The 57,671-nt window shown below is 33.3% G+C and carries 52 protein-coding genes, 1 pseudogene and 1 riboswitch (1 of these 54 cut by a window edge); of the genes and pseudogenes, 15 read left to right on the top strand and 38 right to left on the bottom strand.

The annotated features are described in order from the left end of the window. The 3 genes from HS848_RS01100 to HS848_RS01090 form a co-directional block, all read right to left on the bottom strand. Positions 1-393: the beginning of a glycerate kinase gene (locus HS848_RS01100; protein WP_198610963.1), read on the bottom strand. 720 nt of this gene lie to the left of the window's left edge; the window shows 393 of its 1,113 coding nt (coding positions 1-393); its start codon is at positions 391-393; the stop codon falls past the left edge of the window. 197 nt (positions 394-590) lie between these two features. Continuing rightward, positions 591-911 (bottom strand): bacillithiol system redox-active protein YtxJ, encoded by a 321-nt coding sequence (ytxJ, locus tag HS848_RS01095; RefSeq protein ID WP_198610962.1) that lies wholly within the window; start codon positions 909-911, stop codon positions 591-593. Between the two features lie 135 nt (positions 912-1,046). After that, on the bottom strand, positions 1,047-1,919 hold the full coding sequence (locus tag HS848_RS01090; RefSeq protein ID WP_198610961.1) for an EMYY motif lipoprotein: 873 nt from the start codon (positions 1,917-1,919) through the stop codon (positions 1,047-1,049). A gap of 111 nt (positions 1,920-2,030) precedes the next feature. On the opposite strand from HS848_RS01090, the gene HS848_RS01085 reads away from it, so the two are divergent. From HS848_RS01085 to HS848_RS01075, 3 genes are all read left to right on the top strand, one after another. Beyond that, positions 2,031-2,546 carry a GrpB family protein gene (locus HS848_RS01085; protein ID WP_198610960.1) on the top strand — a complete coding sequence of 172 codons (516 nt, stop codon included), beginning with the start codon at positions 2,031-2,033 and terminating at the stop codon, positions 2,544-2,546. A gap of 105 nt (positions 2,547-2,651) precedes the next feature. Then, a complete protein-coding gene (gene murB, locus HS848_RS01080) occupies positions 2,652-3,575 on the top strand; it encodes a UDP-N-acetylmuramate dehydrogenase (RefSeq protein ID WP_107507473.1) in 924 nt (307 codons plus the stop codon). 35 nt (positions 3,576-3,610) lie between these two features. Continuing rightward, the gene (locus HS848_RS01075) at positions 3,611-3,925 is read left to right on the top strand and encodes a CHY zinc finger protein (protein ID WP_198610959.1); all 315 of its coding nucleotides are present in this window, start codon (positions 3,611-3,613) and stop codon (positions 3,923-3,925) included. Positions 3,926-4,129: 204 nt separating this feature from the next. Here HS848_RS01075 and HS848_RS01070 read toward each other — a convergent pair whose 3' ends face one another. The 7 genes from HS848_RS01070 to nrdI all read right to left on the bottom strand — a co-directional run bounded on the left by HS848_RS01070 (position 4,130) and on the right by nrdI (position 12,598). Further along, positions 4,130-5,176, bottom strand: a complete 1,047-nt coding sequence (locus tag HS848_RS01070) for a ferrated catecholamine ABC transporter substrate-binding lipoprotein SstD (RefSeq protein ID WP_198610958.1) — start codon at positions 5,174-5,176, stop codon at positions 4,130-4,132. A gap of 124 nt (positions 5,177-5,300) precedes the next feature. Further along, positions 5,301-6,071: an iron ABC transporter ATP-binding protein gene (locus HS848_RS01065; protein WP_198610957.1), complete on the bottom strand. Its 771-nt coding sequence runs from the start codon at positions 6,069-6,071 to the stop codon at positions 5,301-5,303. Beyond that, positions 6,068-7,027 (bottom strand): iron chelate uptake ABC transporter family permease subunit, encoded by a 960-nt coding sequence (locus HS848_RS01060; protein WP_107507469.1) that lies wholly within the window; start codon positions 7,025-7,027, stop codon positions 6,068-6,070. Before HS848_RS01060 ends, HS848_RS01065 begins: the two co-directional genes overlap by 4 nt. Further along, entirely contained in the window at positions 7,011-7,985 is a 975-nt protein-coding gene (locus tag HS848_RS01055) for an ABC transporter permease (protein WP_198610956.1), read from the bottom strand. Before HS848_RS01055 ends, HS848_RS01060 begins: the two co-directional genes overlap by 17 nt. Positions 7,986-8,959: 974 nt before the next feature. Further along, complete coding sequence (gene nrdF / locus HS848_RS01050) at positions 8,960-9,928, bottom strand: class 1b ribonucleoside-diphosphate reductase subunit beta (protein WP_198610955.1); 969 nt, start codon at positions 9,926-9,928, stop codon at positions 8,960-8,962. Positions 9,929-10,131: 203 nt separating this feature from the next. Continuing rightward, positions 10,132-12,237 (bottom strand): class 1b ribonucleoside-diphosphate reductase subunit alpha, encoded by a 2,106-nt coding sequence (gene nrdE / locus HS848_RS01045; RefSeq protein WP_107507466.1) that lies wholly within the window; start codon positions 12,235-12,237, stop codon positions 10,132-10,134. Further along, complete coding sequence (nrdI, locus tag HS848_RS01040; RefSeq protein WP_107507465.1) at positions 12,200-12,598, bottom strand: class Ib ribonucleoside-diphosphate reductase assembly flavoprotein NrdI; 399 nt, start codon at positions 12,596-12,598, stop codon at positions 12,200-12,202. The genes nrdE and nrdI overlap by 38 nt, the downstream gene beginning before the upstream one ends. A gap of 788 nt (positions 12,599-13,386) precedes the next feature. On the opposite strand from nrdI, the gene HS848_RS01035 reads away from it, so the two are divergent. From HS848_RS01035 to HS848_RS01020, 4 genes are all read left to right on the top strand, one after another. Next, positions 13,387-14,271: a DMT family transporter gene (locus HS848_RS01035; RefSeq protein ID WP_198610954.1), complete on the top strand. Its 885-nt coding sequence runs from the start codon at positions 13,387-13,389 to the stop codon at positions 14,269-14,271. Between the two features lie 5 nt (positions 14,272-14,276). Next, on the top strand, positions 14,277-14,777 hold the full coding sequence (gene queF / locus HS848_RS01030) for a preQ(1) synthase (RefSeq protein ID WP_107507463.1): 501 nt from the start codon (positions 14,277-14,279) through the stop codon (positions 14,775-14,777). Between the two features lie 311 nt (positions 14,778-15,088). Next, positions 15,089-16,594 (top strand): peptide MFS transporter, encoded by a 1,506-nt coding sequence (locus tag HS848_RS01025; protein ID WP_198610953.1) that lies wholly within the window; start codon positions 15,089-15,091, stop codon positions 16,592-16,594. 311 nt (positions 16,595-16,905) lie between these two features. Further along, positions 16,906-17,829: a diacylglycerol/lipid kinase family protein gene (locus HS848_RS01020; RefSeq protein WP_198610952.1), complete on the top strand. Its 924-nt coding sequence runs from the start codon at positions 16,906-16,908 to the stop codon at positions 17,827-17,829. Positions 17,830-17,916: 87 nt separating this feature from the next. Here HS848_RS01020 and HS848_RS01015 read toward each other — a convergent pair whose 3' ends face one another. The 7 genes from HS848_RS01015 to HS848_RS00985 form a co-directional block, all read right to left on the bottom strand. Continuing rightward, positions 17,917-18,453, bottom strand: coding sequence for a 5' nucleotidase, NT5C type (locus tag HS848_RS01015; protein ID WP_107507764.1), 537 nt, complete (start codon positions 18,451-18,453; stop codon positions 17,917-17,919). A gap of 173 nt (positions 18,454-18,626) precedes the next feature. Continuing rightward, a complete protein-coding gene (hisC, locus tag HS848_RS01010; protein ID WP_198610951.1) occupies positions 18,627-19,682 on the bottom strand; it encodes a histidinol-phosphate transaminase in 1,056 nt (351 codons plus the stop codon). Between the two features lie 127 nt (positions 19,683-19,809). Continuing rightward, positions 19,810-21,324: a peptide MFS transporter gene (locus HS848_RS01005; protein ID WP_198610950.1), complete on the bottom strand. Its 1,515-nt coding sequence runs from the start codon at positions 21,322-21,324 to the stop codon at positions 19,810-19,812. A gap of 227 nt (positions 21,325-21,551) precedes the next feature. Beyond that, a complete protein-coding gene (locus tag HS848_RS01000; protein WP_198610949.1) occupies positions 21,552-23,066 on the bottom strand; it encodes an ABC transporter permease/substrate-binding protein in 1,515 nt (504 codons plus the stop codon). Then, entirely contained in the window at positions 23,063-24,025 is a 963-nt protein-coding gene (locus HS848_RS00995) for an ABC transporter ATP-binding protein (RefSeq protein WP_198610948.1), read from the bottom strand. The genes HS848_RS01000 and HS848_RS00995 overlap by 4 nt, the downstream gene beginning before the upstream one ends. 185 nt (positions 24,026-24,210) lie before the next feature. Further along, positions 24,211-25,989: a DNA helicase RecQ gene (recQ, locus tag HS848_RS00990; RefSeq protein ID WP_198610947.1), complete on the bottom strand. Its 1,779-nt coding sequence runs from the start codon at positions 25,987-25,989 to the stop codon at positions 24,211-24,213. Positions 25,990-26,002: 13 nt separating this feature from the next. Continuing rightward, entirely contained in the window at positions 26,003-27,883 is a 1,881-nt protein-coding gene (locus HS848_RS00985) for an ABC-F family ATP-binding cassette domain-containing protein (RefSeq protein WP_198610946.1), read from the bottom strand. A gap of 118 nt (positions 27,884-28,001) precedes the next feature. Here HS848_RS00985 and HS848_RS00980 point away from each other — a divergent pair, with 118 nt between their 5' ends. After that, entirely contained in the window at positions 28,002-28,820 is an 819-nt protein-coding gene (locus HS848_RS00980) for a ZIP family metal transporter (RefSeq protein WP_198610945.1), read from the top strand. Between the two features lie 131 nt (positions 28,821-28,951). Here the strand turns inward: HS848_RS00980 and ltaS are convergent, their stop codons facing one another. From ltaS to HS848_RS00945, 7 genes are all read right to left on the bottom strand, one after another. Continuing rightward, complete coding sequence (gene ltaS / locus HS848_RS00975) at positions 28,952-30,889, bottom strand: polyglycerol-phosphate lipoteichoic acid synthase LtaS (RefSeq protein WP_107507772.1); 1,938 nt, start codon at positions 30,887-30,889, stop codon at positions 28,952-28,954. 534 nt (positions 30,890-31,423) lie between these two features. Next, positions 31,424-32,428 (bottom strand): 5-oxoprolinase subunit C family protein, encoded by a 1,005-nt coding sequence (locus tag HS848_RS00970; RefSeq protein WP_198610944.1) that lies wholly within the window; start codon positions 32,426-32,428, stop codon positions 31,424-31,426. Then, positions 32,425-33,132 carry a 5-oxoprolinase subunit B family protein gene (locus HS848_RS00965; protein ID WP_107507774.1) on the bottom strand — a complete coding sequence of 236 codons (708 nt, stop codon included), beginning with the start codon at positions 33,130-33,132 and terminating at the stop codon, positions 32,425-32,427. The genes HS848_RS00970 and HS848_RS00965 overlap by 4 nt, the downstream gene beginning before the upstream one ends. Before the next feature lie 52 nt (positions 33,133-33,184). Beyond that, entirely contained in the window at positions 33,185-33,391 is a 207-nt protein-coding gene (locus tag HS848_RS00960) for a hypothetical protein (protein ID WP_198610943.1), read from the bottom strand. Between the two features lie 108 nt (positions 33,392-33,499). Next, positions 33,500-34,108: an aminotransferase class IV gene (locus tag HS848_RS00955; RefSeq protein ID WP_198610942.1), complete on the bottom strand. Its 609-nt coding sequence runs from the start codon at positions 34,106-34,108 to the stop codon at positions 33,500-33,502. Further along, on the bottom strand, positions 34,109-35,251 hold the full coding sequence (locus tag HS848_RS00950; RefSeq protein ID WP_198610941.1) for a chorismate-binding protein: 1,143 nt from the start codon (positions 35,249-35,251) through the stop codon (positions 34,109-34,111). After that, complete coding sequence (locus HS848_RS00945; protein ID WP_198610940.1) at positions 35,235-35,828, bottom strand: anthranilate synthase component II; 594 nt, start codon at positions 35,826-35,828, stop codon at positions 35,235-35,237. The genes HS848_RS00950 and HS848_RS00945 overlap by 17 nt, the downstream gene beginning before the upstream one ends. A 156-nt stretch (positions 35,829-35,984) precedes the next feature. After that, a riboswitch (PreQ1 riboswitch) is annotated at positions 35,985-36,031 on the top strand. Between the two features lie 163 nt (positions 36,032-36,194). On the opposite strand from HS848_RS00945, the gene queC reads away from it, so the two are divergent. From queC to HS848_RS00925, 4 genes are all read left to right on the top strand, one after another. Then, entirely contained in the window at positions 36,195-36,866 is a 672-nt protein-coding gene (queC, locus tag HS848_RS00940; RefSeq protein WP_107507779.1) for a 7-cyano-7-deazaguanine synthase QueC, read from the top strand. Position 36,867: 1 nt separating this feature from the next. Beyond that, positions 36,868-37,287, top strand: coding sequence for a 6-carboxytetrahydropterin synthase QueD (gene queD / locus HS848_RS00935; RefSeq protein WP_107507780.1), 420 nt, complete (start codon positions 36,868-36,870; stop codon positions 37,285-37,287). Beyond that, positions 37,287-38,003 (top strand): 7-carboxy-7-deazaguanine synthase QueE, encoded by a 717-nt coding sequence (gene queE / locus HS848_RS00930; RefSeq protein ID WP_198610939.1) that lies wholly within the window; start codon positions 37,287-37,289, stop codon positions 38,001-38,003. The genes queD and queE overlap by 1 nt, the downstream gene beginning before the upstream one ends. Before the next feature lie 103 nt (positions 38,004-38,106). After that, complete coding sequence (locus tag HS848_RS00925) at positions 38,107-38,718, top strand: hypothetical protein (RefSeq protein ID WP_198610938.1); 612 nt, start codon at positions 38,107-38,109, stop codon at positions 38,716-38,718. Between the two features lie 276 nt (positions 38,719-38,994). On the opposite strand, the gene HS848_RS00920 is transcribed toward HS848_RS00925, so the two are convergent. The 9 genes and pseudogenes from HS848_RS00920 to norA form a co-directional block, all read right to left on the bottom strand. Then, the gene (locus tag HS848_RS00920; protein ID WP_198610937.1) at positions 38,995-39,987 is read right to left on the bottom strand and encodes a glycosyltransferase family 2 protein; all 993 of its coding nucleotides are present in this window, start codon (positions 39,985-39,987) and stop codon (positions 38,995-38,997) included. 160 nt (positions 39,988-40,147) lie between these two features. Further along, positions 40,148-40,988, bottom strand: a pseudogene (locus HS848_RS00915) (aldo/keto reductase). A gap of 98 nt (positions 40,989-41,086) precedes the next feature. Then, positions 41,087-42,463 (bottom strand): hemolysin family protein, encoded by a 1,377-nt coding sequence (locus HS848_RS00910; protein ID WP_107507785.1) that lies wholly within the window; start codon positions 42,461-42,463, stop codon positions 41,087-41,089. Between the two features lie 382 nt (positions 42,464-42,845). After that, on the bottom strand, positions 42,846-44,822 hold the full coding sequence (locus tag HS848_RS00905) for a PTS fructose transporter subunit IIABC (RefSeq protein WP_198610936.1): 1,977 nt from the start codon (positions 44,820-44,822) through the stop codon (positions 42,846-42,848). Between the two features lie 5 nt (positions 44,823-44,827). Beyond that, positions 44,828-45,748: a 1-phosphofructokinase gene (gene pfkB, locus HS848_RS00900; protein ID WP_198610935.1), complete on the bottom strand. Its 921-nt coding sequence runs from the start codon at positions 45,746-45,748 to the stop codon at positions 44,828-44,830. Continuing rightward, positions 45,745-46,506, bottom strand: coding sequence for a DeoR/GlpR family DNA-binding transcription regulator (locus HS848_RS00895; RefSeq protein ID WP_198610934.1), 762 nt, complete (start codon positions 46,504-46,506; stop codon positions 45,745-45,747). Before HS848_RS00895 ends, pfkB begins: the two co-directional genes overlap by 4 nt. Before the next feature lie 169 nt (positions 46,507-46,675). After that, positions 46,676-47,155: a Cys-tRNA(Pro) deacylase gene (gene ybaK, locus HS848_RS00890; protein ID WP_198610933.1), complete on the bottom strand. Its 480-nt coding sequence runs from the start codon at positions 47,153-47,155 to the stop codon at positions 46,676-46,678. Between the two features lie 93 nt (positions 47,156-47,248). Next, on the bottom strand, positions 47,249-47,734 hold the full coding sequence (locus HS848_RS00885) for a hypothetical protein (protein WP_198610932.1): 486 nt from the start codon (positions 47,732-47,734) through the stop codon (positions 47,249-47,251). Positions 47,735-47,930: 196 nt separating this feature from the next. Then, entirely contained in the window at positions 47,931-49,100 is a 1,170-nt protein-coding gene (gene norA / locus HS848_RS00880) for a multidrug efflux MFS transporter NorA (protein ID WP_198610931.1), read from the bottom strand. A gap of 427 nt (positions 49,101-49,527) precedes the next feature. On the opposite strand from norA, the gene HS848_RS00875 reads away from it, so the two are divergent. Both HS848_RS00875 and HS848_RS12660 read left to right on the top strand, forming a co-directional pair. After that, the gene (locus tag HS848_RS00875) at positions 49,528-50,145 is read left to right on the top strand and encodes a DUF1361 domain-containing protein (RefSeq protein WP_107507791.1); all 618 of its coding nucleotides are present in this window, start codon (positions 49,528-49,530) and stop codon (positions 50,143-50,145) included. Continuing rightward, positions 50,142-50,420, top strand: coding sequence for a hypothetical protein (locus HS848_RS12660; protein ID WP_232806047.1), 279 nt, complete (start codon positions 50,142-50,144; stop codon positions 50,418-50,420). Before HS848_RS00875 ends, HS848_RS12660 begins: the two co-directional genes overlap by 4 nt. Positions 50,421-50,513: 93 nt before the next feature. Here the strand turns inward: HS848_RS12660 and HS848_RS00870 are convergent, their stop codons facing one another. From HS848_RS00870 to HS848_RS00860, 3 genes are all read right to left on the bottom strand, one after another. Further along, entirely contained in the window at positions 50,514-51,887 is a 1,374-nt protein-coding gene (locus HS848_RS00870; protein WP_198610930.1) for a cryptochrome/photolyase family protein, read from the bottom strand. A gap of 204 nt (positions 51,888-52,091) precedes the next feature. Further along, entirely contained in the window at positions 52,092-52,397 is a 306-nt protein-coding gene (locus HS848_RS00865) for a hypothetical protein (RefSeq protein ID WP_107507794.1), read from the bottom strand. 93 nt (positions 52,398-52,490) lie between these two features. Beyond that, positions 52,491-53,423, bottom strand: coding sequence for a CobW family GTP-binding protein (locus HS848_RS00860; RefSeq protein WP_198610929.1), 933 nt, complete (start codon positions 53,421-53,423; stop codon positions 52,491-52,493). 225 nt (positions 53,424-53,648) lie between these two features. Here HS848_RS00860 and HS848_RS00855 point away from each other — a divergent pair, with 225 nt between their 5' ends. Next, entirely contained in the window at positions 53,649-54,086 is a 438-nt protein-coding gene (locus HS848_RS00855) for a MarR family winged helix-turn-helix transcriptional regulator (protein WP_103165938.1), read from the top strand. 122 nt (positions 54,087-54,208) lie between these two features. Here HS848_RS00855 and HS848_RS00850 read toward each other — a convergent pair whose 3' ends face one another. Both HS848_RS00850 and HS848_RS00845 read right to left on the bottom strand, forming a co-directional pair. Then, entirely contained in the window at positions 54,209-55,894 is a 1,686-nt protein-coding gene (locus HS848_RS00850; protein ID WP_198610928.1) for an amino acid ABC transporter ATP-binding/permease protein, read from the bottom strand. Beyond that, complete coding sequence (locus HS848_RS00845; protein WP_198610927.1) at positions 55,891-57,522, bottom strand: ABC transporter ATP-binding protein/permease; 1,632 nt, start codon at positions 57,520-57,522, stop codon at positions 55,891-55,893. The genes HS848_RS00850 and HS848_RS00845 overlap by 4 nt, the downstream gene beginning before the upstream one ends. Positions 57,523-57,671: the final 149 nt, after the last annotated feature.

The raw sequence follows: 57,671 nt of genomic DNA, 5'->3' as shown, positions 1-57,671 counted from the left end.
ACTATCGATGCCGCCAAGTGAAATGACAATATTATCTGCCCCGTTATTTAAAGCATCTACAACCATTTCACCTAAACCATAACTTGAACGTTGAGCAATCGGTTTTTGACCTTTTAAGAATAAATTACCTTCAATGATTGTTAGACCTTGTTCAGTTTGCCCATAGACCGCTTCAATCTCATTCATGTCTGCATCATGGACATTAATTCTATATTTTGTGCCTGATTGCCATAAAAATACTGAATCCATTAATTCATGTCGTCCATTAAACAAAGGCACTTGTACGACATCTGCATCGTCTATTTGACTTGTTACCGCTTCTTCTACGAAACGGTTAGCTTGATAACTGGAAATAATACCATTAAATTCATCCATGGCTACTAATACTTTCATTCGTTAATCACCTCATGCCATTTTCTGTTATTTTTATAAAGATGCTTTTAGACATTATTACTTCAACTTCACTTTCACATTATACATGGGTTAAGTCGATTTTTCATAATAGGAAGATATCCTAAGGTAGAATTGAAGGCTGAGACTACGCATTCGTGTCCCAGCCTTAGATTACTCTTTTCTTATTTAATTGTATTTTACTCTTCGGCTTGAGCTAGCGAAGACACATTAATATCATTATGAGTTGCATTCCACTTCGCTTCTCCGTCTATAAAGTAGAAAGCTTGAGGAGACTCATGTTTCACATTTGTTTTTTCAGCGATATAATCAGAAAGTTTTCTTTCTTCTTGAACGACTAAATAATAGCCATCCATATCTCTTTCATATAAGAATTTTTTAAATTGATCAAATGCAGCCGCTGAGATTGGACAAGTATCACTATGTTTTAATACAAATACATATTTATTATCTTCTAGTACTTGTTCAAACTGGTCAATCGAACTCAGCTTTATAACCATTCTATTCACCTCTAAATTTATTTATGCCCCTATAGTTATTTATGATTACTATAAACTACTTAATGGGTACAATTATACACACTTCATTCTCCAATGTTAACCAGAAATTTAATTTAAACTTGGTTATATTCGCTTTTACTTTTTTAATTTTTTAAAATTATTGTAAAAGTCATTATCGTGTTCACTTAATTCTTTACCCGTTTTTGGCAACTTATCGACATCAATTTTGGAAAGTTTTTTCTCAATATTAACAGTTGTTTCACGTGTATCATAATAATTCAACAGATTATAATACATTTCAATCGCATTTTTACGTGCCGCATTAACGTTAGAATCTGTAATATTCGTCTGATTTAACTCTGTAATTTGTCGTTCAATTAACGGTTTAATACGTTGATTAATTGCTTTTTTAGAGTTCGCATGTTCATTTTCCAAATATTTTTGCGCTGTTTCTTTCAATTTCTTATTGTTACTTTCAATCTTCGAAGTTAATTGATTAGCGTCATCTTGATTGCTTGCTTTTTGAATTTTAGACTCTACTTGAGAACGATTGCTTTCGAATAATTTAGTATAATCTAAAATGTCTTCATTTGCTTTGATTGATTGATTACATAAGTCTATAAATGATTTAAGCTCATCAATTGATTGTCTTTCTTGCTTAACATTATCTACATACTTTGCTTTCAAATCTTTTGCATCCTGATTATCGGCAGGTAATTTTTTAGCCTCTTTCTCATAAGCCTCAAATGCTGGCATAAGATGATGATTTACATCTTTTTGTAGTACTTTAAACTCTTTTTTATTCTTATCCGTCGTATCTGTCTTACTTAATTGGTCTAATTGTTTTAAATGAATCTTGTCCATTACCGTTTTGACGTCTTTCTTCTTAGCTTCCACTTCATCTAACTGTTTCTCAAATTCTTTCAAATTAGCATGATATTGGTTACTACAAGAAGATAAGGTTAACACACATATGATTATTATCGAAAGAATTGCTAATTTTTTCATCTTTGCACTCCTATCAACACGTATTATACCTAAACCTATTTATATTGAAAATAATTTGTGCTATAGTATTTCAGAATTTGTAAAATATCCTAATATTTGAAGGAGACTTATATGTACACGACTGTTCAACCTTTTGTACAAGCACCGTCTACTACAGACTATAATGTATTATATCAAACTACCAAAACATTATTATTCGACTTGCTAGACTCCCCTGTTCAATTTACACAACATATTGGCGGTACAAAGCATTTCAACTATGCCACAGAGCCAATTTTAGATATTTTAGTAGGTGTAAATAACCTTCATGATATTACTTCTTTAGATGAAAAACGACTAAACTATGTTGGCTTTTATCGTTTGCATCATCCTTATAAAAAGAAAGTCATGATGGCAAAATTTAATAATTTGATTGAGCTAAAACAAACAATTCGTTTACATATCGTTCAAATGGACACACCTTTATTTGAACAATATTTAGCAGTAGATAAGGCACTTGCTTCCAATCCAGATATTGCCCTTCATTTTTCAGAAAAAAAGAATCAAATTATTAATCCTGTAACTACGATAAGAAATTATGAAAATCAAAAACAGCAATACTTCGAAAAATTATACAAACAACTTTAGATACAAGAGGGATTAATAATAATTCGCGCTTACCTTCTTTCGCAAATCAGTTATAAAGTTGCTATAATAAAGAATAGATTATAGAAGAGAAGAAAGGATGTACTTATGTTAAAACAAGAAGACATCTTACAAGATTTAAAATCCTTAATACCTGAAGACATTATTAAAGTGAATGAACCATTAAAACGATATACATATACTGAAACAGGTGGAAATGCAGATTTCTATTTATCCCCTACTCAGAATGAGCAAGTTCAAACAATTGTACGCTATGCTCAAGATAAAGATATACCTGTAACGTATTTAGGTAATGGTTCTAACATTATCATCCGTGAAGGTGGTATTCGTGGTATCGTCATTAGTTTATTATCACTAAAACATATCAATGTATCAGACGATGCCATTATTGCAGGAAGTGGCGCTGCAATCATTGATGTATCTCGTGCTGCAAGAGACCATGTATTAACAGGCTTAGAATTCGCTTGCGGTATTCCAGGCTCGGTCGGAGGCGCAGTTTATATGAATGCTGGCGCTTATGGTGGGGAGATTAAAGACTGTATTGATTATGCATTATGCGTTAATGAACAAGGTGATTTAATCCAATTAACTAGTAATGAATTAGAACTAGATTATAGAAATAGTATTGTACAACAACAACATTTAGTCGTTTTAGAAGCGGCCTTTACTTTAACACCTGGCCATCTTGATGAAATCCAAGCTAAAATGGACGATTTGACTGAACGTCGTGAAACGAAACAACCACTTGAATATCCATCTTGTGGTAGTGTCTTCCAACGTCCTCCAGGCCATTTCGCTGGAAAATTAATCCAAGATTCAAATTTACAAGGTTACCGTATAGGTGGCGTTGAAGTTTCTAAGAAACATGCTGGTTTCATGGTGAACGTAGATAATGGTACAGCCACAGATTATGAAGATTTAATTCATCATGTACAAAAAGTTGTAAAAGAAAAATTTGATGTAGAACTTCATCGTGAGGTTCGTATTATTGGCGAACATCCTGAACAATAAGGTTCGAGTTAGTGAATAAGGAGACGATATAACAGATGCCAAAAGTTTATGGTTCCATTGTGGATGACGAAACACGTTGCGTACACTACCATACTTTTTTAGATGTCGTTGCCATTAAATTTAAATGTTGCAATAAATACTACCCTTGTTATCAGTGCCATGATGAACATGAATCACATCAAATTGTTAGATGGCCTGAAAAAGAGTTCAACCAAAAGGCTATTATGTGTGGTGTGTGTAAGCATGAAATGTCTATCCACGACTACATGATGACTGAACGATGTCCAAATTGTCACGCTCATTTTAATAATCGCTGTAAATTCCATTATCATTTATATTTTGAAGTATGATTAAAATTAAAGGGAGTGATTGGCATTGTCTACCGCAATCATAGGTGGCTTTGTTATCGTAATACTCATAGCAATTTTTGATCATTTTTCTAAAAAGAAAAAATAACATATCAATATTTAAAAAGGCTTGCAAGTGATTTCGACTTTGAAATCACTCGCAAGCCATTATTTTGGAATTAAATTCCAGCTTCTTTATTTAATATATTATTTGTCTAATACTTCTTCTAATTCGTCAATTTGTTTCATTGTAGTAGTTGTTGAACCTGAAGAGAAGTACCATAATTTTGGATCTAATTCATAAACTTTATCATTTTTAACTGCTTTAACATTTTTAAGTACATCGTTACCTAATGTGTCTTTAGCTGTTGATTGTCCGCCTACTACTGCACCACGGTCCATTGCAAGAATAACATCTGGATCTTGCTCAGTGATATATTCATTAGTTACATTTTGACCATGTTGACTGTCATTGACGTTTTTATCAACTGGTTCGAAACCTAAAGTTTTATATACTAAACCGCCGAAACGTCCATTAGGACCAAATGTAGATAATTCACCTTCGTTAACTAATAAGTACATTACTTTTTTATCGAATTTCTTAGTTTTGTCTTTCATGTCAGCGATGTCTTCATCTAAATCTTTATTAAGTTCTTTCGCTTTATCTTCTTTGTCGTAGATTTTACCTAAGTTTTCAGTGTTTTTCTTCATGTCTTTAACTAGATTTTCTTCATCTGCACCCACATATACAACTTTAGCGTCTGGTGCTGCTTTTTTGAATTCATCTAAATTCTTCTGATTAGCTGTTCTTCCTGAAACAAAGATAACTTCAGGTTTAGCTTCTGCTACTTTATCAAAGTTAACTTCTTTTAAGTTACCTGTATTAAGATATTTGTCATCTTTGAAGTCACTTAAGAAGTCTGGTAAGTTAGAGTTGTTTTCACCTTTTGGTAATGCTTTAACTTTGTCTGATACACCTAGTTCTTTAAGAACGTCTAATGCACCGTAGTCTAATACGACTGCATTTTTAGGATTTTTCGGAATTTCTACAGTATTGCTAATTTTTTTGGCATCGCTGCCATCTCGTTCTTGACCGCTTGCTTCAAAATCATTTTTGATTTTTACAGTTTTAGTTTCTTTAGCGTTGTCACTTTCACTTTTAGATCCTGAATCATTACTACTATTCGATCCGTTACTACATGCTGATAAAACTAAAACTAAAGTTAATAATAAAAATAAGACAGTTTTCTTCATTCCTATCACTCCTTAAAAATTTAACCTTGCTGCTGAGTTTCATCTGGACTTTCTCTACTCTATTCCTTCGAATAGCATCACCCCTTTAAAGTAATGCGATTAAATGATTTAGATTTTAATTTAATCAAAAAGTAGTTTCATCATAATAAAGACAAATACGTTGTCCTCTAATTTCTTCGACATGGACATCCATTTCGTATAATTCTTTTAAAATTTCTGATTGAATGACATGATCTCTTGTATCCGCTTTGATGATTGCTCCATCTTTTAATGCTATAATGTGGTCTGAATAGCAAGACGCAAAATTAATATCATGTAAGACAATTACAATCGTCTTGTTCAGTTCTTTACACAATCTACGTAACGTTTGCATAATTTGCACAGAGTGCTTCATGTCTAAATTATTTAACGGCTCATCTAATAGAATATAATCTGTATCTTGAGCTATAGTCATAGCTATATAAGCACGTTGTCTTTGACCACCCGAAAGTGTTTTAATATTTCTACTTCTAATGTCTTGAAGTTGAAGTAAATCTAACGCATATTCTACTTGTTTATAGTCTTCATCTTTCATTCGACCTTTTGAATATGGAAAACGACCAAAGCTAACTAATTGTTCTACAGTAATATTCATTTCAGTATGATTTGTTTGTTTTAAAATACTTAATTTTTTAGCTAATTCATCGCTTTTATAATCAAGTACAGGCTTATCTTCAATTTTGATAATTCCATTTTCATATTCAAACAGACGACTTACTGCCGAAAGTAAGGTACTTTTACCAGCCCCATTAGGTCCTATAAGAGAAGTCAAAGTCCCTTTTTGAATATCAACGTTAATATCCTTTAAAATAGGTTTATCTTGTATCGACTTATCTAAATTTTTTATTTCAATCAATTTGCACTTCTCCTTTTAACAAGTAAGTAGATGAAATAGCTTCCACCAATTAAATCAATGATTAAACTAAATTCTGTTGTGGCTTCAAATAAGTTTTCAACTACCCACTGTGCTGTAAATAAACTAATCCAACTGATTAAAATCGTTGCTGGTAAAATAAACTTATGTTCATAGGTCTTCATTAATTCATGTGCTAAGTTGACAGTTAAAAGTCCTAAAAACGTGACAGGACCAACTAATGCCGTAGAAATGGACACAAGCAAAGCGACGATAATAAGTAGTAATCGTGTCATTTTTTCATAAGATACGCCGAGATTAATTGCTTGCGCTTTTCCAAGTAATAAAACATCTAAATACGGACGAAGTATAATGGTAATAATTATTAATAAAATTAAAAGAATACTAGATACAAATACCAATCGTGAATTAGATGCTTCAAAACTTGCGAACATAGCACTCTGAACTGCTAGGAAAGACTCCGGATCCATGATGAGTTGAATAAAGCTTGTGATACTACGAAAGAATGTTCCAAGTACCACGCCGACAAGTAATATAAAATAAACTGAAAAATTACCTAATTTAAACATGCCTTCGAAAAGTATAAGTGCGAATAACACCATTGTGACTAACGTAATTAAAAAATTTAAATATACATTTGTGACAATAGCAGCTTGCGTTCCGACTAAAAAGACGGGCAATACTTTAACGAACAAGTAGACTGAATCAAGTCCCATAATCGATGGCGTCAATAGTCTATTGGTAGTTATGGCTTGGAAGACAACTACTGAAGTACCAATGGCTCCACCTACAATTAAGATTAAAAATAGCTTTCTCAATCTACTTTGAAATTGATATTCAAATATTTCGAAATCTAAGCCTACTAATAAATAAAAAATCGCCATACAAACTGTCGCAAAAATTAATATACCTATTTTCATATTAGAACTTATTTGCATATTCTTTTCTGCCTTTCATTAGTAAGATTAGGAAAATAACTGTTCCAAATACACCAATTGTTAAACCAATGTTTATTTCATACGGATAAACAATTAATCTACCTATAATATCTGCTATTAATACAAAGATAGATCCAAGCATAAGTGTATGAGGTAAGGCGTGTTTCAAGTGGTCTCCTCTAAAGATAGAAATAATATTAGGAACAATTAGACCTAAGAATGGTAATGTTCCGACAGTAACCACTACTAACGCAGTAAGTGCAGCAGTAATGAATAATGCTATGTTAATGATTTTTTCATAACTTACACCTAAATTATGACTAAAGTCTTTTCCCATTCCTGCAATTGTAAAATGATTGGCGAATACAAATGCCACTATTAAAATTGGGATAACGAGATAAAGCACTTCATAACGTCCACTAGTGATAATCGCAAAATTCCCATTTAACCAGTTTCCAATACTTTGTAAAGCATTAGTTCTTAGTGCGATAAAAGTTGTGAAACTCGATACTATCCCACCAATCATGATGCCTAGTAAAGGAACAAAAATAACTTCTTTAACACGGATAAAATTAATTAATCTAACAAATAAAAATGTCCCGGCCAAGCTTAATGTTACTGCGAAAAGCAGTTTAATTAGTATATGTCCGTGAGGAAAGAAGACTAGTGATAATAAAATACCTAACTTTGCCCACTCTACCGTTCCTGCAGTGGTAGGGCTTACAAATTTATTTTGCATCATTTGTTGCATAATCAGTCCAGCTAATGCAAGTGAACTTCCTGAAAGAAGGATACTAACTGTTCTAGGAATACGACTCGAGAACAAAATGTTTCTTTGTTCTTCATTTAAGTGGAATATATCTGCGAGGGAAAGTTGGCTTACCCCTACAAATAAGGAGATAATTGATAAAATCACTAACAAAATGAGTAGAACATAGCCTTTAAATAAAAACTTCATTAGTAATTCCCCTCAATTTAAAATATGTATTTAAAAAGTAATATCCTTTCAACGATAATGATTATCATTGTCGTCACTACTAATATTAAAGATTACTATTACGAATTTCAATAGGTTTCCAGATATTTTTAAAATTATATTAAATTAAATGCTATGTTTTTTGCTGAAACAACTTTAATAATCACAAGGACGAATATTCGAGAAAAGGATAATGAGTGAAGTGAGAAATTTAGGTGGTAGACGTTTATTCTATAAAAGTGGAGTGAAACTGACATCTAGCGAGAGACGCTATAATTAGCTGAAAATGAAGAAATATAGTTTCAACGTATCTTCCTTTCAATTAATTTGTCGCGTTAAAATTTCTATTTCATTACTTAGATATGTACCTATTAACTCAATTTTCTCTTAAGTTAAATCAGTATCTTGATCTTGTTGAATTTCGGATTTGATTCTATCTTTTACTAGTTCTTTATAAAGCATTTTTGAGACTTTATTCTTCTTTGCTTTATGGTTTTAAATACTTCGTTTTTATATCAATGTATTTCTATTGGCATTGGCTTCTAGCTTAGTGCCGTCGATAAAATATTAATTAGTCACCTATAAGAAGTTGTTCAAGATTGACTATAAAGTGGGATAAGTAATGATTCTAATAAGACAGTTGAGTCATGTTGCAGTTTTCATACATAAGACGTCTCGTTAGTTTAGTTTATTGGCATTTATTAAATTATACGAAAGTATCTTATTCTTTAAAGTAATTCAATATAAAATTACATGTTACTAACGTAGTATTGTTGGCGAGACTCCTGAGGGAATAGGATGAGCGTCGAGACCGCGGCTCGACCCATCCTCCTAGGAAATGCGAGCCAAACAATACGAAGTATTGATAAAAAGAAAAGCGTAGGTATGATTCAATCATGAATCATATCTACGCTGTTTTTGAAATTTATGTCCCAGTCCCTACTTTAAGGAATATTTTATTTATCAAAAATGAAATCTTCATCTTGTAATGCTTCTACATTAAGCGCTAATGTGTAACCATCACCTTTAACTGAGAAGAAGTCATGGTTCTTAGTTGTAGTATCTAATGCATTTTCAATAATTGGATTGAATTCTTTTTCTTCAAAATATGGTTCAAATCCAAGGTTAGATAGTGCCTTGTTTCCATTATATTGAACATAATTAAGCACATCTTCAGTTAAACCAATATCATCATATAGCATATGAGTATAAGATACTTCATTGCTATATAACTCTTCTAATAATTTATACATTTCTTTATCCGCTTTTTGTTTTTCATTTTCAGAAAGTTCATTACGTAAACTTTGAGCATCTAAACCAGTAAATACGCCATGGATAGATTCATCAAGTAAAATCTTTCTGATGATTTCACCAGATGTAGTCATTTTACCTTGTCCGGCAAGGTATAAAGGATAATAGAAGCCTGAGTAGAATAAAAATGTTTCTAAGAATACACTAGATACTCTGGCAATATATTGATCAAAGATTGAGGCTTCTTTACCCCATAATTTATGATAGTTTTCAATAATTTTATCAGATTTATATTTTAAATGAGGCTCTTCAATTACCCACGTATCTAATAAATAGTCTGTTTCACTAGTCGGCAATAACGTTGTGAAAATATGTGAGTAACTTTTGGCGTGAATTTGTTCCATCATAGCCATGAAAGAGTAAACTGCTTTTTTACGTAAATCTGTAGTATGTAACATGATTAATGGCATACCATCATCTGCTTGATGCGTATCTAAACCTGTTAAGCCTGCTAACGCACGTTTAAATGTATTTTTTTCATCTTCAGTTAATGTCTTCCAACTCGCAATATCCTTTGATACTTTAAATTCTGTTTCTACCCACATTTGGGAGATGTTTTGACGCCAGAACATATTTGTCATATCTTCTTGAGTGTTCCAATTGACGGCCTTCATTAAAATTCCTCCTTTATTATTAAAAACCTAAAATTACATTAATTAAGAGGACAAGGTATGAGCGTAAAACTCGACCAGTAACACTTTGCATTCTAGAAAGTCGTTAAAGACGACTCCCTAAAAGCAACCTAGTGACTTAGTCTTAAGCGCTATACCTTCTATCCTCTTCTATTTATTTCTATCTTTAAATGACATTATTTACATTAAATTGAACAGCTTGTACATTCTTCTACACTTAATAATTTATTACGAGTGTAATATAAGGATTTAAGTCCTCTATGATGAGCATATACGTACAATCTAGATAATTCACGTGTTGAAATTTCAGAGTTAACGTATAGAATAGTTGAAATTCCTTGGTCCACATGAGTTTGAATTGTAGCAATCAAATCAATAAGTTTCATTTGATCTGTATTAAACGCTGATTTGTAATACCACATTGTTTCAGGTGATAAGAATGGCATTGGATAAAATGTTTCAGCGTTACCATAAGTACGACGTTCAATTTGATCTACAATTGGCATCACTGAACTTGTCGCATTTTGCACATAAGAAATACTTTGGGTTGGTGCAATTGCAAGTCTATAAGCATGATATAAACCATGTTCTTCCACTGCTTGTTGTAATGCTTTCCAATCTTCAGCAGTAGGAATCTCAATGTTTTCAAACAAGCGTTTAACTTTTTCATATTGTGGTGTAAATTCTTGTGATGTATAAAATTCGAAATATTTACCATTAGCATAATCCGATTTATCAAAATCTTGATATACTTCTCCACGCTCTTTTGCAATTTCCATTGAACGTTCAATAGAATAATAGTTCATCATCATGAAGAAGATATTAGCAAAATCTTTTGCCTCTTCTGACTCATAGCCAATTTTATTTTTAGCTAGATAGCCGTGTAAATTCATTACTCCTAAGCCAACTGAATGTAATTCACTGTTCGCTTTTCTTACACCGGGTGCGTTTTGAATATTAGCTTCATCACTTACTACTGTTAGTGCATCCATACCAGTATGTACTGAATCTTTAAACTTACCAGTTTCCATTACATTAACAATATTTAGTGAACCTAAGTTACAAGAAATATCGCGTTTAATTTCATCTTCAATACCATAGTCATTAATTACTGAAGTTTCTTGTAATTGGAAAATTTCAGTACATAAATTACTCATTTTAATTTGACCAATATTTGAATTAGCATGAACTTTATTCGCATTGTCTTTAAACATTAGATATGGATAACCAGATTGCAATTGAGTTTGAGCAATCATATTTAACATTTCTCTAGCATCTTTTTTCTTTTTACCAATGTTAGGGTTAGCAACCATATCATCATAGTATTTCTCTAAATCGATATCATCTAGAGTCACGCCATACTCTTGTTTTACAGTATGAGGTGCAAACATATAGAAGTCTTTACCTTCTTTAGCTAACTCAAAGAATTTTGAAGGTACAATTAAACCAGTTGAAATAGTAGATAAACGTAAATCTTCATCAGCATTTACTTTTTTAGTATCTAAGAATTCTTCAACATCATAATGGAAGATATTTAAATACACTGCTCCTGCGCCAGGACGTTGTCCTAGTTGATCCGCATAACTGAAACCACCTTCAAGCGCCTTAGCAACTGGTAATACACCTTTAGCAACGCCTTTGATACCTTTAATTGCTTCTCCACGTGCGCGCAATTTAGAAAGATTGATTGCCACACCGCCACCAATTTTACTTAATTGTTTAGCCGTTGAATCGATAAAGTTAATTGAATTCAAGCTATCATCAACTTCTAATAAGAAACATGACACTAATTCACCACGACGTGCACGTCCAGCATTTAAAAATGTAGGCGTAGCTGGTTGATAGCGTTGTTCAACCATTGCTAAAATAAATTGTTTAGCCTGTTGCTTATTACCGCCAGCCAAATATAATGCTACAATCGCTACATGTTGATTGTAGTCTTCTAAAAATTGAGATTTATCATTAGTTTTCAATGCGTAATCTTTATAAAATTTACTTGCTGACATGTAGCTAGCAAACTCGAAATTAATAGATTTAGCGAATTCTGTAATTTCGATCAAGTCCTCTTCACTGTACTTTTCGAAGACATTAAAATAAAAATTATTGTCTACTAAATAGTGTAAACGTTCAATCTCATTGTCGAAATAAATTGTTTTATCATGGATTTCTTCTAAATAGACTTTTAATGCTTCTTGATCTTTTTCTAAATTAAAGAAACCATTATCTTTACGCTTTGTAACTTCATTATTCAACTCAATATGATTGTATTTTTTCTCGTCCATAATCTTCATTAAAATGCCCCACCTTATTTTTAAATTCAATAACATCTTTGTTGGTACCTTGTACTTCAAACTTCATTAATAAAGGCACGTTATACGATTCGGAAATCGTTCGTCCTGCTTTAGCAAAGTTCTGACCCCAATTACGATTACCACTCGCTGCTACGGCACGTAAGTTGAGATGATTAACTTCTAAAAATGATTGCACTTCTTGAGGCACCTCACCAAACCCGATTGTTCCAGTCACTAAAATATAAGGCTCATTAATAACGTCCTTACAATTGTCTTTAGTAATTTCCATTACATCTGTCAGTTCACTTCGTTTTATAAATCTACGTACATTTCCAGAAAAAGAAAAATAAACTACCTTCATTGGAACGCCTTCCTTCGTCAATCTGTATAATTAATTAAAAAGAAGTTCTCTTAGATACATAAGAAAACTGCCCAAAATGAATACGATATATTTTTCGACATTTAAATTTTAGTCGACAAGCTAATAGTTTATTTAGTTAAAATAATTACTTGGATTATTTAACCACTACATATAGTGTTTAAACTAAAATATCTTATCATTTATTTAACGTAGCTCGTTCGTATTAATAGCGTTGATTTAAGGAAAAACTTAGCAAAAAGAGTGTGAAATTTCTTTTAAATTGAATTATTTATACCGCCCTTAAAATGTCTAAAAACACAACATATTGTGTTTAATTTCTAAAACCAACACTATATTCTGTGTTTTATTATACAGAATTGCTCCTGCAATTAAAAGCCACTATTTAGTGACAAAAGTTCGTAAAAATCGTAGAACGTGCGTCACCACGAACTTAAATTCATCTAAAAATTTTATTTTATGAATCCGAGTATTTTTACTTGCATTTTAAAAAATAATGTTAACTATTGAGTTATCAACGTTCTTAAAGGTTATCATTTTATTCTGACAATATATTTTGCACCATTCTCCAAAAAGTTTTTAATTTTTAAATAAAAAACACGAATATAATTCGTTGCTTTGATATGAAAAGATAAGTTTATATTTATACAGAACGTTTGTTCGTATTAAAATCATAATATAACTTTCCTCGTATTGCAAGTACTTATGCAAGAGTAATTGAAGTGTGCTACTATATATACGGTAATTTTTTAAAAATGAGGCGATAAACCTTGAATCCAAAAGTTAAGGGAATCATTGCCATACTCATTTCAGCTATAGGTTTTAGTTTTATGTCAGTCTTCTTCAGGTTAGCTGGAGATCTGCCTGTATTCCAAAAATCTTTAGCTCGAAATTTCGTCGCAATGTTTATTCCATTATTTTTTATATTTAAATATAAACAGCCGATGTTCGGTAAATTAAGCAGTCAACCACTCTTAATTACACGGTCAACATTAGGGCTTATAGGTGTGTTATTAAATATTTACGCTATTGATCATATGGTGCTAAGTGATGCCGATACCTTAATGAAACTTAATCCCTTTTGGACTATTCTACTCAGTTTAATTTTTCTCAATGAAAAGGTTCGTAAATATCAAATCATCGCAATGATAGTAGCTATATTTGGTATGCTTTTCATCGTTAAACCAGAATTTTCATCAACTATGATTACCTCTCTATCAGGATTATTTTCAGGTATCTTCGCCGCTTCAGCCTATACTTGTGTTCGTGCATTAAGTACTAGAGAAGCACCTTATACCATCGTATTTTATTTTTCATTATTTTCAGTAGTTGTTTTAATTCCTTTCTCAATCGTGACATTCGAACCAATGTCTTCAATTCAAATGATTTATCTACTAGGTGCCGGCCTTTCAGCCGCAGTTGGTCAAATTGGTATAACTTTAGCTTATAGTTTCGCCCCTGCAAAAGATATTTCTATCTTTACGTATGCGTCTATTATCTTTACAGCTGTATTTGGCTTTATACTATTCGGAGAAACGCCTGATTTCTACGCATTAATGGGTTATATCATTATTATTGGCGCTAGTTACTACATGTTTGAAAAGGCACGACGCCAACGTGTATTACCAGAACAACATAATAATACTAAGGAGTGAGTATATTGACTCAAGGACGACAAAAAGAAGATTTACAAGATATTACATTATTAGGCAATCAAAATAATAAATATGAATTTGACTACACACCCGAAGTACTGGAAACTTTTGAGAATAAACATCAAGGACGCGATTACTTTGTGAAATTTAATTGTCCAGAATTCACTTCTCTCTGTCCTATTACGGGTCAACCAGATTTTGCAACAATTTATATTTCATATATACCAAATGTAAAAATGGTTGAGTCTAAATCATTAAAACTTTATTTATTTAGTTTTAGAAATCATGGTGATTTTCACGAAGATTGCATGAATATAATAATGAATGATTTAATTCAATTGATGGATCCACATTATATTGAAGTTTGGGGTAAATTCACTCCACGTGGTGGTATTTCTATCGACCCATATACAAATTATGGTCGTCCAGATTCTAAATATGAGAAAATGGCTGAACATCGTTTAATGAACCATGATATGTATCCAGAAAAGATCGATAATCGTTAAGTGAAAAGTTGTAATTCCACTAAGTTGTTTGACAATTTAGTGGAATTTTTTAATTTCTTAGTTAATTTTCTTAAATTTACTATTGCCTATTAAAGAATTAAAGCGTATTTTATTAATATCCCTAATTTTCTATAAGAATATAGTAAATATAAATAACAAACTTTATTCTTGATAGATAGATTAATATTTAAAAATAGACTGAAAATTCTAAAAAATTCTATTTTTACGAAATCATTTCATTGTTTATGATTCTTAAAAGCTGTATTTTAGTAAGATTTAGTCATTAAGTGAAAGAAAGGGTTGGGAAACTTATGACAACAAACAATACTCATGAACAAGCAGTTCAATCAATTCCTCAGAAAGGATTTTTCGGGCATCCTAGAGGATTAGGCGTTCTTTTCTTTGTAGAGTTCTGGGAAAGATTTAGTTACTATGGCATGCGTGCTATGCTTATCTTCTACATGTACTTTGCAATTAAAGATGGTGGTTTAGGCATCGATCAAACGACTGCAATGTCTATCATGTCAGTTTATGGTGCACTTATCTACATGTCATCAATCCCTGGCGCATGGGTTGCAGATAGACTTGTAGGAACACGTGGCGCTACACTCATAGGTGCAGTACTGATTATCATAGGTCACATTTGTTTAAGCTTACCTTTTGCAATGTTCGGCTTATTCTCTTCAATGTTCTTTATCATTATTGGTTCTGGTCTAATGAAACCTAATATTTCAAATGTCGTTGGTCGTTTATATCCTGAAAATGATACACGTATGGATGCTGGATTTGTTATTTTCTACATGTCAGTTAACTTAGGTGCTTTAATCTCACCTATCATCCTGCAACATTTCATTAACATTAAAAACTTCCACGCTGGTTTCTTAATTGCCGCTATTGGTATGGCACTAGGACTTGTTTGGTACATGCTTTTCAATAAGAAAAATTTAGGCAGCGTAGGTATGAAACCTACAAACCCACTTACTTCTGAAGAAAAAAGAAGATACGGATTAATTGTCGGCATCGTAGTCGCTATTATCATCGTCGTATTATTAGTTACATATTATACTAAAACTTTATCATTCGATTTAATCAGCAACACTGTATTAGTACTTGGTATTGCTTTACCTATCATCTACTTTACAACTATGATTCGTAGTAAAGAAGTGACTGATGTAGAACGTTCTCGAGTTAAAGCATTCATCCCATTATTTATTCTTGGTATGTTATTCTGGGCTATTCAAGAACAAGGTTCTAACGTCTTAAATATTTACGGATTAGAACGTTCTGACATGCAAATGAACTTATTTGGTTGGAAAACAGGTTTTGGGGAAGCATGGTTCCAATCAATTAACCCATTATTCATTCTATTGTTTGCCCCAGTCGTATCAATGATTTGGTTAAAAATGGGTAAAAGACAACCAAGTTTACCAGTTAAATTTGGTATTGGTACTTTATTAGCCGGTGCTTCTTACATTTTAATCGGACTTATCGGTATGAGTTACGGTAATACACACTTCTCAGTCAACTGGGTCATCTTATCTTATGTGGTATGTGTAGTCGGTGAATTATGTTTATCACCTACTGGTAACAGTGCAGCCGTTAAATTAGCACCTAAAGCATTTAACGCTCAAATGATGAGTATTTGGTTACTAACAAATGCATCAGCCCAAGCACTTAACGGTACGTTAGTTAAATTAATTAAACCATTAGGTCAGACTAATTACTTTATTTTCTTAGGTTCTGTTGCTATTGTCATTACAATCATTATTTTAGCCTTCACTCCTAAGATTTCTAAAGCAATGAAAGGTATTCATTAATATATTTCATAATTGAAAGAAGCTGAGTCGTTACTATAAAAAATGGCTCAGCTTCTATTTTTGGCAGTAGTTGACTGAGATGAAGATGCGTCCAACCTGGACTTTCTTCATCTCTAGTCAACCTTGCCGGGGCGGGACTACGAAATCTTTGAAATTGCATTAGATTTCTGTCGCCGCTCCCTTTTCTTTGTAACATAAACTAAATAGTGGCATGATAGATACTTAAGGAACTATTAATTTTTAAATTTATCATTAGAAAAAACATATCTAGGGTAAAAATTAGAAGTTAAAAAATGAAAGTAGGCATGAAGATGGATCAAAAATTCAATCATGGCGTTCTCTTTTACCATGAACATAGTGGTATTAAAAATATATATGAAGGTTTAGGAGAAGTTACTAAATCGCTTACTACAATATGTAAACACTTATCTATTCAATTAAGTGAAAATGAAGGCGACATTATTAAATACTGCGAAAAAATTAAAAACCAAGATTATAGTAGCGATGTCGACGTCGTATTTATACTTGGTGGAGACGGTACTGTAAACGAACTCGTAAACGGGGTAATGAAACACGATTTAAACGTCCCTATTGGCGTCATTCCTGGCGGTACATTCAATGACTTTTCTAAAACATTAAATCTAGACCCTGATTTTAAAAAAGCGAGTGAACAACTGAAATCCTCTCGTATAGAGTCTTATGACGTAATGAAAGTCAATGATAGCTATGTATTAAACTTTGTTGGTGTTGGTTTAATTGTTCAAAATGCTGAAAATGTTCAAGAAGGTCGTAAAGATATTTTCGGTAAATTAAGCTACATTGGTTCTACCGTTAAAACATTAATGAACCCTGAGTATTTTGATTACACATTAAATGTGGATGGCGAAGAATATAATGGCAACATTTCTATGTTAGTTATTGCGAACGGCCCTAACATTGGTGGCGGACGTATTCCTTTAATGGATTTATCTCCACAAGATGGTAAAGTTAATAGCTTTATCTTTGATAGACAGAGCTTTACTATCTTAAATGATGTCTTTAAAAAACGAGACAGTATGGACTGGAATGAAATAACGAATGGCATTGACCACATTGCAGGCTCACACATCACACTTTCTACAGAACCTTCTATGAAAGTAGATATCGATGGTGAAATCAGTTTGGATACACCAATAACTATTGAAGTACTGCCTAAAGCACTTCAAATTCTTACTTTTCCTGTAGACGAAGCATAAACTAACATAACAAGAAGACGCAAAAAGCGATTAAGGTTGATAACACGTAAACGCGTGTAATATCGTAACCTTAATCGCTTTCTTTAGTTATTCTTCGCCTAAAAATAAAGCCTCTACATCTTTCCAACCATTCACGCGTTGGAAACGTTCTTCGTTAATATTGTGAGAAGCAGTGAAAATAATTGGTTCACCTTCAAATATTTGTAATTGTCGTGGATTATCATCAATTAAATAATCAGTCTTCACCACATTTTTACGTCCACAAAATACAAAATGTTGTGGATCTAAAAATGGGAAAAATTCTAATAACCATTCATATTTATCATGAAATGATGTAGGTACATCCATTGCTGCGGTTGCAATATATACATCATAATGTTGTGTCAACTTCTCAACCACTTCTTGCGCATGTGGCATTACTGTTAGATTTCTAAAAAAGCCAGGTGCTCTTAAAATATCACGTACAAGTCCATCGTGTTCTGGTATAACATGTTTTAATTTTTGGCCGTTAAGCGATTCTACTGTAATACCTAATTCTGTTTTTATATTTACCGCTTCAATAATTGCACCTAATGTATCTGCTAATACTTCATCCATATCTATTGCAATAGATTTTCTAGACATATTATCTCTCCCTTAATCATCACCTATATACTGTTAAAGTATAGCAAAAAAATGAAGAGTGGAACATAGAAGCAAAGTGACCATTCGATTTTACTTAAAACAATCAATGCGTCCCTTGCCCTAAACTCTTCCACTCTTCACTTATATACTAAACAATTTATTTAGTGCATCGTTTAATAGTTAAAATTCTTTAATACTTCAATCATTTTATCGTTTTGTTCTGGGAAACCGACCGTAATACGTAAACCATTTGGGAACGGACGTGTAATACATCCCACATTTAATAATTCTTCATATAATTCTTGCGGTTTGTCCGTTACGACGAACACAAAGTTCGTTTGACTTGGTAAAAAGTGTTCGCTTTGCGCAATATCATAAAATTTTTGACGTTCTTGCGCATTTTTTACCGTAATCTCGTTTAAATACGCTTGGTCTTCTAAAGCCGCAAGTGCTGCATATTCTGAAAGACGCGTAATATTAAATGGTGGACGGATGATGTTCCACTTTTCAATAGCAGCATTTGTCGCTACTACATAACCAATACGTAAGCCTGCTAAACCGTATGCTTTTGAAAGTGTTCTTAACAAGAATGCATTATCAAAACGTTCTTGTAATTTTAGCGTATCTGGGTAGTCATCCGCCGTTACAAATTCAAAATACGCCTCATCAATCAATACGGGTACATGACTAGGCACACGTTCTAAAAAGTGTTCTAACTCTGCATGGCTGAAATAAGTTCCAGTTGGATTATTTGGATTACATAACCATACTAACGCTGTATCGTTATCCACTTGTTTTAGGATTTCTTCTAAATCAAAGCCATAGTCCTTTAATGGAACTTGAACGACCTCTGCAGACTCAACAATTGCGTTATGATAATATTGACTAAATGTACCTTCACTAGTCACAATTTTGTCTCCAGGCGTTAAGACTGCTCTTGAAATCATTAAAATAACTTCATCCAAGCCAGCACCGAATAAAATTCTAGAAGCATCTACATTCAAATGCTCACTAATCGCTTTGCGCAATGAAGGCGATCCTGTTTCTGGATAGTAAAATAATTCATCTAAATGATCTTTAATCGCTGTTTTAACTTTTGGCGAAGGGCCGTATAGATTTTCATTGGAAGCAAGTTTATATAACTCGCCTTCAATACCATGTTTTTCTTTAAGTGCTCGTGGTGACAAGCCCGGTTGATACGCTGATAATTGATTTAACTGTTGTTTCATTTACAACCTCTCCTTCTCTTAAATGTTAAACATTTAATTAAATGATATAACACTTGCTCTCCTATGTGAAAATGCCTACCTTTTAGCTCGCCGTGATAATAACCAGTCCTCTTAATTCTATCTTACTCTAGTGAACGCCGTTCATTGCTTTTTTAACCATTGGTGAAATAGCAACGAGTAGAATACCAATCACTAACGTAAACAATCCTGAATATAAGAAGAATTGCTTCTCGCTAATCATTTTAAATACTACTACAATTTGACTGTTCAAACTTTGAGCCGTGGCATTACTTAACATCCATAATGCCATCATTTGTGCAGAAAATTTTGCAGGTGCTAATTTCGAAGTCACTGATAAGCCCACTGGTGAAATACATAATTCGCCAATTGTAATAAGCAAGAAACTTAACATCAACCATAATGGATGAATTAAATGTGCATGGCCACTCAATGGAATAATCATTACTAAATATGAGAAACCAGCAAAGATAGCACCTAGCGCAAATTTATATACTGTACTAGGATTATGTTTGCCTAATTTAGTCCACAAATTAGCAAATAACGGTGCTAACAGAATAATAAACACGGGATTAATAGACTGGAACCAGGCAGCCGGAATATGGAAGTTAATCAATCCATGTGTGAGTTTACCTAAGCTTAACTGTGTTTTTTGATCGGCAAAGTTAGCTAAAATCGTTGACCCCTGTTCTTGAATCATCCAAAAAGCTACTGACGTAATAAATAATGGTATGTAACTATAGATTCTTGAACGTTCCTCTTTACGTGTCTTTTGGCTTGATAGCATATAGACAAAAATACAAATCGGTAACAAAATACCTACAAATGTGACAATCAAACTAAAGCTTCCTAAGTTAAGGTTGCCAAAAAGATGTAAAATTAATAGCACTATTGCAAATACTGCCACCACTATACCTGTAATCATAGATAATGATTTGATTTCGTCTTTTCTTAATGGATTAGGCACGCTTAAACCAGCAAGTCCTAAACTTTTCTTATTTGTAATTAGATATGTAACTAAGCCGATAAACATACCGATGGCTGCTATCGCAAAACCAAAATGAAATCCGAGTCGTGTTTGTAAGTAGCCAGTTATAAATGGAGATAAAAAGCTTCCTAAGTTAATCCCCATATAAAAGATAGTAAATGCTGCATCTAACCTTCTATCATTATTGTCATATAACTCGCCCACCGTTGTAGAGATGTTTGGTTTTAGTAAACCAGTACCAGCTATTAATAATAATAAGGCAATCATAACTACTGTCAGATTTCCAGGTATGGTCAACATAATATGTCCAAACATAATTAATATGCCACCATAAAAGAGCGCATGGCGTGTGCCTATAATTCTATCTGCTATCCATCCTCCGATAGTACCAGACATATAAATAAGTGCTCCATATAGTGAGACGATTTGTAATGCTGTAGCTTGCGGTAAACCGAAACCACCCTTACTCACTGAGTAATATAAGTAGAAAGCTAAAATGGCTTTCATACCGTAATAACTGAATCGCTCCCAAAATTCAGTAAAAAATAGTGTACTTAGGCCTTTTGGGTGTCCAAAAAAGCCTTTCTGCGGTACGCTTTTAACAATTTCTTGTCTCGAATAATTCTTTGTATTCATTTCTCCACCCCTTAAAAATACATATATTTCTTATGTATTTAAATTCTAGTTTAAATAAAATCGTTTCAGATTACAATTCTATCTATATCTTTTTCAAACAATAGTTGCTTAAAAATAGGAAGTGGAACCAGAAATCTAAAGAGCGCAACAGATAACGATGGCCAAACTAAAAGCTAGGACATTAATACGAAAAATGTCCTAGCTTCTAATTCAAGTTATTTAGTTTTTTACTTTACTAAGTTTTCTTTTTCTAAATATTGCTTAGCCACTTTATATGGGTCTTCGTTCTTCACAGTAACTTTATAATTCATTTCTTGCATTTCTTCATCTGAAATTTTATTTTCCAATTTGTTTAATGGTTTTTTAATTTCTGGATGATCTTTCAAGAATTTTTCTTTAAACATTGGAGCACCTTGGTATGGTGGGAAGACATGTTTATCATCGTCAAGCACGACCATATCATATTGTTTTAATTCAGCATCTGTTGAGTAGGCATCTATCAAGTTAATATCACCTTTTTCAACAGCTGTGTAACGTAACTTAGGCTCCATTTGTTTAATATTAGATAAATCTAAATCATAAGCTTTGGCAACCGCTTTATATCCATCAGGACGGTCTTTGAATTCCATCGTAAAGCCTGGCTTAATTTTATCTTCAACCTTTTGTAAATCGCCAATCGTTTTAATATTATACTTTTTAGCGAAATCTTTTTTCACTGCTAAAGCATACGTGTTATTATATTTCATTGGTTTCAACATCGTCATGTCATTTTTCTTTTCAAGACTTTGTTTAGCCTGATTATAAACCGCTGCTTCTTTCTTAGACTTAAGATCCTCTTTCGTTAACTCGCCTAATACCGTGCCTGTAAATTCTAAGTAACCATCAATATCATCCGATTTCAACGCGTTAAAGAGGAATGATGTTTTACCCATGCCATCTTTTACTTCTACCGTATTATCAGTTTCCTCTTCAATCAGTATTTTATACATATTTGTAATAATTGATGGTTCAGAACCTAATTTACCAGCCATCGTAATCGTGTCACCCTTTTTCCCGAAAAGTGGTACTACAATAGCTAATAAAATAATTAATACAATCACGCCAGTAGTAATTAGTATCTTCTTATAAGATAATTTCTCAACATAGCGTAGAATCAAATCAAAGATGATTGCTAATAGAGCAGCAGGAATGGCTCCAATGAGAATAAGGGATGTGTTATTTCGATCAATGCCGAGTAAAATTAAGTCCCCTAAACCACCAGCGCCAATTAATGCGGCTAATGTCGCTGTTCCAATAATTAATACCATGGCTGTACGAATCCCAGCCATAATGACTGGCATCGCTATAGGTAATTCAACTTTAGTTAAACGACGTATCGGTTTCATACCTATACCTTTTGCCGCTTCAATGAGCGACGGATCTACTTCTTGAATACCTGTGTATGTATTTCTCAGGATTGGTAATAACGCATAGACAACTAATGCAATAATTGCTGGAACTCTTCCAATACCAAAAATAGGAATCATTAACCCTAATAATGCTAATGATGGGATAGTTTGTAGTATTGCTGCGATATTCATGACAATTTCGGATAATTTCTTAGTCTTAGTTAAGGCAATACCTAGAGGTACTGCTATTAAAATAGCTATGAATAGCGCTATAAATGAAATTTGAATATGTTCAAATATCGTTCGAAGTACTTCGCCTTTACGATCATTAAGTGTGGTTAATAGTTCATTCATGCTTTAACCTCCTTATCAGTCTCAGATAAATATTTAAAGATATCTTCACGCTTTAATAATGACTGAGTTGAGGTTTTAGTATCTTCAACAATCACGGCTTCATGTTGTGCCATTAATGAATAGACATTAGAAAGCTTGGTATTATTTTTTACTACTGGATAATTATGTTGGGTACTATTTTCTGTCACAGGTGTAATGATATCTAAATCTTTTAATTGTAAATGATCTTTATCTTGAACTAAATGACTTCCCATAAATGTCTCGACAAAGTCATTTTTAGGATGGTCACGGAAACCTTGAGGCGTATCGATTTGTTCTACATGACCTTTATTAAGTAAGCAAATGCGATCTCCTAATTTCATTGCTTCCTGAATATCATGTGTTACAAATATAATTGTCTTTTTAATCTTAGTTTGTAACTCTAACAAATCGTCTTGTAGTTTTTCACGACTGATAGGATCAAGCGCACTGAATGGCTCATCCATTAATATAACCGGTGGATCTGCAGCCAAAGCTCGGATAACCCCTACTCTTTGTCGTTGTCCTCCTGATAATTCATCCGGTTTACGATCACGATATTTTTCTGGTTCTAAGCCGACCATATCGAGTAATTCATCTACACGTTGATCTATATCACTATCCTTCCACTTTTTCATTTGTGGAACTTGTGCAATATTCTCTTTGATTGACATATGAGGAAATAATGCAATCTGTTGTAAGACATATCCTATATCCCAACGCATTTCATAGACAGGGTAATCACTAATTGGCTTATCTTTAAAGTAGATATACCCCTCGCTTAATGGTATGAGACGATTAATCATTTTTAACGTTGTCGTTTTGCCACAACCTGACGGGCCTATAAATACGAAGAATTCCCCTTCATTTATTTTAAAACTCATATTATCGACCGCTATATTTTCACCGTAATACTTTGATACATTTTTAAATTCAATCATCTAGTCACCTTCATTTATCCTGCCTAGGCAGACTTTTCCATTTATATTCCCTATTAAAACATGTTTAATGCTAAATTCATATTTAATTGATTTTATTACTCAAATTAATTTTGATATTTAAAATTTATAATTAAAAAAAGGTAAGACTCAATACAACAGTGTGTACTAATTCTTACCCTTATCGACTAAATACTTGTCTTATATGATTGAATTTTCTCTAGGAATTTCGGACAATAGTGTTTTAACTTATAGCTACCTACGCCATCAATAGAAATCATTTCTTGTTTTGATTCAGGCTTACGCTTAGCAAACTCTTCTAATGTATAATCCGAGAAGATACTGACCGGTGCAATATCTAATTTCTCACTTAATTTACGACGTACCTCGACGAGCTCGCTATACAATGCACGATCCACGCCTTCAAGTGTATTAATATAAACTTTTTCCTTCGTTTTTTGCTTGAACGGTGTCGTATATACCTTTTTATCGTTATTGAGTAATTGTTTAACACTCTCATCACACGTTAAGATTTCTTCATATTCATTTAAAAAGCCTTTAAAACGTAACTCATCAATTAAATGGCTTAATTCAGATGTCGTATAGTCTTTCATCAAACCGTGTGTCGTCAATTTATCATAGTCGTTATATTTTATGTAGTCGCTCATTTCACCACGTAGCACTTGAATAATAACACTATAATTTTCTTGTTGACGCATACGCGCGATACAACTAATAATCATTTTCGCTTCTTTAGTCATATCATATGTTTTGTTTTGTTGAATACAACTACTACATTGACCACATTCTTCTAATTTTTCATTTGGTTCAAAATAGTGCACAATCGTCGCTTCTAAACATTTTTTAGTCTTAGTATATTGAAGCATTTTAGTGAGCTTTTCGCCCATTTTATCTTTATAGTCATCGTCTGCTTGTGAGACCGTAATAAAGTATTCATGTAAGCCTTTATCTCGTTCACTAAATAATAAAATACATTCACTATCTAATCCATCACGACCTGCACGCCCCGCTTCTTGATAATAAGATTCAAGGTCCCCTGGCATATTATAATGAATGACATATCTTACGTTTGATTTATCAATCCCCATACCAAATGCATTTGTCGCTATAACAACTTTGATACGATCATAAACAAAATCATTTTGTGCTGCCTCACGTTCTTTATTTGAAAGACCAGCATGATAAATTGCTGCTTTAACATTAATGGAATCTAAGGCCTCTTGTAATTCTTCAACTTGTTTACGTGTAGAACAATAAATAATCCCTGCTTGTTCTTTATGTTTTTGGACATAATCAATGACAAATTTTTGACGTTGATAAGTTGGATTTACTTTGAAAATAAGATTTCGTCGTTTTGTACTCGTCTTCACTTCATCATATTTATCAATATTTAACTTGTCCATAATATCCTGCTGAACTTCAGCAGTGGCTGTGGCTGTTAAAGCGACAATCGTAAAATCTTGTGGTAAAGCAAATACTTTATGAATAACACTTTGATAGCTTGGTCTAAAATCGTGTCCCCATTTAGAAATACAGTGCGCTTCATCAAACGCAATCAGATGAATATTAATTCTACTTAATAAATTTAAAAAATATTTATTATCGAAACGTTCAGGTGCAACATATAAAAACTGAATGTCCCCTGAGAGTAAGTCGCTTTCAATATCTTTTTGTTGTTTTTTACTTAAGCTACTATTTAAATAAGTCGCTTTAATCCCCATCGCCTTCAATTGATCTACTTGGTCTTTCATTAAAGAAATCAAAGGACTTATTACAATGGTTGTCCCACCTAGCATTAAACCAGGCACTTGATAACATATCGATTTACCTCCGCCTGTAGGTAAGACCCCTAAGACATTACGATGTTCCATTATTTTAGTTATAATTTCTTTTTGTCCAGGTCTAAACGTGTCATAACCAAAATAATGTGATAATGTTGCTTCCATACACACATTCCCCTTATTGCTCTTTTAGTTCTTCCAGTTCACTCCATCTCGTGATGTCTATATCATATGTTTGTTCCAGTTGTTCTTTTTCTTCATTTAATTCTTTAATTTTTGCATAATCAGCGCTCGCTTCTACCATTTCTTCCTCTATTTGTTCTAACCGTTGTTCAGTCGTTTCAATTCGAGTCATTAATGTTTCATACTCACGCTTTTCTTTATAAGATAAACCAGATTTTTTACGTGTTGGTGTTTTAGATTTAGGTTGTTGTGCTTGTTTTTCAAGCATTTGTTGTTTATCTTGTTCTTTTTTATAAGCTTCATAATCCTCAAATGCGCCTACGATTCGTTCCATTTTACCGTCATGAATATACCAATATTCTTGAGCAACTTTATTTAAGAAATAGCGATCATGGCTCACCGTAATAACCGCGCCACCGAATGTGCTAATATAATCTTCTAGAATAGTTAATGTTTCAGTATCTAAATCATTCGTAGGCTCGTCAAGTAATAATACATTAGGTTGGTGAACTAACAATCTTAGTAAATAAAGACGTTTTTGTTCGCCACCAGATAATTTATAAATTTTCTTTCCATGTGTTGAACTAGGAAATAGAAAACGTTCTAATAATTGCGTAACTGAAATTGACGTTCCATCTTTCTCTTTCGCAACTTCACTTTCTTCTCTTAAGTAGTCAATCATCCGAATATCTCTATCGAGTGTATCTTCAGTTTGTTTAAAATAGGCTACTTTAACCGTTTGCCCTGTTTTTAGTACACCTGAATAGTCAGTATCTTCTCCACTCAAAATGTTGAGTAATGTGGTCTTACCAGCGCCGTTGGGTCCTACAATCCCAATACGTTGACCACTTTGTATAATTTCAGTCACATCTTCAAATAACGTTTTATGGTTAATTGCTTTAGTTAAATGTTCAAATTCAAAGACTTGTTTGCCTAATCTTGAATGCGCAAGATTCAATTGTCCCTTATCTTGAGTTTGTTGAGATTGAACTTCAGACTCTAAATTATTAAAACGATTAATTCGAGCTTGTTGTTTAGTTGTTCTAGCTTTTGCGCCCGCTCGCATCCATGCTAGTTCTTGTTTATATAGTGCTTTTTGCTTTTCTTGTTGTTTTTGTTCAATTATTTCATTCTCTGCTCTCATCGCAATATAATCTTCGTAATTCCCGGGATATGAGGTTAACTTCCCTCTATCTAATTCAATTATTCGACTTGCTACTTCATTTAAAAAGTAACGGTCATGGGTCACGAATAATACAGTGTGAGGATATTGTTTAACATAATTGATTAACCAATTAATTGATTCAAAATCAAGATGGTTTGTAGGCTCATCCAATAAGAGTAAATCGGGTTGCTCAATAAGTGTTTTAGCTAACACTACACGCTTTTGCTGTCCGCCAGAGAGTTCGCTTATCTTCTTGGTCGTATCATTGATACCTAATTTAGATAGAATTGTTTTAATTTCAGCATTATAATCCCATGCGTTATGATGATCCATAGCTTCTTGTGCTTCCATCATTTTTTGAAAATGATGGTCATCTTGCTGTAGCGCATATGTATTTACCGCTTCTTCATACACTTTAATAATACGTAAAGTTGTCGTCTCTGAACTTAATACGGCTTGGAATACTGTCATTCCTCCATCTAAATCTTGCTTTTGAGAAGAATAACGAATGCGGTACTGATTAGGGTGGGTAATATCAGCAGTGTAGTCATCGTCGATGTTACCAATCACTTTTAGCAAAGTACTCTTCCCTGTACCATTAATGCCGACTAGTCCTATTTTCTCGTGTTCAGAAATAGAGAGACTTAAATCATCAAAAATGATTTTATCTGCATACGATTTATTCAAATGCTCAATTTTATACGCTTCCATTCTTCTACTTCCTTTTTGTATCGAAATATCGAAATTTCAAAATATTTCTGATAAGCTTAAATCAGTTCTATATATTATACACCTTTTTAAGGCTAAATGATACAAGGAGAATAGAGATATGATAGACTTTTTTGAACATTTACCCCCTTATTTACAGGCACTAATTGCCGGCATAATTACCTGGCTTTTAACTGCTTTAGGTGCGGCAGGCGTGTTTGTATTTAAATCTGTAAATGAAAAGATTTTAACTTCTATGCAAGGCTTTGCTGCAGGTATTATGATTGCTGCCAGTTTCTGGTCTTTATTACAACCCTCTCTTGAATATAGTAAAGATGGCTCACTTCCTGCTTGGTTACCCACTGCTATTGGCTTTTTATTCGGCGGTATCTTTATTCGTGTACTTGATTCAGTCATTCCACATATTCACCAAAAAATTGGTGATAAGAGTCAGTATCGAGAAGGCGTTAAAACGTCCTTGAATAAAAATACTCTACTCGTTTTAGCTATCACGTTACACAATATTCCAGAAGGTTTATCTATTGGTGTAGCATTCGGTGGTATCGCAACTGGAAATGATCAGGCGACATTTCTAGGTGCCTTAGGTTTAGCTATAGGTATTGGTATACAAAATATTCCTGAAGGCGCAGCATTATCTATGCCAATTCGAGCTGCCGGCGCTTCTCGTTGGAAAGCCTTTAACTATGGCCAAGCTTCAGCCATTGTCGAGCCTATCTTTGCGACAATCGGTGCGGCATTAATTATATTTATCACACCCGTCTTGCCTTATGCTTTAGCATTTGCAGCTGGCGCTATGATATTCGTTGTCGTCGAAGAGCTTATACCCGATTCACAATCAGGGGACAATACAGATTTAGCCACTTTAAGTTTAATGCTCGGTTTTACTATTATGATGATTTTAGATGTAGCACTAGGCTAAACTAGAAAATTGAGTTAATCATATTTCAATTTCAATAAATCAATTTTTAAAATTCTAAAATAAAAATCTCCCTTCAAAGTTTTCATCTTTCAATGTCTACTTTGAAGGGAGTTTCTTTTTATTTCGTTATTCTATTTTTGGTTACCGTTAGGGCCAGTTTTATATTCATATTTAGATGGATTTACTTTTTTGAAATCAGGATTATTGTAGAATCTGAATAAGTCACCGTTTAGAACGTTGTCACTCATTTCTAAATCTTTTTCCACCTGTTTTTTATTCTTTTCAAGATCTTTTGGTGGTGTTTCTAATAATTCATTTGTTTTATTAGAATATGCCTTACCATTAACGTATTTGTATCCTTTCGTAATGAAATCACCATTACGGAATGGGACAACATCGTTATGATCTTTAGATAACATGTCTGTACCAAACATTAAGTAATTTTTAGAGTCAATACCTGCTAAATGTAAAATTGTTGGCATGACGTCCATTTGGCCAGCATACGTTTTATCTACAGTACCTTCTTTACCAGGAATTTTTAGCCAGAAACCAGTACGGTTTAAGTCCATAAATTTAGCTGGAGTAATCTTTTCACCTAATAATTTTTCCATTGCATTATTATGGTTTTCAGAAATACCATAATGGTCACCGTAAATCATAATAACTGAGTCATCATATAGACCTTTTTTCTTAAGATCAGTCACATATTCTTCCAATGCTTGGTCTAGATAATGTGCAGTTTGAATATATCCGTCCACTGTTGAATCACCAGTATTTGGTTTATCAATATCCGCATCTTTCGCGTCTAATGTGAATGGATAATGGTTAGTTAATGTAATCATGTGTGAATAGAATGGTTCTTTCATCTTAGATTGATAATCAGCAGATGCTTTAAAGAATGGTTTATCTTTTAAACCTAAGTTAACGATATTGTCGTCTGACATGTCGTAGTAAGTCGCATCATAGAATTTATCAATACCAAATTGTTTGTAAATTTGGTCACGATTCCAGAATGTTTTATAGTCACCATGCATCACATTAGATGTGTAACCCTGTTTTTGATCTAAGATGGCAGGTAGTGATTGATACGTATTGTCACCTTTTAATGAGTAAGCAGAGCCTTGTGGTAAACCATAAAGACTGTTATCCATTGTAAATTCGGCATCAGATGTTTTACCTTGTCCAGTTTGGTGGAAGAAGTTTGGATAGTATCTAAACTCTTCATTACCAGTTGATAACTTATTTAAGAAAGGTGTAACTTCTTTACCATTTACTTTTTTATTAATTAAGAAAGTTTGGAAACTTTCTAAATGTATTTTGATGATATTTTTCTTCTTACCTGCACCATAATATTCTGGGTTAGGTGTCGTGTTTTTCTGTTTTGTATAATTTAATACTTTAGTTAAATCATCTTCTGAAGCTAATGCTTTCTGTTGATTATTTTGAATGGTTTTAACGCCATCATAAACTGTGAAATTGTATGGTCCTAAGTATTTAACTAAGTATTTATGGTCAAATGTACGTGTTAATAATTCAGGACGATCTGTTTCAGCAAATGCTAAATTCAAGAAGAATAAAGCTACAGATGCCGCCATTACGACTGGCACAAACTTTTTACTAAATACACGTTTGTCTAACCAGCTACTTTTGAAAATTAAAATAAATAGATAAACGATAGTATCTAAGAAATAAACAAAGTCATACCATTTGAAAGATGCCCCTAAAGCGCCTCCCATTGATTCAACGTTGCTCGCTTGATTAAGCGTACTAAATGTTAAAAAGTCTGAGAAAAATCTAAAATAAACTACATTCGCATATAGTAAAAAGGTAAGTAAAAATCCCCCAATAAAGATAAACCAATATGCTTTTTTACCTTTGAAAAATAGGAATACACTTAAAATAAGTGCAATTAAACTATATGGATTCATCAGTAGGATTAAGTTTTGAACTAGTCCTTTAACACCCAAAGAAAAATCAACATAGTATGAAAAATACGTCTTAAGTGTAACTGTGATAACAGTTAATAAGAAGAACGCAAAAAGACTTATTTTCTTTTTGTGTAAACTCATGTATGTTTCCTCCGTTTATAGTTATTCAACTTTGAAGAAATGTTAAAGACTTTATAGACTTGAACACTTACTCAAATATGACCGTTATGCAAGTACTAACTAATAATTTTTTTATTTTTATATTAAAATTTGCTCGAGAAGTAATTACATACATAAACATAGGATGAACTATCATTCTTGAACAATTGCTTGATTTAATCAATAAACTAGTGCTAGTGCTATCTTATGTATGATAGATTGAATACTATTCTTTTCAATTACTAATTAATTATTAAGAAATAATTAAATTTGTAATGTTACTGTAATAATTTCTCATAGTTCAATATATAAATATATAGTATTTTTACTCATTTATCAAGAAAAAGCACTGCCTATAACTCGATAATTACTTTTTTAACTTCATGATAAGTCCTTTAAACTTTATAGTTTGATTAATATATTATATCTTGTTACAACTACAATTTAATCAGACTATAGTCCCACGCTAGACATTTATAATTATTCAACTTATTCAATGTTCTTCGTGATATTCAACTATTTCATCATTTCTAATTGCATTCTGAATTCAATTCCATGAAATAATTGATTCGTCCAGTTACTAAATTTAACTAAATTCTTTTCAGCAGTTTCAATATCAATGAATTGAAACTTTAAGCGAGAACCTTGAGGCTTTTGCGCCAACTTAGTTAAATGGTAACTTGCTATAGTGCCAATCTGCGGGTAGCTTCCAATAGTATAATGATCATTTAATAGCACAATAGGTGTGCCATCACGCTTAACTTGAATTGTTCCTTTTTTTACGGGCTGATGGGCTGGCATATCTTCGTAATAAGCTTTAATTTTTTCACCATCTAATAACATGCCCACGCGATTAGATTTATTAGTTACCTTATAATCGCCTCTTATAAAATGAGCTTTCGTTTCCTCATCAAAATCTTCAGTACCTTTGTTCTCTATAACATGAAAGACATCTGAAATATAATTGAATGATAGCGCGTAGCCATCAATTCCCCAATCAGTGGTATGTTTATCTGCCAAGTTCTTAAACAATTTATGATGACGTTCTGTATAATCCCGTTTCATTTCAACTACATCACCATTATTTAATTTACGTCCATGAAAACCACCAATTCCAACTTTTAAATCGGTTGAAGTGGAATCGAGCCAAGTGTCTAATTTGAAACCCCCGCCTACAGCAAGATAAACACGAGACGTTTTATTTGTTTCTTTGAAAGATAAAACATCTCCTTCTCCTACTAAGTATAATTTATATGGCTTGATTTTCATATTTTGAGTAGAAGCTTTAAAATTACTTCCCGTTAGTGCGATTAACGTTGGTTCAGTAAATCGAATTTTAGCCATAATATGGGTCATTTCGAGTGTGGCTTCATTTTTATCATTCGCTACCAGTCGATTAGCGATTTCGTGACCTAACGTATCTAACGCGCCGCAAGGAATCACTCCAGTGTAGGCATACCCATGACGTCCGAAATCTTGAAAGCTACTAAATAATCCTGCTCTTTCTATTATGATAGTCATGATTTATAATCTCCTAGTTCAATATCTTTTCGCTCTTGAGGTTTAAAATTAACACTATCCCCTAATTTTAATAAGTTGAATTTTTCTTTTTCAGGTGAAAATAGTTTTAAAGGCGTATAACCTATAACTAACCAATCATTATATGTATCAGTTGTTACGATACCACACTTTTTCCCTTCGATAATTACCGACCCAGCAGGAACTAACTTCTTCTCGTCGCACGTATGATTAACGTAAAGCTTGTCATTCATACCAGTTAAATATGGAAAGCCTGGTAAATAGCCCATCATAGAGACAAAATAAGACGTTTCCGAATGTAATTGAATAAATGCTTCTTTCGTTAGTTGATAGTAGTCTAGAAGTTGCTCTAAATCAGGTCCAAATTCATCACCATAGACGATTGGAATATCATAAGTCGTACTATCTTCTTCAACTACATCTTGGTTACGTAATTCTTGATACATTGAATGGATTAAATCCTTCATATATTGAAAAGGTGACGTAATATGATGATGTTTAATCATGTCTCTCGCATTATAGGTAATCATCATATCTGATTCAGTTGGCACAATTTCAGTAATAAATGGTAAATCTTTGTTTAATAAGTGAGAACGTAAAGCAATTAAATCTCTTGTGACATTTTTCGAAACATCTTTTTCCATCGAAATAATGATTGCTTTGTCTCCTTGGCTATAAATCTTCATAACGCCACCTCATAAATTCCTTTATTTTAATGCATCTACAAACTTTAACTGTTTAGTGATGATAAAATATATTTAAAAAATCAACAACATACAGCATTGTTGAGCTTATTAAGACATATACTAATACACATTGAATAAGTACAATCATCGTCGTAATAATACGTGCTTTTACAAGCTTATCTTTCTTCAAGCATCCTTTTGCTAGGCGCTTACCTAAATAATTCACTATAATGATAATAATTAGCCATAGTATCGCCATAACCCGCTCCGTTAGTTGTTTGTTTTATATGAGGCTGAGACACCAAAATATTGTGTTTTGGGGAAATCGATAAATAGTGCCCCAACCTCCTATTCTTCCAACTATATTTTAAAGATAAATAGCTACATCGGCAACCTCTCGTAAACTATTTAAAAGATAAACTTGTATCTCGCCCTTCTTCAGCTTCTCAATTAATTCATCTTTACTATAGTCTTTGATTTCTAATTTACCTTGTTCTATAAGGCTTTCACGCATACATCCAAGTAAGAAATCGTGTTGATAACTTGGCGTATAATAATGACCTTGTTCCTCAATCATAATATTTCCAATATCAAATTCGAGGATTTTCCCTTCATTATTGTACAACAACACTAAATCTGTAACGTGATTATGTTCTAAGTGCTGACGTTCACTCGTTTTATTTATAATAAATGATTGTGGGCACGTTGTATCCATAAGCTTTAATTTAGCCGTAAAGTTTGTTTTTTCAGGTAATGGCTTTATAACATGCGTGAAATTTCCATTGTCATCTAATATGACTTTTAATCGATATATTTCATCGCTGTAATGATGCTTGAGTTGTTCCACGTATTGAACCCATTGTTCTTTTGAAAATGAATACCCTAAACGTTGAGATGAACGTTGTAGGCGTTTCGTATGATATTCAAATCTTGGTATCACTCCATGATCAAGACGCATTGTTTCAAATAATTCCATTTATAGCATCTCCAATATCTTTGTTTTATCGCGAAATTCTTGGACTTCATTTTCAGGAATTGAATCAATAGTGATACCAGCGCCTACGCCATAAAACACTTTATTATCGCGATACTCCAATGTGCGAATCGGAATGTTAAAAATCATCTTCTGGTCAGGCAGTAAAAGTCCAATAGTGCCACAATATATATGCCGAGGTCCGATTTCAAGTTGTTTTATATAAGACATAGTATTTAGCTTAGGCGCCCCGGTAATAGAACCACACGGAAATAGCGCTTGTAAGATGTTATTCAATGACGTTGCTGCCGGTAATTGACCGGTAACCATGCTCGTCATTTGATAAACCGTTTTATATGTTTCGATAAAGAACGGTTTATAGACTTTTACCGTACCACTATGAGAAATTCTTGAAATATCGTTACGCAACAAATCTACTATCATAACATTTTCAGCAAGATCTTTTAAAGAGTGCTGTAATGCTTTATAATTCTCGACATCTTCTTGAACATCATTACTTCGTGGCATCGTTCCTTTCATTGGTTTGCTTACAATAACGTTCGCTTTGTTATCAAAGTCCCCTTTTTGGAAGAAGAGTTCAGGTGACACGGAAGCAACATTCACTTCCTCGGTGTCTAATAACGCGGTATATCCGCCATTATTCGTTTGAGTTAAATAATCGTAGAGTACTGATATTGGATAATGGATATCACTTTCTAAACGCGTCGTATAATTGACCTGATATGTTTCCCCTTCTACAATTGCCGCTTGTACTTTTTTTATTTTCTCAATCATTTGTGCATCACTTTCTTGAAACTTAAAATGATGTTGTGGTACATAATCCGTTACATGTTTTTTATTAGGAGTGGAAGCCATATGTTTCTCAAAGCTATAGGCTACTGCAATTAAACTGTTATGATCATTATGTATTTGCATATCTTCATTAAAATATTGTGCCGCTTCATAAGTCAGATACAACGCTACGTAACGCCCCTTTTCTTGTTCTTTTTGCGCAAAAAGAACGACATCTCCCACTTGTTCAAGGGAATATGCTACAGATTTTGCATAATAGTTATTAAATGTGAAGTGATACGTTTGATAGTCTTCAGGCGTCGTATAATATCGATAATTAAACGTGATATTCATTTACTTGCCCCACTTTCGTTAAAAAATGTCTTAATTGTTCGTGTCCATATTCACTCAATATCGATTCGGGATGATACTGCACACCGTAAATAGGAAGGCTTTCATGTTCAACTGCCATAATAATATCTTCAGTGTTACGTGCCGTTACAAGTAACGAGGTTGGCAAGCTCTTACTGTCTGCCATTAGAGAATGGTAACGCATAACTTCAAAGCTTTGCGGTAAATTTTTAAAGATTCCCATTTCATTATGTATTAAAGGAGTCGTATGACCGTGAACTGGCTTCTTACCATGAATAATCTTACCGCCATAATATTCATATATAAGTTGGAAGCCTAGACATACCCCTAAAATAGGAACTTTCGTAGCATACTCACTCATAATCTCACTTAATATCGGATAATCACTCGGCTTACCAGGCCCCGGTGAAATAACAATGGCATCAATATCTAGCCCATTCAACTCTTTAATAGTAATACCATCTACATCAAAGACTTGAACTGGCTGTGTCGTCTCGGTTTTTATGTAATCTATTAAATTATATGTAAACGAATCTTTATTATCTATAACTATAATCATTCTAGGACGCTCCAAATCTCATTTAATTACATCTTCTCTAACAATATTATAATAATTATTAATTTGAAAATGTAAGGGTTTACCTTTTCAAACCCTTGATATAATACTTGATTTTATAGGGTTATTGTATTACTCTAACAGACGTACAAAAATTAATCGAAAGAGGTTCCTAGCTGAAACCCTCTATAAAAAACTAGACAACTATTGAAATTTGTAAAACATTGACGTCGTACATCTATAGTACAACTTATTACAATATTTCCAAGTCTATCTTTTTTATAGAGATAGGCTTTTTTATTTTGATAACAGCTAGGTTAAATATCGGCATAGTTCTATAAATCAACCTTTTTCAAAAGGAGAATAACAATGACAAATAGTGCCTTAAATAAGGATAAAGCACTCGTAGTATTTAGTGGTGGACAAGATAGCACAACATGTTTATTTTACGCTAAAAAACATTTTAAAGAAGTAGAACTTGTAACGTTTAATTATGGACAACGTCATGATACAGAAATTGAAGTTGCGACTAAAATCGCTAAAGAGCAGAATTTAAAACATCATGTTTTAGATATGTCATTATTATCACAATTAACACCAAATGCTTTAACACAACATGATATGGATATTGAAACGGGCGACGACGGTATTCCAAACACTTTCGTACCTGCACGCAACTTACTTTTCTTATCATTTGCCGGAGCTTTAGCATATCAACTTAATGCAAAACATATTATTACCGGCGTGTGTGAAACAGATTTTTCAGGTTATCCAGATTGTCGTGATAGTTTCATTAAATCTATGAATGTCACACTCAGTCTATCTATGGATAAAGACTTTGTGATTCATACCCCACTGATGTGGCTAGACAAAGCGCAAACTTGGGAACTAAGTGATGAATTAGGCGTATTAGATTATATTCGTCATAATACATTAACATGTTACAACGGCGTTATTGGTGATGGTTGTGGAGAATGCCCTGCTTGTAAGTTACGCCAACGTGGCCTTGAGAATTATTTAGAATCTAAAGGAGCGAATTAAAATGATGCAACAAATTTATCCATCCGTAAGCCATCCTTATATTTTCGAATTAAATAAAGACTTTAATTTTTCAGCTGCTCACTATATTCCAAGTGAAGATGCAGGCAAATGTATGCGTACGCATGGTCACACTTACTTTGTAAATTTAACGATTGCAGGAGATACACTTGATCACAACGGTTTCTTGATTAATTTTAGTGAATTAAAAAAATTAATTCATGATCAATTCGACCACTATCTATTAAATGACCTTCCTCATTTCAAAGGTAAAAGTCCTTCAACTGAAATCGTTGCGCAAACCATCTATGAACTTGTCCAATCTCATCTAGAAACTTACGATAACCAACCTCAATGTGTTCAAGTTTATTTACGAGAAACGCCTACTAGTTACGTCGTGTATCGTCCTAAGGAGTTTAAATAATGGCGCCTAAAATTCCAGTACTCGAAATATTTGGTCCTACCATTCAAGGTGAAGGGCGTGTCATTGGACGTAAAACTATGTTTGTTAGAACGGCAGGCTGTGACTATAGATGTAGCTGGTGTGACTCTGCTTTCACATGGGATGGCAGCGCGAAAGACGAGATTCAACTCATGACTGCTGAAGACATTTATCATCAATTACGTGAAGTGGGTGGCGACCAATTCGATCACGTTACGATTTCAGGAGGTAATCCCGCATTAATCAAAGGGATTCAAGATTTAGTAGACTTATTTGAGGAAAAGAATATCTATACTGCGCTAGAAACGCAAGGAAGTAAATTCCAACCTTGGATGACTCAAATCAATGACTTAACAATAAGTCCTAAACCACCAAGTTCTAATATGAAACCTAACTTAGAAATATTAGATTCCGTTATAGAACAATGTGTTCAAGATTCGCTTAATTTAAAAGTTGTAATTTTTAATGACGAAGATTATGAATTTGCTAAAATGATCCATCATCGTTACCCTCACCTACCTTTTTACTTACAGGTTGGGAATCCTTACTTAGATGATAGCGTGGCTAATCATACTGAAAAATTATTGGCTCGATATGAATCATTGGTAGATACAGTGATGCAAAGTAGCGATATGAATCATGTATATGTGCTACCTCAATTACACACTTTATTATGGAGTAATAAAAAAGGAGTTTAACTGTATAGTATAGTAGAAAAATATTTGTTAAGTGTTTTGAAATGATTAAGTTTGTTTTAATTGCTATAATATTCTAATGAACTAAGTGTGATAGGAGTACAGCATGATTATATATGTATTAATAAATATTGCCGTTGTACTAGGCATTCTCGGGTTTGACCTATATCGACAGCGTTTCAAGCAACTTAAGTTTAGCTCCGTACTAATCGCTATTACAATTAATGCTATTATTAACATTATAGTAATAGAGAAATTTGATTTTATAACTATGTCTTCAATCGCGTTTTTCATATGTTGGTTAGGACTTCAATACTATTTAAATATTAAAAACTATTCATTTATCATTTCAGAATATAAATCAATCGCCATTATTTTCGCGATTATTATTAGTTGTTCCTTGTTTATTACTTTTGGTTTTAGTGATCAATCCGTCTATATGTCTATCCCTTATCTTACTCCTTCTATCTTTATTTTAGGGGCTAGCATTATATTTTTAGGTACCTTCACTAATAATGAACTTGAGAATTTTAAATTAATGAGAAAAATCAAGCATCCTATTATTATAGGACATCTAATTATTATTATTTCTATTGTTCTTTTAACTATTTTAACGCCATTTTGGTATGTTTTTTTAACAATTTATTTCTTGTTTAGCATATACATCGTATGGCAATTAAAACCAAAGAACATCCATCGCAAATACCATATTAAATAAGAGTATGACGTCAGAATCCTAACGATGTCATACTCTTATTTTAGTAATATTGACTATAGATAATTGATACTATGAGTTGAATCATATTAAACTTTGTATACGAACCCTTATTAATTAGTTCAGTATGCCTAAAATAAGGTAGCAAAGCTTGCATTACAGTAAGAACGCGCAGCCAAACAATACATAGTGTTGATAAAAACAGGAGTAAAGATGATTCCTAATCGAATCACCTTTACTCCTGTTTTTTAGGATTTATGTCCCTAAACTTCTCAACAATTAATTAATAAATTTTTCATTTTCTTGTTCTACTATTTTAAGATCGTGTTTAGGTTCTTCTAAGTTCGAAGCTTGTACGATATACTTAGGACGTTCTTTCACTTCATAATAAATACGACCAATGTATTCTCCTACGACGCCGATAGACATTAATTGAATGCCACCTAATAATAACACTGCTGCTATAGTAGTGAAATAACCTGGGTTATTAATACCATTTACCATGATACCTATCAATAAATAAAGAATATATATAATACTTAAACTAAAGATAAACATCCCAAGATAAATCATGGCACGCAGTGGTTTATTATTAAATGAAATTAATCCATCAATCCCGTAGTTTAATAATTTAGTAAACGTCCATTTAGATTGCCCTGCTTCACGTTCCACATTTTTATAAGTAAATATTTTCGTATTATAACCAATCCACTCAAATAGCCCTTTAGAAAAACGATTATACTCTTTTAATGATGCCATCGCCTTAACGGCACGTTGACTCAATAGTCTAAAATCGCCTACACCATCGACAAATTTAATATCTTCTACAAAGCTGTTAATTAATTTGTAATATAATTTAGTCATCGTTTTTCGCGCAAAATTCTCGCCCGTACGATCACGTTTTGCGATGACTTGATCATAGCCTTGTTGATATTCGTCAATCATTTGAGGAATAAACTCGGGTGGATGTTGTAAATCTCCGTCTATCATCACCACAGCATCGCAAGCGACACTATGTTGAAAACCAGCAATCATTGCTGATTCTTTTCCGAAATTTCGACTGAAAGAAATATATTTTACATGTTGGTCGACAGTAGCTAAACTTTGGATATGTTCAATTGTATTATCTTTACTACCATCATCCACAAATAAGAGGTCATAGTCGTAACCCTTAACTTTGCTATCTTTCATTAAAATTTCAGTCAATTTGTCGTAAGTCTTCCTTACAACTTCACCTTCGTTAAAACAAGGCACAATGACTCTGATTTTCATTCAATTACATCCTTTTCTACATTCTTACTATTATTTTATCAATAAATTTAATAACTATTCTACTTAAAACTATAGAATTAACAAATAATTAATATTTACTAAATAAATATACCACAATATTTTTTAATTATTCACTCTACCTTACACTCACTGACAGCAATTATTTCAAATCCCCAATATTCACTTTATCTGGGTCCTTACCTTGACGAGCATTACGATTTAAACTATCAATTTCGGCTATTTCTGTTAACTCTAAATTAAAATCTAAGATATCGAAATTTTCACGAATGCGAGACGGCGTTTTAGATTTAGGAATCACAATGCGATTGTGTGCAAGGTGCCAACGTAACACGATTTGAGCTGGTGTTTTTTCATAGCGTTCGGTTAACTTTGTAATCACTGGATTATCTAACAAGCCTCGATTACGCATCAAGGGCATCCAAGCGGTAACTACAATGTCATGTTTATCGCAATAGTCTTGCATCTCTTGTTGATTGAAGTAGGGATGGACTTCAATTTGATTAACTTGAGGAACGATGTCTGTAGCATCCATTAATTTTTCTAAATGATGCTCTTTAAAATTACATACACCAATTGCTTTAACTTTGCCTTCATGGTAAAGCTGTTCTAATGCTTTATATGACTCAATATATAAATCATCTTTCTCACCAAGGCCAGTGGATTAAATACAAATCGATATAGTCGAGGCCTAAACGTTCAAGTGAAGCATTAAAATAAGCTAGAGTATTGTTATACCCTTGAAAGTCATTCCATAACTTAGATGTGATAAATAAATCTTCACGAGGTGTGTCACTATTTCTCAAAGCTTTGCCTAACGCTTGCTCATTACCATAAAAGTAAGCCGTGTCAAAAGCACGATAACCCGCTTCTAGAGCAGTTTGGACGGTGGTTTCCATTTCTTCATCTGTGATTTTATATACACCTAGCCCAATATTAGGCATAGGGTAGCCATTATTTAAAATTTGAGTATCGTTTACCATGTTTCTCTCTCCTTATTACAAGTTAGTTCTACTGCAAACTTTATTTATATGTACAAAAACAAAGGCACTGAGGTTAAAGTACCCAAGTGCCCTTAATGTTATTCATTCGAGTCATTTTTATGTTTATTATCATTATCGTCTTCTTCATCTTCATCAATAAATGTCGGTCTTGTTTCGATAAATTGATGTTTAAGAACAACCCAAACTAATTGATGATTATCCATTTCAGATACAATCCAACGATCATATTGAGTATCAATATGGTCTTCTACTTGTAAGTTTGTATTGTGTGCTTGTAACCAACCACCAATTGTATCAATGTCTTCAGAATCTTCAAATTCGATTCCAAATTGTTCATTTAAGTCATCTAATAAAACACGTCCGTTAATTTGGTACGTATCTTCGTCTAGTTTAACGATGTCATTGACTTCGTCATCGTCAAATTCGTCACGAATTTCACCAACGATTTCTTCTAAAATATCTTCCATTGTTAGTATGCCGGCAGTACCACCATACTCGTCAATAATTAAACTGATGTGAACGTGTTCGCGTTGCATTCTGACTAATGCATCACTAATACGTGTTGTTTCAGAAATCATTGGTAATTCATGTATATAGTTACCAACTTTTATCGGTATACCTGAAGCATATTCAGTTAAAAATTCTTTAACATTAATAAACCCTTTAATATGGTCTTTATCGCCATCTTCAGTAATTGGATAACGTGTAAATTGGTGTTCTTTAATTGTGTCGAGTAATTCGTCAACGTTAAATGGTTCGTTTAGCGTTACCATTTGCGTACGTGGAACCATGATGTCTTTAGCATGTCTTTCATCAAATGAGAAGATATTTTGCATATAGTTAAGTTCTGTTTGGTTAATTTCCCCACCGTTATAACTATTATTAATGATAATTTTAATTTCTTCTTCTGACATGGCATCAGTTTGAGCATCAGGATCAACGCCTAGTACTCTAATAATTACACGTGCTGAACCATTCATTAACCAAATTAATGGTTTCATAATATTACCGAAATAATATAATGGTCGTGCATAAGCGAGCGCTAGCTTTTCAGTATGTTGAATAGCAAGTGATTTAGGCGCTAATTCACCTAATACTACGTGTAAATATGTCACTACGATGAAAGAAATCACAAATGAGATAGTTGTCGTTAAAGCTGCAGGTAAATGTAACAAGTCAAAGATAGGATGTAATAACTTTTCAAAGGTAGGTTCACCTAACCAACCTAATCCTAAAGATGTTACTGTGATACCTAACTGACAAGCTGATAAGTAATAGTCTAGATTGGCAATCATTCTCTTAACGATTTTAGCTCCGCCGTTACCTTCTTCAGCTAATTGTTCAATTCGAGTTGAACGAACTTTTACTAATGCGAATTCCGAACCTACGAATACTGTAGTTAAAGCAATTAATAGAAAGAATATTACTAAGTTTATTATGGTCGCTGTTTCCAATTAATTCCCTATTTCTAGGGATTCACCTCCAAATATATTGTGCCCCATATGGGTAACACGAATTTAATTCGTAATGCTTACTAACGATATAAATGCATGTTATGGCCTTCCCATTGCGACACCCCCGGAAAAATGTATTACTTTTATTTTATCATACATTAATTATAAATAGTTGAATGTAACTCTTTTAATTTAGAAGTTACAAATTATCATTTAAAACTAAGAAAGCGTATTAGTCAAGTAAGGCGCAAATACATTTCGAATGATAATACGTTCATTATACTACCCATTTTTATAGTTTAATAACTCCTTTTCATTAAATCAAAAGAGAGAGATAAGACATCTTAATATCGATATCTTACCTCTCTAATATAAGTGCTAATTATTCGTCCATAGCTTCTGAAGCTTGTATTTCTTCTTTAGTAACTTTAGGTTTTAAGAAACCGTATATAAGTGCTGATACGATTGTACCCACAACTAAAGCGAGTAACGTTTGTAAAATGTGGCTAAAGTCAGTAGCGAGTATTACAATAATACCTCCGTGAGGTGCATTAATACTTGATCCAAGTCCTAATGCGATGGCGCCACCAATACCTGAACCTATCATCATTGAAGGAATCACACGAAGTGGATCGGCTGCTGCGAATGGAATCGCACCTTCTGTAATAAATGATAGTCCCATGACATAGTTAGGAACGATTGAACCACGTTGTTCTTTCGTAAATTTACGTTTAAAGATTAACATAGCTGTCGCAATGGCTAACGGTGGAATCATACCACCTATCATAGCTGCAGTAATTGGTGCTGCATTACCTTCAGTTAAAGCTGCAGTGGCAAATACATAAGCTGCTTTATTGAAAGGACCACCCATATCAATGGCCATCATAGCTCCGATAACTAAACCTAATAACATAATGTTAGAGCCTGATAGACTGTTTAATCCATTTAATAATAGATTATTCAACCATGCTGCTGGTGGATTAAATGCGTAAATCATTAATAATCCTGTAATTGTTACACTTAATAATGGATAAATTAGTGTTGGTTTTAATCCTTCAAGCGCTTGTGGTAAACCACGTGTAATATATTTAATACCTTGTGTTAAGTAACCTGCTAAGAAACCTGCAATAATACCGCCAATAAATCCTGAACCACCTGAGATAGCTAACATACCACCTACTAGACCAGCTGCGAAACCTGGTTTATCGGCAATACTACGTGCAATGAAACCAGATAGAATAGGGATAATTAATGCAAAGGCACTTTTATTACCAATATTCCATAATTGTTCTGCAAAAGCGTTATGTTCAGAACTTTTAGGGTCAAATGAGTTAGCACCGAATAAGAAGACGATAGCCATTAAGATACCACCAGCAATAACGAGTGGTAACATATTTGAAACACCGTTCATCAAGTGTTTATAGAATGCTTTGCCGAAACTTTGTTTCTCATTACTTTGGCTATCTGTTGATTTTGTATGGCCTCCACGTGCTACAAATGGTTTACGACTCGTATCAAGTGCAGTATTAATTAATTCTTCAGGTCGTTTAATCCCATCTGCCACTGGAACTTCTACTACGTTTTTACCATCGAAGCGATCAGTTTCAACGTGGACGTCTGCTGCAACAATAACGCCTGTGGCACGGTCAATATCTTGTTGTGTTATGTGGTTTTTAATACCACCTGAGCCGTTGGTTTCAACTTTCATTTTAACGCCCATTTTATCTGCTTGTTTTTTCAAAGCGTCACGTGCCATATACGTATGCGCAATACCTGTTGGACAAGCAGTTACCGCAAGTACATATGGCCCATTTGAATTTGTAGCGTCTGTAGAATCGTTAGCTACGGCGCCTGAAGCACTAGCTTCTTGTTCTTGAGATTCTTTTTCTTCTTCCTTAGTAGCTTCATCATCGGCATTATCGATAATTTGAAGTACTTCTTCAGGAGAAGTAGCATGTAATAAACTTTCTCTCACTTTATCATCCATTAAGATACCAGATAATTTAGCTAAGGCATCTAAATGAGTTTGAGCGCCACCTTCTGGAGCCGCAATCATAAAGAATAAATGTGCGGGTTGGCCATCTAAACTTTGATAGTCAACGCCTTCTTTAGATTTACCAAATGCAATAGCTGGTGACTTCACTGCAGCGACTTTCGCGTGTGGAATTGCAATACCTTCACCAATACCTGTTGTACTTTGTGATTCACGATTATGAATCGCTTCTTTAAATTGTGCAATATCGCTTAATTTACCTGCTTTATCTAATTGGTTAACTAATTCATCAATAACACCATTTTTATCAGAAGCTGATAAATCCATCGCGATAGTATCTTTAGTCAATAATTCTGTTATTCTCATTCATTTCACTCCCCATCAAGTACTGTAATCGTAACTTGTGATTTGATTTCTTCTATATCTTCACGCGTCGCTAAATCCTCAGTGAAAGCCGTTGCCGTACCTGATGCTACGGCTTGGCAAAATGCATCTTCAAGCGATAATCCTGCCTCAATTCCAGCTACCATACCAGCAACTGTGCTATCCCCTGAACCAACTGTATTAATCACTTTGCCTTGTGGATTTTGAGCTTTAATACTACGATTTGCATCGATATAAATGGCACCTTCTCCACCTAATGAAATAATGACAGATTGTGCACCTTCCGTTAAAATTTGACGACCGTATGTGACCACATCTTGATCCGTTTGAACTTTAATATCGAACATTTCTTCTAATTCATCTTTATTAGGTTTAATAAATAATGGTTGATATTTTAATACCGTATTAACTAAGTCTTTTTCCGCATCAACAACTAATTTAGCACCTGTTTGATGCGTAATTTCCGCAATTTGTGCATAAGCATCACTTGGAATACTTTTCGGAACGCTACCGGCTACAATGACAGTATCTTTATCAGTCGTTTGTTTAATCTGATCAAGTAACGATTCAAATTGAAACGCTGTCACGCTTGGTCCAGGCGCATTGATTTCAGTTTCTTCTCCAGACTTAAGCTTAACGTTAATCCTTGTATCTTCATCGACTTTAATGAAGTCTGTTTGAATATCGCTTTGTTCTAATGCATTGGCGATAAAGTCGCCAGGAAAGCCACCAACGAAGCCTAGCGCAGTAGATTGTACGCCTAATTCGTTTAATACTCGTGAAACGTTGATACCTTTCCCACCTGCGAATTTATATGTAGCGGTTGCTCTATTTAACCCTTTAAGTTCAAACCCATCAGTAAACATGATGTAATCGATGGATGGATTGAATGTCACTGTATATATCATGTCTCTCCTCCTAAAAATTGATATTTTTCTTGATATTTATTGAAAAGTTTATGTGTCGTTGCTTGTTTAGAGGTGATTATTTCCACATGATGGTCACCAATTGGTACATGTGCAAAATAGACTTCGTCTAATTTTGTATGATCTAGTAACACATACGAACGATTAGCTTGAACGATAGCTTTCTCTTTAATCAAAGCTTCTTTTTCATCAGGGGTCGTTAGTCCATAATTTAAATCCAATCCATTCATTCCTAGAAATGATTTATCAAAACAATAACGATTCATTGTAGTCAGTGCACTTGCTCCCACCGTCGCAAAGGTCGTTTCTTTAACTTGACCACCTATCATGAGCGTTTTTATACCTTGGGCAAGCAATTTTTCAACATGTGTTAAACCGTTTGTAACCACTACAATATCTTGTGCTTCAATAAATGGAATCATTTCAATGGTTGAGGAACCTGCATCCATAAAAATACAATCATGGTCTTGGATTAATTGTGCTGCTTTTTTACCAATCGCTTTCTTTTCTTTTAAGTTCTTTGTTAGTTTATCTGACAGAATTGGTTCGCTATGGCGATTGCTATTTAGTGTCGCCCCTCCGTGCACCCGTTGAAGACGTCCTAATTGTTGAAGTTTTGATAAGTCTCTCCTGATAGTTGAGGCACTACACCCTGTTCGTTCTATTAATTCTTGGAGCGTTAAAAACTCCTTCCGTTTTAATTCTTGAAGAATTAAATCATAACGTTTTTCTGAAATCATATAACCACCCCACTTCACTCCATATTATAATGTGTACGCTTACATTTTTCAATCATAAATCACCAAAAACATTCAAAAACAATCAATATTCTGAAAAAGAGAGCGAGACAGCAACCTTTATAAAACTTCAAAGGTTTCGTAGTCCCACCCCTGTAAAATTGACTGTTATTTATTTTTGAATGATATCCGCCGTTTGTGCTTGAGTAATGTCGATTAAATCATTAACATCCAATACAATTTGCATGCCACGTTGGCCACCACTTACTATAATTTGATTAAGCGCTAATGCCGAATCATTGATGGTAGTTTTAAATAAATGTTTCATTCCTACTGGTGAACATCCACCTCTAATATAACCTGTCACTTGTTTCAAATTATCTAGAGGCATTAATTGTAGTTTCTTTTCATTTACTACATGGGCTGCCGCTTTCATATCAAGTGTTTCATCGACAGGAATAACAAACACATAATGATCATGGTTCGCATTTTCGAGCACCAATGTTTTATAAACTTCTTTTACATCGGCACCCACCATTTTTGCTACTGTGGTGCCATCCATATGACCATTGCCCACTTCATACGTATTCACTTCATATTTAATCTTTGCTCTATCAAGCATACGCATCGCATTCGTTTTTTTATGTTTCATACACTGTCACCTCATTAATTGATATAAATTAGTTTACTACTAAACTATTACAAATGAAAAAAGCGCTCTTTTCTCATTTAAGAAAAGGCGCTATCAGTTTCCCCTATTTGATGTTGCGTCAATTTTACCAATTTTATCAACTGCTATTTCAGTTTGTTGATTACCTTGATTGGAATGAATAGAAAATGTTACATCTTGACTTGTTTCATCTGTTTGATCTAATGTAACTATTTTCCCATAACGTTGTTCAGCATAGTTTTGAGCGAGTGCTTTACATTCTACCGTTGAATACGTATGTTGATGATTCTCATTAGTTGCTTGTTTCGTAGTTTGTAACTGATTGTATTGCACTTCCGCTTTACGTTCATTGCTGTCTTTTTCAGAAGCTTTAGCCGTGTGAGTAGTGTTGATATTTAATGTATTTTCAATTGCTGATACGTTACCCATCTTTGAAAATGTAGAAATCGTTTGATGTACTTTGGCTAAGGCGTTTTGATTTGTGGCAATAAATAATAAGAAAGCTAAACAAATTGATAAAATTACAGCTATCATACCTAAAAGTATGTTTTTTAAATTCATCTCCTTACCCACATTTCCTCTTAATTTTTACTTATCTTAACATACAACTAGAGTAAAAATAATTAGGTAGACCGCAATTTAAAATAACTGTAATCTTTGTAACAATTATATTACCGAACGACTTTATATTGTTACAAATTATCAATTTAAATGTAAAAAAAGTATTTAGTGTGTTAACTTCTTCAGTGTTTATTTATTAAGATGAACGTTTATGACGTCGACTGGCTTGCATTGCCTTTTCAACAAAAATAATTACAATACCAAAGACCATTACGATAATCGCCATATATAATGGAAATTCTAAATTAATGTCGAAGAGCATACCAGCGACTAGGGGGCCTACGAAGTTACCCATACTAGTGAATGTGGAGTTTAATCCTCCGGCGAAACCTTGACGGTTGCCTGCAATATTTGAAAAATAATTAGTTAATGCTGGGCGAATCAAGTCAAATCCGATAAAGACGATAAAACTGATTAACATGATAGACCAGTAGCTATTAGACACGATGAGCAGACCTAGAACTATCGCGGAATAGAGTAGTGACCAGATAATGAATGTTAATTCAGTCATATATTTCATGAATTTATCAAAGAAGAAGACTTGGAAGACGGCACCTGCTACGCCGCCACCGACAATAGCGATTGAAATGTCACGTGGTGTGTAATGCGCTTTCTCTGAAGTATATAATGAGAATAACGTTTCAAATGATGATAATCCGAAAGCTAAAACAAGTGTCAAAATGATAGGCGTAATAAATACTTTCCAATTGATCTTAGAAAATTCTTCCGTTTCGAACATTTGGAAACCTTCTGTTGTTACTTTACGTGGGTTATGAATTAATATTAAAGACATAATAAATGCTAGTACCCCTAGGACACCTGCAAAATAGAAAGGTGCTCGATGAGAAAATTCTGCTAAAAATCCTCCGATACCTGGTCCAAGTATAAAACCTGAATTAATAATTGCTGACATATAACCGAAGTTTTTCGCTTTATCTTTAGCGGGTGAAATATCGGCAATCATACCTGTTACACCTGGCATAACCATACCTGCACTGAAACCGCCCAAGATTCTTGAAATAATAAGAATAGAAAAACTATGTCCAACTGCGAATAAGAATTCTGAAATTGCGAATAAACTTAGACCAATACAGATGATTAATTTTTTACCTAATTTGTCTGCAAGCGTACCACCAAATGGAGAAATGAGCATTTGTGATAGCGCAAAGACTGCTACTAAAACACCTAAATCACTACCTTTTAATCCTAAATCTTTTAAATATACTGGCAATACTGGAATAACGAGTCCAATACCCACAAAGATTAAGAAAATATTAAAGTAGAGTGTAAATAATTGTTTTTTCATGGTCACACCTCTTTTCATTAATTGCGAGATTGATAACAAAGGTCTAAGGGGTCACGACAGAAATCTCATGTACTTTTGAAGATTTCAAAGTTCCTTAGTAATGTTAATTAGAGTTGAAGATAGTAAGGGTTTAATACATCTTCATCATACAATATCGTGACATTGTATACTATTTCTTCTCTATATTACAATAGTAAATTTTAAATACTAAGCAATTAAACTTAATGCTTTGGCGGTAATTGTTTGTAATATACCCAAGTTAAAATGATATTTTCTTCTTTTAAAATTCATTTTGTGAATCTTATTCATTTTAGTTTTAAAATATATAGTTAAATTATTTGATTACCATCTTGTGAACGTTTATTATTAAAAATTGACTAACTAAAATGAGCCTTATAATTAATAACCTAAGAAAGTAGTGTATAACATGACCGCGCGTTATATTGCGAGAATATATTTTATTATCCTTTTTATAATTTCATTATTTGAAACACGGGTCTTTAATTTTATGAGTTTAAATCTTTTCCTAGCTTACGTGCCTTTTGAATTGTGTTTACTTTTACGATTATTTAGACCTAGAAAAACGTTTGAGTGGCCGTTATTTATTGTGTTTAGTTTGATTTTCATCTTATTAGTACCCAATACATTCTATATGTTGACGGATTTAATTCATTTAAATCAATTTACATTTGATTTTTATATGCGACTCAATATAATGGAATGGATTTATTTCACATATTTATTACTTGGCGTCTTTTTAGCTATTTATTGTATGATCCTTATTTACATCGAATTATTACATTTCACTTCGAAAATGTGGTTTAATCGTTCATTAATTATTATTCTTATGTTTTTAAATGGTTTAGGCATTTATATGGGACGCTTTTTAAGATTCCATACCATCCACTTAATTACTGAACCATTCAAGATTGTTCACCAAGTGATTTCATCGTTGAATACACACACGATTACGTTTATTTTACTGATGGTTCTATTACAAGCTGTCATCATTGTCTTTGTGAAAGGAGTTCGCGTTGCAAAATGATGTTAAATATTCTAATGCTTTTGATTATAATCCTAGCTTTGCAACTGATTATCGGTCATTTCTTTCATGTGATTGGCTTTAAACTATCACACAGTATTATTCTGACATTATTGCCACTTGGTATTGGACTATTCCTTATACAAGTCTTTTACTACGAACGTCGTTACCCTAATTGGAACGTTCCATTAAATGTTAAACTCAGATTAAAATATATGTATATCATTACTTTCTTCGAGTATATAGCCGTATATATTTGTCTATTTGTTTTTAAATAGCCTAAAGGATAAGATCCGTATAAAGAAATAAAGCTCGAGCAGTTTGGAATACTTCATAATGAAGGTCCTAAGCTACTCGAGCTTTTAATATAATTAAATACTTTTAAACGTTTCCATCACATATTCTCTAGCATTTTTATGATCCACGATAGGTTGAGGATAATCTGTTCCTAGCTTTACCCCTTCTTCTTCAAGTTGAGCTTTATTTTTAAGCGGATCATGTATCAATTTAGCCGAAATATCATCAAAGAGAGGGATAAACTTCTTAATATATAAAGCATCTTTATCAAAACGCTCACTTTGACGAATTGGATTAAACATTCTAAAGTACGGTACTGCATCTGTACCCGTTGAAGCCGACCATTGCCAGCCGTGGACATTCGATGCAGAATCATAATCGATTAATTTTTTTCTAAAATAATCTTCTCCCCATGTCCAATCTATAAATAAATCTTTTGTTAAAAATTGAGAGACTACCATTCTCATACGATTATGCATAAAACCTGTATTATTCAATTCTGCCATAGCTGCATCTACTAATGGAAAGCCTGTTTGTTCTTCACACCAATGTTGGAAGTTTTTATTATCATTAGACCACTTAATTTGACGATACTTTTCATTAAAAGCTTCGTGCGCCGTGTTAGGATATTGCGTCATTAAGACGTAATAAAATTCTCGGAACATCAACTCTCTAATAAACTTTTCAATATTACTTTCATCTTCTTCATAACTTTCTAAAAGCTGAGTTATAATTTGGTTAATATCAATCAGCCCATAAGCTAAAACGATGCTAAGTTGACTCGTTAATACTTCTGGTAAATATTCACGATTAGTATCATAATTTTGAATATCGTTGTCTAAGTATTCATTCCAGTTTTTTATAGCTTGGCTTTCTGACAATCCTTCTTGTGCAACCTCTTTATCTAAAGTCTGTTGAGACTTAACGGCAATCTTCGCAATATCTTTTAATTTATAATCGTATGAAGAATGTTGACGCAGTTTAGAACGATGCGCTTTATAAAAACTAGTGAATACTTTATAAGGTTCACCTTGCTTATTCATTGTCGAACTAGGCTTGAAATAATGATTCGCTCGCAACGTAGTCACAGTGACATCATACTTTTCAAACGCCTTCTTCAAATGACGTATATCATAAGCTTCTTGGTGATAGCTCATAATATCGCCTGCTACCACAACTTCAGATATGCCTTTATCCTTAGAAAAGTCTCCTAGCTGACTATAATCTATTAAAAATGGTTCAATATCATGTTTGTGTAGTTCTTTTAAAAACTTATCTAACGTTCCATAATAATAACGTTCTTTTAATTCTGTACCATCTTCTTCAAATAGTTCTTGTGGAATAATAAGATAACATTTATCAATATCTTCTTGTTGTTGACTTATATATTCAAATAACGGGTTATTATTCACCCGAAATACTCGATTAAGGATTACACCAATATTCATTGTTTCACTCCTGAGATTAAAGTTCATATACTTTACCCTTTTTCCCGAAAAGTAATAATGTTTAATGAACAAAAAAGAACGGCGACAGAAATCTTATGTAATTCCCAAGATTTCGTCGTGCCGTCCCACGATATTGACTGAAAGTGAAGATAGTATAGTTTCATGGCCTAGCTTCGTCTATTTAGTCTTATACTAGTTTGATTATTAAATGATTAAACCTAATGTTTCACGATTAAGTCCGAATACATATAATAAAATAAAGAATATGATAGCACTTAATACGGTTAAAATAAGTGTTAAGATTAATGTTCGTTTGAAACGATTCACGAATGCTACAAAGAGCATCCCTAAATTATAAGCGAAGAACAGACCAAATAATGCCATAGAAATTTTTATATTAGTAAAGAAAATATTTATCAATAATATAATGACCGCGAAAATAACATATGGAATGGTAATCCATTTAAATTCAAATCGAATTTGCTTCGTACGTTTATCTTCATTATTCATGCGCAAACCCTCCTACTATTATTATAAAATATCACACTCACATATTAGATATGTGACAAAGTTCTGAATTATCTAGTCATACCATTACTTGTTTTAAGTGAATTGAATCATCTCCAACTGATTACGTAAACGTGCTGTATCGAGTTCTTCACCAATTAACACAATCGTTAAGGGCACATCTTTATTTATAACGCCATAATCCGGTAAACCCATAGCATACTGAAATTCATAAATCGCTTCAGGAAGATCTCTAAATTTCACAAAGCCTTTCAAACGTAGAACATTGTCCGGCAAGCGCATGATAAACTGATAAAACAACTGACGGTCGATAGGCGAAGTAAACGTATATTGCATAGATTGGATTCCATGATGATGCGCATGTGGATGATGACCATCAAATGCTTTTGAATCATGATGTTCTTGTAATTGTGCAATATCTATTTGACTATATGTCGTAGCTATTCTTAGCGCATTCGGATTAAGGCGTCTCAACTCATCATGCATCTTCTGAAGACTTGCATCGTCAATTAAATCCACTTTATTAATAATCATTGCATCACTATATTTTAGTTGCTCTTCCATTAAATGTGAAGTTGAGTGACTATAGTCTTCTTTTTTTGAAAATCGCTGTGCATCTACAATTCCAATAATCTGTGGCACTTCCACTTGTTTGACTACTGTTGGGTCTTGGCAAGCAGCAAATATTTCAAGCGGATGTGCAATACCTGTAGCTTCAATAATGATATGAGTCGTCTCATCTTGTGTTGTCGTCGCCTTTAATTGTTGGACTAAATCTTCATTTAAATCGCAACATACACAACCATTAACGAGCGATTTAATAGAAACATTCTCTCCTATTACTAAACTATCTACATCAAAATTTCCAAATTCGTTCATTACAATTTTTATTTTCTCATCTTTTTTTAATAATTGGTCTATATAATGTTTGAGAAATGTAGTCTTACCACTTCCTAGAAAGCCAGTTATAATTGTAATAGATATTTTTTCATTTTTATTATTAATCACATTAAATTCTCTTTTCTTTTTTAAAATTATATGAATTTGATAATATATCTATATATTTTAGATTATACTTGATTAAAATTGAATTTTCTTCTAAAATTTAAGCATACTTTAATTTTAGTATGGCATTAAAACGAAGTGTGTTGCAATGTATATTTTATACAACATAGACGAAATTTAATCCGATATATAGAGAGAGACGGATAGAATGTCTGGAGGAGAACTTTAATGTCTGAACAACATAATTTGAAAGAGCAACTATGCTTTAGTTTGTACAATGCTCAAAGACAGGTTAATCGCTACTATTCAAACAAAGTCTTTAAAAAGTATAACCTTACTTATCCACAATTTTTAGTGTTAAGTATCTTATGGGATGAATCTCCTGTAAATGTCAAAAAGGTTGTAACAGAACTAGCATTAGATACTGGAACAGTATCACCTTTATTAAAAAGAATGGAACAAGTTGATTTAATCAAACGTGAACGTTCTGAAGTAGATCAACGTGAAGTATTTATTCATCTCACTGAAAAAAGTGAAAAAATTAAACCTGAATTAAGCACAGCATCACAAAAAGTTGCTACCGCTTCTTCGTTAAGTAATGACGAAGTGCATGAGCTCAATCGTCTATTAGGTAAAGTCATCAACGCTTTTACGCAATCTAAGTAGAATGACATGCTAATACTAAGCCAATTAAAGTTATTTACTTCAAATCAATTGTTATACATTTACCAGTAACGAAAAGCCTGAGTTATCTTTCCAACGAAGATATCTCAGGCTTTTTGTTTGAGTTATGATTTAACTGTTTGAGTCTTATCATTATTTCTCAAAATACGACTTAAATAGCTATCACGCTTACATAATGCATTATAGCTTCCTTGCTCAACGATTTCACCATCCATCATCACAACAATAGTATCGAATTGTGGCAATAATTGTAAATCATGGGTCGCTACAACAAGCGTGTCAGCATGCGCTTGAATTAACTTCATAATATTTTGCGTATTCTCCTCGTCTAAAGCGGTCGTTGGTTCATCTAATAGCCAAACATTCGCTTCTTTAAGGAATAGACGCGCTAGCGCAAGACGTTGCACCTCTCCGCCAGACAACCTGCTACCATCGATTGAGATATGTTGCTCGATATCTAAATGGTCAAGATTCAAGCTTTCTAATACATTGATGAGTGTTTCGTCTTGTTGCTCTGAAAATAAATTATAACGAATCGTTCCATCAAACAGTTGTTGTGTTTGTAATAATGCATTCATTGCACTATAACGCTCATCTTCGATAATATGGCTGACTTGTTGTCCGTTAAATAACACTTCCCCTTGTTCAATGTCATATAAGCCACTCATTATTTGTAAAAGTGAACTTTTACCAGATCCAGAGGGCCCTATAATAGCGACTTTCTCCCCTTGATGAATAGTCAGATTAACATTTTTCAAAACAGGAAGTTCTTGATTTAAGTAACTGAAATTCATATTCTCAATTTCAAAGACATTTTTTTGAGAAGGCATAAGATGTTCGTTATCTTCTACTACCGGATAATCAAGAATTTCATTTAAATCTGACAGGGCTTCGTCGGTGTCCGCTTTATAATACGCGACATTACTCATAGGCACTGCTTGTTCAAATAATGTTAGCATCATTAGTACTATACTTGTTAAATAGACCACATTTAGTTGGCCATTTTCAACTTGCATAACACCAAGTGCTAAGCTTGCAAATAGTGCAATCATAGCAATTATATTTAAAATATAATCGTACATTGTTAAAAAACGTGTTTCTTTCGCTTGCGATTCATCATATTGGCGCAATGACGCTAAAACATCTTGATAATAGTCTTCACTTTGATTAAAACGCGCTAATTCTTCATAACCTTCTTTGTAATCATAGAATTGCGTTAACAATTGTCGCTGTTCTGAGGCTACCTGACGTTTAAGTTTATAAGCTCGTCGTGCACTAAGCCAAGGTACAAGCCATAAAGAACAGAGCATACTTACGACGATAATGATCGCGTGTGCAATGCTAAAATAAATTAGCGTTATTGCAGCTATGAGTGCAGTAAACCCTATGACGACAGGAGGATAGTAGACACGTAAATAAATATTCTGTAGTGCTTCAACCTTGTTAATCATTTTAGAAAGTAAGTCACTAGATGAATATTTACGATACACATGTGGACCACGTGGAATAAATCGTTTTAAAAATTGAACTCTCACATCGCGTAACATTGTAAAAGTTGTTCTATGAGATAATAAACGTTCTCCGTATCGTGCGATTGCGCGTAAAAAGCCGAATAACTTCACTGATACTACTAATACCATTAAGGCATATAACGGTGCGCCTAATGCACTTTGAGTTACCATATAGCCACTTAAGAAAAACATGGCTAAAGCTACTAGGCTTCCTCCTATACCTGTTAAGATGGCTAATATCAAGTCTCTATCTGGTCGAAATTTGATATGTGATTTCATACATCTTCACCATCCTTATCTATACTTACTGAAATCGTTGCATCGTCTTCTACTAGACGTCCCTCTTTAATATATAATCGTCTTGTCGCTTGACGTATCGTTGAATCACGATGTGCAATAATGAGCATGGTCGTATGTTGAAAGCGTTGAGCAATCGCTTCTTGAATCACACGTTCTGTTTCAATATCAAGACCAGTCGTCGGTTCATCAAAGATAACGACATCGGGATTCATTAATAATATACGGGACAATTCAAGACGTCGCATTTGACCCCCAGACATTGTTTCCCCACCTTCACCAATACGTGTATGAATACCGTCTTTCAATGACATGACTTTTTCTTTCAAGCCTACCCAGTCAAGTACTTGGAGCACCTTGTCATCAGAAACAGTTTTAAACATGGCAATATTTTCTTTGATTGTTGCCGCAAAAATATAAGGATGTTGACTTAGCATTCCGATGTTCTTTACTTCTGCATCGAAAGTTACCTGACCATTTGTCGGTTCTAATGTCTGAGTTAATAGTTTTGCTAATGTTGTTTTACCGGCACCACTTGGTCCTACAATGGCAATTTTTTCACCTTGTCTTATGCTTAATGACAAGTTCTGAATAGCAAATAAAGATTTCTCGTCATATTGAAACGCGACGTCGGTCATTTCAATTTGGTTGCTTTGAGTAGGTACAATTTCTAGTGTGTGATTGGGAGTTTCATTTTCAGTATTTAAAAATCCAAAAACGATATCACTGGAACCTTCACTTTGTTTACCAGTATGAAACGCTTGCCCTAAATCTTTGATAGCATTATAGAATTCGGGCGCTAAGATAATCGCAATAGCTGCTGTTCTAAAATCAATATGATGAAAAACAACAAGACTAAGCGCTGCTTCTAAAGCGACTAACCCGATTCCGAGCATACTAATAAATTCAAGCATGAGCCCTGAGAGAAATGCACTTTTCAAAATACGCATCGTTAGATCTCTAAAACGCGTACTATCTTCGTAGATCAGTGCTTCTGCTTGATTGATACGTCTAAATAATTTCAAAGTAATTAGTCCTTTGGCTACGTTTAGAAATCGCTGACTGAATTGATTTAGATAGTTCATTTGTTCTTTTGATTCATCACGTGTTTTTAAGCCAAAAATAATATAAAAGAGAGGTATAAATGGTGCTGTCACCATCATAATGAGTGCTGTATTTAAGTGGATAAAGCACATAGCGATGATAATCATTAAAGGTATCATCATAGATTTGAAAACTTGCGGTAAATAACTTTTAAAAAATGGTGCCAAACCATCAATAGCCTCAGTTAAAATATTAATTTGAGTACCAATTGGAGCTGATGAGTGTTTAAGCACGACCTGTTTACGTAGCTGATGTTTCACTTTCATAGCTAAGTGATCTCCAAGTCGTAAATTGAACATATTGAATGTTACTCGCGCTATTAGTACGATGAAAATAACGAGTAATAAAGAAAAAATATTTGTAGTGTTATGATAGAGTACACGATTCAAAAATTCTGCGATACTCACATTTTGCACTACGACGCTTATTGCTAAAAGAAAGCTGGTTATTCCCATTAATACTGGAAAAGATTTATATTTAAAGACTAAATTCATTAGTTTTTTCACTTTAACTTCACCTAGTTTTCTATTATAAGAGCTTATTATTGTTTTGGCATTTAATACCTTTTGAAAATTAGTGACAATATAATGGCAATAAAATTTTAAATATAGATTTTTGAATTCGTAGTTTTTTATAATCGTACATGATTTTGTCA

It is taken from the genome of Staphylococcus caledonicus, assembly GCF_016238465.1.
GTDB lineage: Bacteria > Bacillota > Bacilli > Staphylococcales > Staphylococcaceae > Staphylococcus > Staphylococcus caledonicus.
This window is presented reverse-complemented; position numbering and strand designations above follow the sequence as displayed.

Coding starts and splice junctions, on each gene's coding strand:
- ytxJ (WP_198610962.1), bottom strand. CDS start 911: ATGGTTATAAAGCTGAGTTCGATTGACCAGTTTGAACAAGTACTAGAA.
- HS848_RS01090 (WP_198610961.1), bottom strand. CDS start 1,919: ATGAAAAAATTAGCAATTCTTTCGATAATAATCATATGTGTGTTAACC.
- HS848_RS01085 (WP_198610960.1), top strand. CDS start 2,031: ATGTACACGACTGTTCAACCTTTTGTACAAGCACCGTCTACTACAGAC.
- murB (WP_107507473.1), top strand. CDS start 2,652: ATGTTAAAACAAGAAGACATCTTACAAGATTTAAAATCCTTAATACCT.
- HS848_RS01075 (WP_198610959.1), top strand. CDS start 3,611: ATGCCAAAAGTTTATGGTTCCATTGTGGATGACGAAACACGTTGCGTA.
- HS848_RS01070 (WP_198610958.1), bottom strand. CDS start 5,176: ATGAAGAAAACTGTCTTATTTTTATTATTAACTTTAGTTTTAGTTTTA.
- HS848_RS01060 (WP_107507469.1), bottom strand. CDS start 7,027: ATGCAAATAAGTTCTAATATGAAAATAGGTATATTAATTTTTGCGACA.
- HS848_RS01055 (WP_198610956.1), bottom strand. CDS start 7,985: ATGAAGTTTTTATTTAAAGGCTATGTTCTACTCATTTTGTTAGTGATT.
- nrdF (WP_198610955.1), bottom strand. CDS start 9,928: ATGAAGGCCGTCAATTGGAACACTCAAGAAGATATGACAAATATGTTC.
- nrdE (WP_107507466.1), bottom strand. CDS start 12,237: ATGAAGATTATGGACGAGAAAAAATACAATCATATTGAGTTGAATAAT.
- nrdI (WP_107507465.1), bottom strand. CDS start 12,598: ATGAAGGTAGTTTATTTTTCTTTTTCTGGAAATGTACGTAGATTTATA.
- HS848_RS01025 (WP_198610953.1), top strand. CDS start 15,089: ATGACAACAAACAATACTCATGAACAAGCAGTTCAATCAATTCCTCAG.
- HS848_RS01020 (WP_198610952.1), top strand. CDS start 16,906: ATGGATCAAAAATTCAATCATGGCGTTCTCTTTTACCATGAACATAGT.
- HS848_RS01015 (WP_107507764.1), bottom strand. CDS start 18,453: ATGTCTAGAAAATCTATTGCAATAGATATGGATGAAGTATTAGCAGAT.
- hisC (WP_198610951.1), bottom strand. CDS start 19,682: ATGAAACAACAGTTAAATCAATTATCAGCGTATCAACCGGGCTTGTCA.
- HS848_RS01005 (WP_198610950.1), bottom strand. CDS start 21,324: ATGAATACAAAGAATTATTCGAGACAAGAAATTGTTAAAAGCGTACCG.
- HS848_RS01000 (WP_198610949.1), bottom strand. CDS start 23,066: ATGAATGAACTATTAACCACACTTAATGATCGTAAAGGCGAAGTACTT.
- HS848_RS00995 (WP_198610948.1), bottom strand. CDS start 24,025: ATGATTGAATTTAAAAATGTATCAAAGTATTACGGTGAAAATATAGCG.
- recQ (WP_198610947.1), bottom strand. CDS start 25,989: ATGGAAGCAACATTATCACATTATTTTGGTTATGACACGTTTAGACCT.
- HS848_RS00985 (WP_198610946.1), bottom strand. CDS start 27,883: ATGGAAGCGTATAAAATTGAGCATTTGAATAAATCGTATGCAGATAAA.
- HS848_RS00980 (WP_198610945.1), top strand. CDS start 28,002: ATGATAGACTTTTTTGAACATTTACCCCCTTATTTACAGGCACTAATT.
- ltaS (WP_107507772.1), bottom strand. CDS start 30,889: ATGAGTTTACACAAAAAGAAAATAAGTCTTTTTGCGTTCTTCTTATTA.
- HS848_RS00970 (WP_198610944.1), bottom strand. CDS start 32,428: ATGACTATCATAATAGAAAGAGCAGGATTATTTAGTAGCTTTCAAGAT.
- HS848_RS00965 (WP_107507774.1), bottom strand. CDS start 33,132: ATGAAGATTTATAGCCAAGGAGACAAAGCAATCATTATTTCGATGGAA.
- HS848_RS00960 (WP_198610943.1), bottom strand. CDS start 33,391: ATGGCGATACTATGGCTAATTATTATCATTATAGTGAATTATTTAGGT.
- HS848_RS00955 (WP_198610942.1), bottom strand. CDS start 34,108: ATGGAATTATTTGAAACAATGCGTCTTGATCATGGAGTGATACCAAGA.
- HS848_RS00950 (WP_198610941.1), bottom strand. CDS start 35,251: ATGAATATCACGTTTAATTATCGATATTATACGACGCCTGAAGACTAT.
- HS848_RS00945 (WP_198610940.1), bottom strand. CDS start 35,828: ATGATTATAGTTATAGATAATAAAGATTCGTTTACATATAATTTAATA.
- queC (WP_107507779.1), top strand. CDS start 36,195: ATGACAAATAGTGCCTTAAATAAGGATAAAGCACTCGTAGTATTTAGT.
- queD (WP_107507780.1), top strand. CDS start 36,868: ATGATGCAACAAATTTATCCATCCGTAAGCCATCCTTATATTTTCGAA.
- queE (WP_198610939.1), top strand. CDS start 37,287: ATGGCGCCTAAAATTCCAGTACTCGAAATATTTGGTCCTACCATTCAA.
- HS848_RS00925 (WP_198610938.1), top strand. CDS start 38,107: ATGATTATATATGTATTAATAAATATTGCCGTTGTACTAGGCATTCTC.
- HS848_RS00920 (WP_198610937.1), bottom strand. CDS start 39,987: ATGAAAATCAGAGTCATTGTGCCTTGTTTTAACGAAGGTGAAGTTGTA.
- HS848_RS00905 (WP_198610936.1), bottom strand. CDS start 44,822: ATGAGAATAACAGAATTATTGACTAAAGATACTATCGCGATGGATTTA.
- pfkB (WP_198610935.1), bottom strand. CDS start 45,748: ATGATATATACAGTGACATTCAATCCATCCATCGATTACATCATGTTT.
- HS848_RS00895 (WP_198610934.1), bottom strand. CDS start 46,506: ATGATTTCAGAAAAACGTTATGATTTAATTCTTCAAGAATTAAAACGG.
- ybaK (WP_198610933.1), bottom strand. CDS start 47,155: ATGAAACATAAAAAAACGAATGCGATGCGTATGCTTGATAGAGCAAAG.
- HS848_RS00885 (WP_198610932.1), bottom strand. CDS start 47,734: ATGAATTTAAAAAACATACTTTTAGGTATGATAGCTGTAATTTTATCA.
- norA (WP_198610931.1), bottom strand. CDS start 49,100: ATGAAAAAACAATTATTTACACTCTACTTTAATATTTTCTTAATCTTT.
- HS848_RS00875 (WP_107507791.1), top strand. CDS start 49,528: ATGACCGCGCGTTATATTGCGAGAATATATTTTATTATCCTTTTTATA.
- HS848_RS12660 (WP_232806047.1), top strand. CDS start 50,142: ATGATGTTAAATATTCTAATGCTTTTGATTATAATCCTAGCTTTGCAA.
- HS848_RS00870 (WP_198610930.1), bottom strand. CDS start 51,887: ATGAATATTGGTGTAATCCTTAATCGAGTATTTCGGGTGAATAATAAC.
- HS848_RS00865 (WP_107507794.1), bottom strand. CDS start 52,397: ATGAATAATGAAGATAAACGTACGAAGCAAATTCGATTTGAATTTAAA.
- HS848_RS00855 (WP_103165938.1), top strand. CDS start 53,649: ATGTCTGAACAACATAATTTGAAAGAGCAACTATGCTTTAGTTTGTAC.
- HS848_RS00850 (WP_198610928.1), bottom strand. CDS start 55,894: ATGAAATCACATATCAAATTTCGACCAGATAGAGACTTGATATTAGCC.